A 45418-nucleotide genomic window follows, 5' to 3' on the forward strand; every position below is an offset into this window, starting at 1 on the left:
TCAAGCTGGGGTAGCCGTGCTCGGCTACGGCTGGGGAGGTCGAGCCGTAGCGCAGGCATGTGATCAAGCTGGGGTAGCCGTGCTCGGCTACGGCTCGGCCGGGGCGGGCCACGTCCAGGGCGGCCATGTCCAGAGCGGCCACGTCCGGGGCGGACGACGGGCGGGCCGGACGACGGGCGGGCCGGACGACGGGCGAGCGGGGTGCCGGGCCGGGATTGCCCGCCGGCGCCGGTTTCACGTGATTCCAGGGACTCCGGCCGCGCGTTACCAGGATCGCGCGATGGGTGAGACGGCGGTGGCGGTCACCTGGTGGAGGGGGCGGCGGTGATCTCGCGGGCCAGGGTGACCAACTCGGGCACCGCCGGGTGGCGCGGCGGGTCCGGCCACGCGAGGCTCACCGGGACCGGCGGGGCGTCCGGCACCGGGATGTAGACCACCGCCGGATGGGTGTACATCACCGGAGTCGCCGTGCTGGTCAGCCCGACCGCGCGGCCGGCGATGATGGTGGCCAGCCAGTCGTCGGTGTTGGTGACCTCCACGCTGCCGGCCGGGGCGCTGCCGCTGGGCCACAGGTCGAGCCCGGTGATGCCGGCGACCGTGTTCACCGCGATCGGCTCGGCGGCCAGTTCGGCGAGTGTGAGGTACGGCCGGCCGGCTAGCGGGCTGTCCGACGGCACCGCGGCCAGCCGGCTCTCGGTGAGCAGTGGCAGCACCCGGAAGCCGGGCAGTTCGGCGGGCCCGCGGACGATCGCGGCGTCGACGACGCCCCGGCTCAGGCCGGCGTCGCGTTCGTCGACTCGGAGCAGTTCGAGCGGGGTCCGCGGGTGCTCCTGCTTCCAGCGGCGCAGCAGCGTGGTGGTGTGTACGCCGAGCGCCGACCAGGCGTGCCCGAGTCGCAGCGGCCAGGTGCCGGCGTGGGCCGGGTCGAGCACGTCGTCAACGGCGGCGACAGCGGCTGCCGCGCGGACGCGGAACGCGTGGCCGGCTTCGGTCAGGCGCAGATGGTGGGTGGAGCGGTCGACGAGGCGTACCCGGAGATGGTCTTCCAATTGGCGCAGCGTGCGGGAGAGGGCCGGCTGGGTGACGTGCAGCTCGGCCGCCGCCCGGGTGATGCCTCCGGTCGCGGCGATCGCGAGGAAGGCCCGGAGATGCCGGAGGTCCGCGGTCATCGGGGGCCGGCCTTGCCACGCCGGAGGCCTGCGGTCATCGAGGGCCGGCCGTGCCGTGTCGGCGGAGAACGGTCATAACCTGAGAGCATAACCGCCGGAGAACCGGCATTTCACAATCCGTGCACGTGCTGGAAACGTCACGGTCGTGCGAACGAGAAGCGGTCCCCTCCTGGTGCTGGCCAGCGTGCTGTCGCTGCAGATCGGCGGTGCGGTCGCGGCACGGCTCTTCCCCGCGGCCGGGGTGCACGGCGTGGTGGCGCTGCGCCTGACGATCGCCGCGCTGATCCTGCTGGCGGTGTGCCGGCCACGGGTGCGCGGGTACGGCGTGCGGGACTGGCTGTCGATCGGCGCGTTCGGGGTGGCCCTCGCCGGGCTCAACACGCTCTTCTACCACGCGATCGACCGGATCCCGATGGGTACGGCGGTCACCCTCGAGGTGCTCGGCCCGCTCACCCTCTCGGTGATCACCGCCCGGAATCGGCGGAGCTGGATCTGGGCCGGTCTGGCGCTGGCCGGCGTCGCGCTGCTGGGCCGTTCCGGTTTCGGTCGACTCGACCCGGCCGGGGTCGCTTTCGCGCTCGGCGCGGCGGTCATGTGGGCCGCCTACATCGTGCTCAGCGCTCGCGTCGGCCACCGTTTCCGCAGGGCCGACGGCCTGGCCCTGGCGGTCACCGCCTCCGCCGTGATCATGCTGCCGTCCGGGATCGCCGGGGCCGGGACCACGCTGCTCGACCCGCGCGTCGTGGCGCTCGGCGCGGTGGTGGCGGTGCTCGCGTCGGTGCTGCCCTACACGGGTGAGATGCTGGCGCTGCGCCGGATGCCGACGACCACGTTCGCCGTGCTGATGAGCCTCGGTCCGGCGGCCGCCGCGCTCGCCGGGTTCCTGCTGCTCGGCCAGGACCTCGCCGTGCTCGAATGCCTGGCGATCGCCCTGGTCGTCGCGGCCGGGATGGGCGCGGTCAGAGGAGCGTCGCCCGCGGCCGGGACGGGCACGGTCAGAGGAGCGTCGCGCGGGGCCGGGACGGGAGCGGTCAGAGGAGCGTCGCCCGCGCGCACTCGGTCACGTACGGCAGCTCGTAGGAAGCCCGTCCCAGCAGCTCAGGATGCGTAGCGGTCAGCTGCCGCACCTGCGCCAGCACGGCCGCCCGCTCGTCGGCCGGCAGCAGGATGATCCGGCTGCGGGACGCCACCATGTCCAGCAGCGCGTCGGCGGCGATCGTGTGCGCCCACGCGAACTCGGTCGTCTCCACCGGCCCGAACGGCGGACCCATCCGCGGCTCCCGGCCCTCCTCGGCGCTTCCGATGATCGTCCCCAGGCGGCGCACCCAGTCGGACCGCTCGTCGCGCACGTTCCAGATCAGCCCGAGCCGGCCGCCGGGCGTCAGCACCCGGGCGATCTCCGGCAGCGCCCGCGCCGGATCCACCCAGTGCCAGGCCTGCGCCACCAGCACGACGTCGACCGAGTCGTCCGGCAGCGGGATGCTCTCGGCGCTGCCCAGCAGGGCCGGAACGCCGGGCAGGACACGGCGCAGCTCGGCCAGCATGCCCTCGGACGGATCGACCGCCGTGACGTCGAGGCCACGCCGGCGGATCTGCCGGCTGAGCTTGCCGGTGCCGGCTCCGAGATCCAGGACCCTGTACCCGCCGTCGGAGGAAAGACGTTCGCCGCCGGGCAGGAGCCAATCCAGCGCCTTTTCCGGGTACGGGGGACGACCGCGCTCATAAGCGTCAGCGGCTGTCCCGAACGACCCGGCCCGAGGATCCATCATGTTGATGATCTTATCTGGATCGAGGTGCTGTCCCGGCGTACCCGATGTGCGATCTGGTTTGAAAGCGCCACAAGCCGGGCACGAATCCTCGTGAAGGCACGACCGAGGAGGGTTCCGATGAGCTTCACCGACAAGGTCAAGAACAAGGCCGAAGAGCTGACCGGCAAGGCGAAGCAGGGCGTCGGCGAGGCGACCGACAACGAGCGCCTCTTCGCCGAGGGCCAGGCCCAGGAGTCGGCCGCCCACGCCAAGCAGGCCGGCGAGCACGTCAAGGACGCGGGCCGCGACGTCCGCGACGCCTTCAGCTGACCGTTACACGCTGACTGTTACCCGCTGACTTGTTGCACGCTGACCGTTTCATCGGCGAAGGGCCCGGCGACCGCCGGGCCCTTCGTCATGCCGCCTGCTGCTGCTTGCGCCACCAGTCCTGGCCCGAGCGCGGGAGCGTGTCGATCGGGTCGTAGTAGGCGTACTGCTTCGAGAGGGCCTCGCTGTCCTCGGCCTCGATCGAGGTGCGGTAGTTCTTCGTCCAGTAGGAGATGCCGTGCTCGCGGTCGTAGTCGGCGACCATGTGCACCCAGCGCTTGCCGACGAACGGGACGTCGCAGACGATCCGCGGGGTGGCGTACCCGGGCAGGTAACCCATCAGGTCGTGCTGGAGCTGCTGGGCGTGCCAGACCGGGACCCGCCAGTGCTCCGCGTTGGGGATCATGTCGCACATGTAGAAGTAGTACGGCAGGATCCCGGCCTCGCCCTGCAACCCGAAGCAGAGATCGAGCAGGTCCGGCGCGGTGGCGTTGACGCCGCGCATCAGCACGCCCTGGTTGCGCACGTCGCGCACCCCCACTTCGAGCAGGGTCCGGGTGGCCTTGGCGACCAGCGGGGTCAGCGAGTTCACGTGGTTGACGTGGGTGTGCACGGCCAGGTTGACGCCGCGGCGCTCGGCGGTCACGGCGACCCGGTGCATGCCCTCCACCACGTCGTCCTGCAGCCAGTGCTGGGGCAGGCCCATCAGCGCCTTGGTGGCGAGCCGGATGTCGCGGACCGTCGGCACCGAGAGCAGACCCATCAGGTACGCCTCGAGCTGCTTCCACGGCACGTTGGCGACGTCGCCGCCGGAGACGACCACGTCCCGTACGCCCGGGTGGTTCTTCAGGTAGTCCAGGTGGGCCGCGTAGCGATCGACCGGTTTCTCCAGCAGCCGCAGCTTGCTGACCGTCGGGGTGCTGTTGCCGACCAGGTCCATCCGGGTGCAGTGCCCGCAGTACTGCGGGCAGGTGCTGAGCAGCTCGGCGAGGACCTTCGTCGGGTACCGGTGAGTGAGGCCCTCGGCGACCCACATGTCGTGCTCGTGCAGGGAGTCACGGGTGGCGTGCGGGTGTGACGGCCAGTCGAGCTGGCGGTCGGTGGCGACCGGGAGCATGTAACGGCGCACCGGATCGGCGTAGAACGTGGCGGTGTCCGGCGCCCGGTCCGGGACCATGGTGTTGAGCATCTGCGGCGGCAGCAGCATCGACATGGTGGCGAGGCGCTGCTGGTCGGTCTCCAGGTCGGTGTAGAACGTCTCGTCGAGCAGGCCGCCCATGACGGCGCGCAGCTGCTTCGCGTTCTTCACGCAGTTGACCCGCTGCCACTGGGCGGACGCCCACTGGGCCGGCGTGACGTCGCGCCATCCGGGGAACCGCGTCCAATCCGGCTCGACGAGCTCGCGTCGGCGGTACTCGTAGGGCTGTCCCACTTCCAGCACGGGTCCTCCCAGGCGTCGTCGGCTGGCCCATCACGCTAACGGATAATCTCCGGTGTAGTAACCATGTTGACGGAGGATTTACGGTCAGGCAGGGTTTCGAGACAATTGTTTCATGCGAGGAGGGTGGCGGGCGGTGCGATCCATGGGACCGGGATCTGTCGGACTGGACCGGGTGCTGGAACCGGCCGGCGTGCTGCCCCAGGCGGCCTGGCGGCTGGACGCGTCGCCCGAGATCGGGCCGGACGAGACGCGGATCCGGGTGCGGCGGCTCAACCTCGACGCCGCGAGCTACCGGCAGCTGGCCGAGAAGCACGCCGGTGACGGCGCCGCGATCCGCGCCGAGGTGTGCGAGATCGTCGCGACGCGGGGCAAGATGCACAACCCGGTCACCGGCTCCGGCGGGATGCTGATCGGGGTCGTCGACGAGGTCGGGCCCGCGTCGCCGCTGCCGGTCAAGCCCGGCGACCTGGTCGCCACGCTCGTCTCGCTGACGCTCACCCCGCTGCGGATCACCGACGGGCTGGCCGGCTGGGACGGGCTCAGCGAGCAGGTGCCGGCCGAGGGGACCGCGATCCTGTTCGGCCGCTCGATCGTCGGGGTGCTTCCCGACGACCTGCCGCCGGAGCTGGCGCTCGCCGTCTACGACGTCTGCGGGGCGCCGGCGCTGACCGACCGGGTGATCCGGGGCTATCACCGGCCGGTCCGGGTGGCGGTTCTCGGCGGAGCGGGCAAGAGCGGGTCGCTCACTCTCGCGGCGGCGCGGGCGGCCGGTGCCCGTACCCAGGCAATCGTGGTCTCCGCGCGGGAGCGCGACGCGCTGCGGGCAGCCGGACTCGCCGACGAGGTCGCGATCGCCGACGCGCGGGACCCGGTCGCCGTCGCGGCGGCGGTCGGCGAGCCCGCCGACATCACCGTGGTCTGCGTGGACGTGCCCGGCTGCGAGCACGGCGCGATCCTGTCCACCGCGCCCGGCGGGACCGTGATCTTCTTCTCGATGGCGACCAGCTTCCCGGCGGCCGCGCTCGGCGCCGAAGGGCTCGCCGCGGACGTGACGATGCTGGTCGGGAACGGGTACGTGCCCGGGCACGCGGAGTTCGCGGTCGGATTGCTGCGGCGTGTGCCGGAGGTGCGCGCGCTGTTCGAGGCCCGGATCACGGGAGACTGACCCCCATGACTGAGCTACCCCGCGGCGGAAAACCGATGCCAAACCACGTCAGGACCCCTTCTGTCCGCTACACCAACGGCCGCATCTACTCCGCCGCCGACCCGCGCGCCACCGCGATGCTGGTCCGCGGATCGTCGATCGCGTGGCTCGGCGACACCGCCGACGCGCCCGCCGCCGACCGCACCGTCGACCTGGACGGAGCGCTGATCACCCCGGCGTTCGTGGACGCGCACCTGCACGCCACCGACACCGGCCTGGCGTTCGACGGTCTCGACCTGTCCGGGGTGCGCTCGGCGGGCGAGCTGCTCGACGCGGTGGCGGCGTTCGCGGCGACCCGATCGGCCGACGCGGTGGTGCACGGGCACGGCTGGGACGAGTCGACCTGGGCCGAGCAGACCCCGCCGACCGCCGCCGAGCTGGACCGGGCCGCCGGTGGCCGGCGGGTCTACCTGTCGCAGGCGTCGGTGCACTCGGCGCTGACCTCGTCGTCGCTGCTGCCGGCCGCGGCCGGCGTCGACGGGTACGACGAGTCCGGCTGGGTGCGGGAGCAGGCACACCACGCGGTACGGGCGATCGCGCTCGGCTCGCTCACCGCCGCTCAGCGGACCGCGGCGCAGGCGACCGCCCTGTCCCGGGCAGCCGAGATGGGCATCGCGGCAGTGCACGAGTGCGCCGGGCCCGGCACGTCGAGCGAGGACGACTTCGCCTCGGTGCTCGCGCTCTCCGGGCGGGGACTGCCGAAGGTGTACGGCTACTGGGGTGAGCTGGGCGGCGCGGAGAAGGCCCGCGAGCTGGGAGCGCACGGCGCGGCCGGCGACCTGTACGCGGACGGCGCGTTCGGGTCCCGGACGGCCTCGGTGCGGCACGCCTACCACGACGGCGACCACGGTTGCGGCGAGGCGTTCCTCACCGCCGAGCAGGTTGCCGAGCACCTGCTCGACTGCGTGCGGGTCGGCTTCCAGGGCGGATTCCACGCGATCGGCGACGCGGCGATCGAGACCGTCCTGGACGGGTTCGCGCTCGCCGCCAAGCGGGTCGGCGTCGACCGGCTGCGGGAGGGCCACCACCGCATCGAGCACGTCGAGCTGATCGACAAGGCGATGATCGCCCGGATGGTCGAGTTCGGCGTGATCGCCTCGGTGCAGCCGGTCTTCGACGCGCTGTGGGGCGGGCCGGACCGGATGTACGCCCAGCGCCTCGGCGTCGAGCGAGCCATGGCCACCAACCCGATCGGCGCCATGCACGCGACCGGCGTGACCCTGGCGTTCGGCTCGGACTCGCCGGTCACCGCCCTCGACCCGTGGGCGACGGTGGCCGCCGCGGCCGCCCCGCGCAACCCGGTCTACCGGATGAGCGTGCGGTCCGCGTTCGCGGCCAGCACCCGCGGCGGCTGGCGGGCGGCCGGCATCACCGACCGGGTCGGGGTGCTCGCGCCCGGGCACTCGGCGACGTTCGCGGTCTGGGCGACGCCGGGCGGCGTGCGGGACGGGCTTCCGGCGCTGCTGCCGGACGCCGACGGTGTGGCGCCGCAGCGGCCGGTGTGCCGGCGCACGGTGCTGCACGGCGAGACGATCTTCGAGGAGTGATGAGTGGCCGGGAAACTGGATCTTGACCCGCGCATCGTGGCGCGGGCACGGGCCCTGGCGGCGCGGGCCGGGCAGCCCGTCGTCGACCTGGCGCGATCGCACACCACCGTGTCGGTGGAACGGGCGGTGCTGCGCCTGGCCGGGGTGACCGGCGCCGATCCGGACGGCATCCCCTGGGTGAACCGCCTGGTGGACGCGGTCCGCGCGGACGTCGGCCTGGGTCACGGTGTGGCGGTTCCGGTTTTCCATGCTCTGGCCTCCGCGGGGGCCGGCGATCTCATGACGCTGGCGCAGAAGGCCGCGGCGGGCTCGGTCCGGTTCACCCTCCCGGACCGCAAGGTGGAGCTCACCGCGGCGCGGCGTGCCGCGGCCCGCGCGGCGTGCGCCGGACTCACGATCGTGGACCGGCAGCGGGCCGCCCGGGACCGGATGATCGCCCGGCACGGTGACCCGGCGCGACGGCCCTGGATCTATCTGATCGTCGCCACCGGGGACATCTACGAGGACATCCCGCAGGCGCAGGCGGCGGCGCGCGCGGGCGCCGACGTGATCGCGGTGATCCGCTCGACCGGGCAGTCGCTGCTCGACTACGTGCCGGAGGGCGCCACCCGGGAGGGGTTCGCCGGCACCTACGCCACCCAGGAGAACTTCCGGCTGATGCGGGCGGCGCTGGACGAGACCTCCCGCGAGCTGGGCCGGTACATCCGGCTGACCAACTACGCGTCCGGGCTGTGCATGCCGGAGATGGCCGTGCTCGCCGGCATGGAACGCCTCGACATGATGCTCAACGACTCGATGTACGGGATCCTGTTCCGCGACATCAACCCGATCCGGACCTTCGTCGACCAGCGGTTCTCCCGGCAGGTGCACGCCCGCGCCGGGATCATCATCAACACCGGTGAGGACAACTACCTGACGACGGCGGACGCGGTGGAGGCCGCGCACACCGTCACGGTGTCGCAGCTGCTCAACGAGTTCTTCGCGCACGAGGCAGGGTTGCGGGACTGGCAGCTCGGGCTGGGGCACGCCTTCGAGATAAATCCCGATTTGCCGGACTCGTTCCGGCTGGAGCTGGCGCACGCGCTGCTCGCCCGGGAGCTGTTCCCGGACGCGCCCCTGAAATGGATGCCGCCGACCAAGCACATGACCGGCGACGTCTTCCGCGGCAACCTCCTGGACGGCTTCTTCAACCTGGCCGGCGCGCTCACCGGCCAGGGCATCCTGCTCGTCGGCATGATGACCGAGGCCGTGGTGACGCCCTGGCTCTCCGACCGGGACATCGCGCTGCAGAACGTGCGGTACGTGCTCAACGGGGCCGGCAACCTGCACGAGGACTTCACCCCCGGCGCGTTCATCCGGGGCCGCGCCAACCAGGTCCTGACCGAGGCCATCGAGCTGCTCGAACGCATCGTCGACGACACGCTGCTCGACGCCATCGCGGACGGCACGTTCGGCATCATGAAACGCCCGGCCGACCGCGGCAAGGGCCTCGACGGGGTCGCCCGGCAGGAGGACGGCTACTACAACCCGGTGGCCGAGCTGTTGGAGACCAGGTTTTGAGGTCAGACGGAGGCCATTTTTTGCGATTTACTTGCGAGATGGCCCTCGAAACTTGTCACGGAGGCACCGATGCTCCGTAGCTTCCGTGCCGGCAACCATAAGTCGCTGCGGGACGAGCAGGAGCTCCTGCTTATGCCCAGCTATCAGAAGGACCAGAGCGCCCTGCCGGTCACGGCCGTCTTCGGCGCCAACGCGTCCGGCAAGTCCAACGTCCTGGACGCCCTGGCGTGGATGTGCGGAGCGGTTCGCGAATCCTTCCAGTCCTGGGAGCCCGGCGTACGGGTGCCGCGCGAGCCCTACCGGTTCGATGAGGAGGCGATCGCCGCACCCTCGATCTTCGTAGTCGAGGTTCTGGTCGGCACCGTGCGCTACGTCTATGGCTTCACCGTGTCCGACGACAGGGTGCTCGACGAATGGCTTTTCACCTACCCCAAGGGTCGCAAGAGAGTCATCTTCGAGCGCGAAGGTGAGTCATGGACCTTCGGATCCACCGTGCCGAGAGCTCGATTCGAGGCGGCGCGCGACCTCACCCGGGGCAACGCGTTGTTTCTCAGCGTCGCGGCGCGCTCGGACCTGACCGAGGTTCTGCCGGTCTACCACTGGTTCGCTGACTCGGTGCGATTCGAGAGTCCCCAGGCGCGGCTGCAACCCGACGTTCGGATGGTGGTCAGCCACTTGCGGCGATCGTCGGAGAGCCGCCGGGGGTTCCTGGACCTGGTAAGGCTGGCGGACCTGGGTATCAGGGACATCGAGGTGCACGAGGGACGTCGAGTCGTGCCGAACGCGACCTCCTATGGTTCTGGTTCGGGAACGTTGGTCCTCCCCGACTACGAACTGTTCTTCCGGCAGGGGGCCGGGACGCCGCTGTTGCTGGCGGACCAGTCCCACGGAACGGTGGCATGGCTACGGATTCTCAGTGCGGCGTTGGACAGCCTGGAGACCGGTCGGCTGCTGTGCATCGATGAACTGGATTCCAGCTTGCATCCACGGCTGACGGCTCGGTTGATCGAGCTGTTCCGGCACCCGGAGACGAATCCCCGCGGCGCTCAGCTGGTCTTCACCACCCACGACGCCACTCTGCTCGGCACCAGTTTCGGTGATGACGTCCTGAACCGGGACGAGATCTGGTTCACGGAAAAGGATTCGAGTGGCGCCACCACGTTGTTTCCGCTGACTGACTTCCATCCGCGTAAGGGTGGAAATCTCGAACGTCAATACCTGGGCGGCAGCTACGGCGCGGTTCCCGCGGTCTTCTCCGACACTCTCGTGGATGCGCTGCTGACCAGCGGTGGCGAGGGCAGTGATGAGCCGTCGTGAGAATGCGAGCCGGCGGGGCCGGCCCCGGCGGCCTACCAGGCCCCGGCTTCTGGTGGTCTGCGGTGCGGCCCGCACCGAGGAGCAAGGCCGGCACAGGACGATGCGAGGCGGCACGATGTGCTGCTCGAGATCTCGAACCCGTGTTCCGAGCGAATCATGAAGGAGGCTGCGCCGTGATCGTCCGGCCGTACGGGGACACCACCGGGGACGGGATGGTGCAGCTGTCGTTCACGCTGCCGATCCCGCACGACAAGCGGGCCGAGGGGGCCGCCCTGCAACTCGCCGCCAAGATGGGGATGGACCCGGCCATGCTGGTGCACGCCAAGCCGATGGGGGACGGGTACACGTTCTTCGTCGTCTACGGCAAGGTGAGCCACCTCGTCGACACGGACGCCGTGCAGGTGGTGGAGCGGGACTTCCCGCTGCTCAGCCCGAAGGAAGTGAACGCGGCCATCAAGCGGGGGCTGCGGCGGCCGCTGAACGTGGTGGGCGCGTGCATCGGGACCGACGCGCACACGGTGGGCATCGATGCGATCCTCAACCTGAAGGGGATCGCGGGGGAGAAGGGCCTGGAGTACTACTCCGAGCTCTCCGTGACGAACATGGGCGCGCAGGTCTCCGTACCCGATCTGGTGGAGACCGCCCGGGAGCGCAAGGCGGACGCGGTGCTGGTGTCGCAGGTCGTGACGCAGCGGGATGCGCATCTGCAGAACACCCGGACCATGTCCGCCGCGTTCCGGGAGGCGATGCCGGCCGGCAAGCGGCCGCTGCTGATCGTCGGCGGGCCGCGGTTCGACGAGCTGATGACCGCCGAGCTCGGCGTCGACCGGATCTTCGGCCGGGGCACCACGCCGCGGGAGGTCGCGTCCTATCTGGTCCACGCCGTTCTGGGGAGCCGGAATTGATCACTGTCACGCATCGGCGGTACGTGCCCTACGCGCACGCCCACTACGCCGGGAACCTCGTCGACGGGGCGTACTCGCTCGGCCTGTTCGGCGACGTCGCCACCGAGGTGTGCATCCGCCTCGACGGTGACGAGGGGCTGTTCGCGTCCTACTCCGACGTGCAGTTCAGGGCGCCGGTGCAGGCCGGCGACGTCCTCGAGGTGACCGCGACGGTGGTGCACATGGGCACCCGGTCGCGGCGCGTCGAGTTCACCTCCACTGTCGTCTGCCGGGGGACCGGCGGCTCGTCGGCGCAGGTGCTGGCGGAGCCGATCGTCGCCGTCACCGCGGTGGGGACGGTCGTCGTGCCGGCCAAGCCGTGAGACGTCGGGGCCACGAGGGCCGGGCCCTGAGGGCCGGGCCGTGACGGCCGTCGTCTGCGTGGACGTCGGGTCCACGTACACGAAAGCCGCCTTGATCGACCTCGGCGAAGGGCGGCTGATCCGCCGGGCCGAGGTGCCGACCACCGCGCGATCCGACGTCCTGGAGGGGCTCGATGCCGCCGTCGCCGCCGTGGGCGGCGGCGACGAGCTCCTGGTGTGCTCTTCCGCGGGTGGGGGGCTGAGGCTTGCGGTGATCGGGTACGAGTCACTGGTCACCGCCGAGGCCGGGCACCGCGTGGGACTGTCGGCCGGGGCGCAGGTGGTGCACGTCGCCGCCGGGCCGCTGACCGGGGCGGGCGTGTCAGCGGTGCGCGCGGCCCGCCCGGACGTGGTGCTGCTGGTCGGCGGCACCGACGGCGGTGACGCCGCGACGCTGCTGCACAACGCGCGGCGGCTGGCGAATGCCCGGTTCCGGATTCCGGTCGTGGTGGCCGGCAACGTGGAGGCCCGGCCGGAGGCCGTCGCGCTGCTGGCGGCGCGCGGGGTGCCGGTCACCGGGACCGGCAACGTGCTGCCGAGGATCGGGGTGCTCGACCCGCTGCCGGCCCGGTCGGCGATCCGTGAGGTGTTCCTGCGGCACGTGATCGGCGGGAAACGGCTGTCGAAGGGGCGGCGGTTCGGCTCGCTGGTGCGCTGCGCGACGCCGGACGCGGTGCTGGCCGGGGTGGAGTCGCTCGCCGACCTGACGGGTTACGGGGTTCTGGTCGTCGACGTGGGCGGCGCGACCACTGACGTGTACTCGGCGCTGGTGCCGGACGCGGAGAGCGAGTCCGGGCCGCGCCGGGACGTGGCGGGCACGCTGTGGCGGTCCCGGACCGTCGAGGGCGACCTGGGCGTGGCCGCCGGCGCGGACGGCACCCGGTCGGCGGCCGGCACCGAGAAGCTGGCTCCGCCCGCGGACGACCGTGAGCTGGCGGCCGCGGCGGCGGTGATCGCGTTGCGGCGGCACGCGCGCGGGCACGCGGCGGGCCCGGGGCAGCCGCGTACCGGCGGGCGTGACCTGCGCGACGTGCGCCTGGTCGTGGGTTCCGGGGGAGTGCTGCGCCATGGCGGCGGGGAGCGGGTGCTGGCCGCGGTCCTCGGCGATCTGGCCGGCGGGTGGGCGATGCCGGAACGGGCCCGCACGGTCGTCGACGGGCAATACGTCCTGGCTGCGGCCGGTCTGCTGGCCGCGGACCACCCGACGGCGGCGGCGCGGTTGCTCAGGACGCTGACCGAGCCCTGATCTCAGTCGTCGAACTCCAGCGTGGCCTTGCCGCCGGCGACCGCCGCGTACCAGCTCGGATCGCGGGTCAGCACGTCGACCTCCGCGTCGAGAGCGAGCATCGCCGCGGACGCCCGGTCAGCCGTGCCCACAAGGCCGCGCAGCGCGGCCAGGGCCTGCCAGTCGGCAGGGTCGTCGGAGAGCAGGAAGACGGCACGGTGGGCGACCAGCACGTCGAGGCGGGGCAGCTCCAGCAGGCCGGTGAGATGTGCGGCCTCGATGAGACAGGGCAGGGGAAGGATCACCGCGCCGTTCTCGTCGTCGATCTCGGCGATCAGCTCACCGACGGCGAGGGAACCGCGCGTCCAGGCCAGCGCCGCTGAGGTGTCCAGGACCAGGCGGATGGTGCGGGGCTCGCCTGTCACGCGGCTGTGGGGATCTGTCACGCCGCTGTGGGACGGGACCGGATCCGTGCCAGGAAGGCGGCTCGCTCGGCGTGGTCACGGCGGGCGTCTGCTTCCTGCAGGCGGGCGCGGGCGCGGGCCTTGCCCTCATCGGTGATCGTGATGCCGAGGTCGGCGAGGACCTCGGTCATGCTGCGCTGCTGGCTGGTCTCCTGCTCCATGCCTAGAGGGTAGCCGCAGGCTTTCCCGATGGGGCACCCTCGCACTCGAACGGGTGTGCCAGATGGGCGGAGAGGTAGTGGGCACTCCCGGCCACTTCTAACGTATAGCAGGCACCGGGGCTTGCCGCAAGACCCGGTACGAGGCGCAAAATCGCTGCTCAGAACGTGTGGGTGGCGACGATGGGGAGTCTCGAGAGCGTGCGTACGACGATGTTCGACCTGCCGCGCAAGCTGGCGGCGAAAGCCGACCCGAACCTGATCGCCGAGGACGAGAAGCACTTCGCGGCCATCGCGGAGAGCCTGGAGCGCTCGATCCGCGAGCTCGACGCGCGGCTGGAGGCGGCACGCAGGGCGCCCGCCGGCAAGGGGCGGCAGGCGGTGGACCGGGACGAGGAGGTGCGCCGGCTGACGTCGCGGCTGCGGCTGCTGCGCCGGTACGGCGTGGACCTCTGCCTGGGACGGATGGTCGGTGACGACGGCTCGGAGCCGGTGTACATCGGCCGGCGCGGGCTCACCGACGACAACGGCAACCGGCTGTTGCTCGACTGGCGGTCGCCGGCCGCCGAGCCGTTCTTCGGCGCGACCCACGCCAACCCGATGGGCCTGGTGTTCCGGCGGCGGTACCGCTGGTCGGACGGGCTGATCACCGACTACTGGGACGAGGTGTTCGACGCGGAGGGCTTCGCCGGGCACGCGGCGGCGCTCGACGACCAGTCGGCGTTCCTGGCCAGCCTCGGCGGCGTCCGGACCGCCCGGATGCGCGACGTGCTCGGCACCATCCAGGCCGACCAGGACGCGATCATCCGGGCCACCTCGCGCGGCGCGCTGGTCGTGGACGGCGGGCCGGGTACCGGCAAGACCGTCGTGGCCCTGCACCGCACCGCGTACCTTCTCTACTCCGACCCGCGGCTGGGCAACCGGCGCGGCGGTGTCCTCTTCGTCGGGCCGCACGAGCCGTACCTGGCCTACGTGTCGGACGTGCTGCCCAGCCTCGGTGAGGACGACGTGCAGACGTGCATCCTGCGGGACCTGGTGCCGGAGGGCGCGGCGGCCCGGCCGGAGACCGGCCCGGCGGCGGAGCTCAAGGCGTCGGCGCGGATGGTGCAGGCGGTCGAGGCGGCGGTGCGCTTCTACGAGGAGCCGCCGGCCACCGCGACGATCGACGACGTCCCGGTGACCACCGCGGACTGGGCGGCCGCGTTCGAGTCGATCGAACCGGGCACCCCGCACAACGAGGCCCGCGAGCAGATCTGGGCGGAGCTCGTCGCGATCCTGGCCGACCGGCACGACCTGAGCGCGACGGACCTGCGCCGCAGCCGGGACCTGCGGGCCGCGCTGAACCGGGCGTGGCCGCTGCTGGAGGCGCCCGACCTGATCGCGGACCTCTGGTCGGTCCCCGCCTACCTGCGCCGCTGCGCCCCCTGGCTCGGCGCCGCGGAGATCCGCGCGTTGCGGCGGGAGGACCGGGCGGCGTGGACGGTCGCCGACCTGCCGCTGCTGGACGCCGCCCGGCGACACCTCGGCGACGCCGGGTTCTCCGCGCGGCAGCGCCGGCAGGAGGCCGACGCGGCGGCCGGGCGGCAGCAGATGGACCGGGTGGTCGACGACCTGATCGCCTCGGCCGTGCACGACGACGGCGAGGGCCTGATGACGATGCTGGTCCAGCAGGATCTGCGGGACAACCTGGCGGGCGGCCTGGCCGCGCCGCCGGCGGACGGGCCGGAGCGCCTCGCCGGGCCGTACGCGCACGTCGTGGTCGACGAGGCGCAGGAGCTCACCGACGCGGAGTGGCAGATGCTGCTGCAGCGCTGCCCGTCGCGCAGCTTCACGATCGTGGGGGACCGGGCGCAGGCCCGGCGCCGGTTCACCGAGTCCTGGGAGGACCGGCTGTCCCGCGTCGGTTTCGACCGGGTCACCAGGTCCGCGCTGACCGTCAACTACCGGACGCCGGAGGAGGTGATGGCCGAGGCCGCGCCGGTGATCCGGGCCGTGCTGCCGGACGCCAACGTGCCGGTCTCGATCCGGCGGGGCGGGGTTCCGGTCGTACACGGGAAGGTAGTTGATCTTGAAAGGATTCTGCGGGAGCATCGGGACGGTGTCGCGTGCGTCATCGGCGATCCGGGATTCGCCGAGCGGGACCGGGTGCTGTCGCTCAGCCCGGAGCTCGCCAAGGGCCTGGAGTTCGATCTCGTCGTGCTGATCGACCCCCAGCGATTCGATCCGGTGGACCGCTATGTCGCGATGACCCGGGCGACACAGCGGCTGGTGGTTCTGACCAGCTGATTCGAGCAGCTCCAGGCGAACGGCGGATGACACGCCGACGAATGCGACACGCCGGGAGTCGGGCGACGTGGTTGACAGGCCACCGGTGTCCGGACGTACCGTCTTCAGGTCTTTGTTCACGGCGAGCGGTCATGATCCGTTTCGTTCCTCCGCCCACTGGCCGCAGTCCTCGCTGGGGTCGCGCGTTCAGCCAGGTCCAGGGGGTGGAGGTGCGCGGGGCGGGGCGGGCCCGTCCGCGCTCAGGTGGCTCCTCCGGGGGTTGGGCGATGGCCAGTAGACAACGGCACGACGCGGGCAGCCGGCTCGCGGCGGGCCGGTCCGAAGGTCATCGCACGCTCACCGGACCCACCGGCCGGGGACAGTGACACCAGATGTACTACAGGGGGCGCAGCCAGAGCCGGGCTGCGCCCCCTCCGTCTTCGCTGCTAGTGCCGGTTTAGCGGTAGCCTGCGCAGCGTGGAAATGACGATGCCGCCGCCCGCCCTCGCCTCGCCGGGGCCCGGTGATCCCGCACCCGTGCCGCCCCGGCCGCCGCGTCTGCCGGTCGCCGCGGCGCTGGCGGTGGCCGCGGGCGCGGCGCTGTTGCTGGCGCTGCCGCCCTACGACCTGTGGTGGCTGTCACCGGTCGGGGTCGCGCTGCTGGCGGCGGCGGTGCACCGGCGGCGGCTGCGCGCCGGGTTCGGGCTCGGCTTCCTGACCGGGGTGGCTCTGTTCTACCCGCTGCTCTGGTGGACCAGCTTCCAGGCCGGCTGGCTGCCGTGGGCGCTCCTCGCGACCGCGCAGGCGGTCGTCCTCGGCCTGGTCTGCGGCACTGCCGGGGCGTGGGTCTCGCCGCTCGTGGACCGCCGGCGCTGGACCTGGCCGCTGCTGACCGGCCTGATCTGGACCGCGCAGGAGGCGCTGCGCGACCGCGCGCCCTTCGGCGGGTTCCCCTGGGGGCGCCTGGCTTTCAGCCAGGGCGATTCACCGACATTACGGCTTGCGGCGTACGGCGGAGCGCCGCTCGTCACCTTCGTGGTCGCGGCCGCCGGTGGGGCGCTCGTCGCGCTGTTCTTCTCGCTGAGGACGCGGCGCCTGTCCTGGGGTGCGGCCGGATTCGTCCTGACCGCCGCGGTGCTGCTGGCCGGCCCGGCCGCCCTGCCGCTCAGCCAGCCGTCCGGCCCGACCACCACTGTCGCGATCGTCCAGGGCAACGTGCCGCGCCTCGGGCTCGACTTCAACGCCCAGCGCCGCGCCGTCCTGGACAACCACGTCAACGCCACCCGCCGGCTCGCCGCGGACGTCGCCGCCGGCAAGCAGAAACAGCCCGCCCTGGTGGTCTGGCCGGAGAACTCCAGCGACATCGACCCGCTGCGCAATTCCGACGCCGCCGACGCGATCTCCGCCGCCGCCGACCTGATCAAGGCGCCGATCCTGGTCGGCACCCTGCAGCGCACCGACGACCCGGAGGACATCTACAACGTCGGCATCCTCTGGAACCCGGGCACCGGCCCCGACCTGGCCCAGCAGTACGCGAAACGTCACCCGGTGCCGTTCGCCGAGTACATGCCGCTGCGCCCGATCGCGCGGATGGTCACCGACAAGGTGGACCTGGTTCGCAACATGCTCCCCGGCGACCACCCGGGCGTGATCGACGCCGGCGCGGTGACCGTCGGCGACGTGATCTGCTTCGAAGTGGCGTACGACGGGATCGTGCGCGACACCGTCACCGGCGGGGCGCAGCTGCTCGCCGTGCAGACGAACAACGCCACCTTCAACGAGGCCGAAGCGTTGCAACAACTGGCGATGGTGCGGCTGCGCGCCGTCGAGCACGGCCGGGAGGCTCTGATGGTCTCCACCGTCGGCGTTTCCGGTTTCGTCGACGGCGCGGGCGGCGTCCACGGGGCGACCGGGTTCAACACCGAGGCGGTGGTGGTGCGTGACATCGCCACGGACGGACCGCGTACGCTGGCGACTCGTTCGGGCAACTGGCCCGAGGTGGTGGCCGTCGCACTGATGGTCGCTGCCCTCGCCGGCGTGCTGCCCCTGCGTCGCCGGCGTGCGAATATCGGCAATGACGGCGAGATTGACTCGGAGGAACGGTGAGCGAGTACCCCGGCGTGGGACGAGTCCTCGTGATCATCCCGACGTACAACGAGGCGGACAACGTACGGGTGATCACCGAACGGGTGCGTAAGGCGGTGCCAGAGGTCGACATCCTCATCGCCGACGACAACTCACCGGACGGCACCGGCGCGATAGCCGACGAGATCGCCCTCGCCGACGATCAGATCTCCGTCCTGCACCGGGCCGGCAAGGAAGGCCTCGGCGCGGCCTACAAGGCCGGCTTCGCGTGGGCCGAGGACAAGGGGTACGACGCGGTCGTCGAGATGGACGCGGACGGCTCGCACGCCCCCGAGGAGCTGCACCTGCTGCTCGACGCGCTCGGCGACCACGACGTGGTGCTCGGGACCCGGTACATCCCCGGCGGCAGCGTGCACAACTGGCCGATCCACCGGCTGCTGCTCTCCCGTGGCGGCAACATCTACATCCGGATGGCGCTCGGCATGCCGTTCAAGGACGCGACGGGCGGCTACCGGGCGTACCGGATCGGCGTCCTCGACAAGATCGACGTCGGCACCATCGCGTCGACCGGGTACTCGTTCCAGGTCGAGATGGCGTGGCGGTCGCACCGGCAGGGCTTCCGCATGATCGAAGTGCCGATCACGTTCACCGAACGCGAACACGGCGTCAGCAAGATGAGCGGCAACATCTTCAAGGAACAGCTGCTCAGGGTCACGCTCTGGGGCGCACAGGCGCGCACCGAAAGCCTGCGCAACCTCATCAACCGCAAACCTCGACAGGGGTCGACCTGGCCGTGAGGTGTCATGCTTGACCCGGGCCCGTTCCGCGGGCCCGGTGACACCGGAGGTCGAAGAATGCGCCGAAACAGGCTGGCTTACGTTCCACTCGCACTGCCGCTGTGGGCGCTCGCCGAAATCCTGGTGTTCGTGGCGGTCTCCCACGCGATCGGCGCCGGCTGGGCGATCCTGCTGCTCGCCGCGTTCACCCTCGCCGGTTTCGCGCTGCTGCGCCGCGAGGGCATCAAGGGGTGGCGGGCCTTCCAGGAAGCGGCGCAGGCGAACCGTCCGCCCGGCGCCGAGGTGGCGAACTCCCTGGCCGGGCTCGGTGGTGCGCTGCTGCTGACCCTGCCCGGCTTCCTCAGCGGCGTGATCGGGTTGTTCCTGCTCCTGCCGCCCGGGCGGATGCTGGCGCGGCGGGGCATCGAGCGGTTCGCTGAGCGTAGTTTGGGCGGGGCGGCCACCAGCGATCTGTTCGGGCCGCGCAAGGTGCGGGTGCACTCGGGGGCGCCGGTGACCGTGGTGGTCGTGGACGAGGAGCAGTCGGGCCCGGGCCGGACGCCGCCGCCGGCCATCGAGGGCGAGATCATCCGCTAGAGCGCCCGCGCTCCGTTCGTGGGGCGTCGCTTTTCTGGCCGCGCTTGGTTCTCGGTGCGGGGCGCGTGGGCTTCTGCCTGCGTGGCGCGCGGGCTTCTGCGTGCGTGGCGCGCGGGCGTCTGCCGGCCTCGTCGAGCTGCGGTGTGCTGATCGTTGCCGCCCGTGGTGGCTGATGCTCCGATCCCGTTCCTAGATCTTGGCCCGACCGCCGACCGCCGACCGCTCCCGACCGCGCCGACCGCTCCGGACGGCGCGGTCGGCGAGCCGTAGCTGAGGCATGTCATCCGGCGGTTCAACCTGCGTCAGCTACGGCCGGGCAGCGCCAGCCGTAGCGGGCGCAGGTAAAACGGGCCGGGAACGTGCGTGGGCTACGGCTCGCGTCTCCGGGCCGTAGCTGAGACAGGTTGAGGGCGCTCGTTAGCTGTTGGAGCTACGGCTCGGTTCGGCGGGCCGTAGCGGAGACAGGTTAGAGGGCGGTCATTACCTGGTGGAGCTACGGCTGGGCTCGGGGACGGCCGAATCTGGGAGGGCGGGGCCGCTTTGCCGCTGCGGAGTCACGGTGGTCGATCACTCGAGAGGGTGCTTTCGGCCAGGTCGGCGGGCGGCTTGGGCTACGCGGGTGTGTAGCCGGCGGGTAGTCCCCGTAGTCCGCGTGGTGCAGCAGCAGCAGCAGCAGCGTCGGCGTCGGCGTCGGCTGTGCGGTCTGGCGGAGTTTGTGCGCTCTGGTAGCCGGACGCGCACAAGATCGCGGCGCTGCGAGCGCGTTCATGCGACATGTGGCCGGTCGGCGCGGCGGTGGTGTTGCGGCATGGAGGCGGCCGCCGGCGCGGTGGCGGCCAGTCGTGTGGTGACATGGTGGCGGCCGGGCGCGTCTTGGCGTCGTGGCGGGCAGTCGCGTGGTGGTGAGGCGGCGGCCGGTCGTGCGGTGGCGGGCGGCCTGCGGGCGGGCCTGCGAGCGGGCGGGCGGCCTGCGGGCGGGCGGCCTGCGGGCGGTGGGCCTGCTGGCGGGGCGGTGCGCATACGCCGGAGGGCCACCCGTGATCGGGTGGCCCTCCGGCTAGTGCTGCTGTGACTAGCGGCCGCGGCGGGTGCGGACTTCCTGGAGCCGCTCGTTGAGGATGTCCTCGAGCTCGGCGATCGAACGCCGCTCGAGCAGCATGTCCCAGTGGGTGCGCGGCGGCTTGGCCTTCTTCTGCTCCGGCTCGCTGCCGTCGATCAGCCGGGCGACACTGCCGTCGAACTTGCACTCCCAGGTGGTGGGCACCTCGGCGTCGACGGCGAACGGGACCTCGAACTGGTGACCCTTGAGGCACAGGTACTCGCGGGTCTGTCGGGGCGCCAGCTCGGTGTTACGGTCGGACTCGTAGCTGACTGCGCCAAGACGGCTGCCGCGCAGCATGCGTTCGCCCATGATCGGCTTTCCCCTCGCTCGTGGTGCTGCTCTCGTTCGTGTAACGAAAGCGACGGCCGCGGGATTCCTCCATTCGGGCATGAAGGAATATCGGCTGCCGCCGGACACCGCCTGTATCGGCGGTGTTAACGCTATGAGCGTAACCGCCCTCAGCCCTTACCCGGCAAATCGAACCCGCGTTCCCGTGGATCTTGATCCGCTTTGCGGCAATTTGCGCCAAGTGCGGGTAGTGCGATGTCGGTCACTCCGTCGCGTTCATCAGCAATTTACTTGCTCCATGGTCACCATCCGGTGCCCCCACGGTAGCGATCTGGTAGTCAATGCCGGTCCGCTTTCGACCATTGACAACCGCTCTGTGCCCGCTTGGCGGTGAGATATCTCGCCCTCACACTTTCTGCGGCGGCACAACCGGCGGCACAACCGGCGACCCCACCTGCGACCCCACCCCCGGACGCGCCGCACCGAGCGCCGCCAGCGCCGACGCGAGATCACTGACCTGCGACGTCAGCTGCGCCACCCGCTCCTGCGCGGCATCCGCCTCCGCGCGGGCCGACGCCAGCCTGCGTTCCAGCTCGGCACGTTCGCGCGCCGCGCGCTCCGCGGTCCGTTCCAGGTCTTCCGTGGTACGGGCCAGCCGGTCCCGCTCAGCTACCACTCCCGCCAATTCCGCGTGCACGGCCGTCTCGCGCGCAAGGGCATCGCGAGCCGCAACCTCGAACCCGTCCCGGTCCCGCTCCGCCGCCACGGCCAGGGCGACCGCCTGCTCGGCCCTCGCGACCGCCTGCTCGGCGTCGGCCCGCGCCCGAGTGGTCTCCTCCTGTGCTCGCGTTGCCGAGGACCGGGCAGCCGTGACATCCTCTTCCGCGCGGCGGGCGGCCGCTTCGGCCGTACGGCGGAAATCGGACGCGTCCTTGAGGGCGGCAGCCAGGTCTCGCTCCGCGGCGTCGCGGTGTTTCCGGACGTCGGCCAGTTCCTGCACGGCGGCGTCCCGCTCCGCCTCGGCCCGCTCCCGCAGCGCCGCCGCCCCGGTCGCCGTGCGCACCGCCTCGTCGCGCGCCGCGGCCGCCTCCTGGGCGCGCCGGCCGGCCTCCTCCGCCGACCGCTGTGCCTCCGCGGCGCGCTGCAGCGCCTCGTCCCGCTCCGCCGTCGCCGCCATCGCGATCCGCTGCGCCGCGGCGGTCGCCGCCGCGGCCTGCTCGGCGTCCCGGCGCGCGTCGTCGCGTTCCGCGTGCGCGGCCGCCACCTGACGGGACGTCTCCGCGCGCACCTCGGCGACCTGGCGCTCCACACCGGCCGGCGACATCTCCGAGTGCAGTGCCTCGGTGAGCGTGCCGACCAGGGTGTCGAGGCGGTCGACGACCTCCCACGTGCGGGCCACCGAACCGGCCAGACCGGGGGAGGAACGGTGGCGCATCCGCACGTTGCGGGACGCGCGCTGGCACTCGCCGTCGTTGTCACGGCAGTACCGGAACGGGCGGCCGGCGGAGGCGCGCTGCGGCACCGGGCGGCCGCAGTGCGCGCAGGGGCGGGTTTCGGTTTCGGCGTCAGGCGCAGTCATAGCGGCCTAAGCCTAAGAGGGGAAGTGGATGTTGCCGGCGAGCCGCGCCGGGGGTCGGCGGGAGCGCGGGGAACGCGCCAGGTAGCCGTGCGGGTAGGGCAGCGGCTTGTCGCTCGCCGCCCTCCCAGCGGGTGTCCGGCGGCGCCTGCGTCATGCCGCGGCGGTACTTGCCGGTCAGCCAGCCGCCGCGCAGCGGAGACCAGGGGAGGATGCCGGCGCCCTCGATCCGGCAGACCGGGACGAGTCCGAGCTCGACGTCGCGGTCGATCAGGTTGTCGAGGGGCTTCCCGGCGGGCCGGGCCCCCCCGCGCCGTGCGCGGCGGGCCGGACGGCTCAGACCTTCTGCGTCTCGGTGGTCGACGGGTGCAGCTCGGTGGTCGTGTCGGTGACGAAACGGCCGGTCTTCGCGCTGCGGTTGACCTCGTGCTCGCCGCCGCCGGAGGCGCCGCCGACCTTCTCGGTGGTCGTGCTCTCCGGTGAACGCTTGGCGGTGCTCTCCTTGACGAAGCGGCCGGTCTTCGCGCTGCGGTTCACTTCGTGCTCGTTGCCTGCCATGGGGAGGTTCTCCTTCGTCAATAGGGGATTTGCTCTATCTGCCCCCCTGCGCCGATGCGAAACCCGCGGCGTAGACGCGTACCTCCTGGGTGCCGTCGTGGTACCAGGAGTCCTTCTCGTAGCGCAGGCCGATCTTCTCCGCCACCCGCTGCGAAGCGACGTTGGCCGGGTCGATGATGGCGATCAGACGACGGACGCCGATGCTCCGCACGGCGTGGTCCCGGCAGGCGCCGGCCGCCTCGGTGGCGTATCCCCGGCCCTGCAGCCCGGAACGCACGTGATAGCCGACCTCCACCTCCCGGACGCCGTCGATCTCCTGCATCGTCAGGCCGCAGTCACCGACGAACGCGCCCGAGTCGCGGTCGCGGATGGTCCAGAGGCCGAACCCGTCCTCGCGGTAACGGGTCCGGTTCCGCTCGATCCAGGCGAGCGACTCGGCCCGGGACTTCGGGTGCGGGTAGAAGCGCATGATCTCCGGGTCGCCGAGGAGGGCGGCCATGTCGTCCAGGTCGGCGGCGGTCATCTCGGCGAAGGCGAGCCGCCCGGTGGGATGCGGTGCGGTGGACATGGCGTGAGGCTAGCGGCCGAAAATGTGATCGCTAACAACCGGGGCCCGGCTGCGCGGATCGCGTACCGCCGATGTCATAGGTTTGAGGGCGGTATGCGTAGACACCGTTCGAGCCTCGGCACCCTCCTCCACCACGTTCACGTGAGCGGGCCACTGTCCCGCGCCGCGCTCGCCGAGCGGATGGGCGTCAACCGCAGCACGATTCTCGGGCTCACCGCGGAACTCGCGGCCGCGGGCCTGGTGCGCGAGGAGCCACCATTGGGTACGACCGGAGCGGGCCGGCCGTCGTTCGTGGTGCTGCCGGAGTCCCGGCGGTTCTGGGTGCTCGCGTTCGACGTGGCGGTGGACCGGCTGACCGCGGCCCGGGTCGGCCTCGGCGGCCTGGTTCTGGACCGGCGGGAGGTCACCCGCTCGCGGGCCGGCGCCGACCTCGACACGGTGGTGCGTGAGCTGGCCGCGATGGGCCGGCAGCTGGTCGCCGCGGCCCCGGCGGGCTCGGTGGCCGCCGGTGTCGGCGCGGCCTACTGCGGGATGATCCGCCCCGGCGACGGCATGGTCCGGTACGGGCCGGAGATGGGCTGGGTCGACCAGGCGTTCGGCACCGAGCTGGAGCGCGCGCTCGGTCTCGGCCTGCCGGTGGCGGTCGGCAACGAGGCGCACCTGGGCGCCCTGGCCGAGTACGCGCGGGGCGCCGGCGTCGGCTCGCCCGATCTGGTCTACCTGCACGGCGACGTCGGGGTGGGCGGCGGCATCCTGGTCGGCGGCAAGCTGCTCGGCGGCGAGAGCGGGTACGGCGCCGAGGTCGGCCACATGCTGGTCAACCCGGTCGGCGGGCGGCCGTGCCTGTGCGGTTCGGCCGGCTGCCTGGAGGCGGAGACCGGGGAGCACGCGATCCTCGCCGCGGCCGGGCGCCCGGAGCTGTCCGGCCGGGAGGCGGTGCGCGCGGTGATCCGGGACGCGGAGGCCGGTCATCTCGCCGAGGCCGCGGCGATGGCCGGGATCGGGGACTGGCTGGGCATCGGCGTCGCCAACCTGATCAACCTGTTCAACCCGGGTGTGGTGATCTTCGGCGGTGTGCTGCGGGAGGTGTACGAGGTGGCCGCCCCGGAGGTGGCGGCCCGGATCGCGCAGCACGCCATGCCGGTGTCGCGGGAGCGGGCGAAGCTGCGGCTCTCCGGCCTGGCGGACGACGCGACGCTGCTGGGCGCGGCGGATCGCGGGTTCGTGGCGCTGCTCGCCAACCCGCTACAGAATGACTTTTCGGCATAAAGGCAGATAAATCGGGCGAATCGTGACTACGGTCCGGGCGGGTGCTGATCAAGGCGACCCGGACAGGAGACACGAATGCTCAAGCCACGCCGGGCTTTCGCCGCCGGCGCCGCCCTGCTGATGGCGCTGACGGCCGGCTGCGGGGACGACGACGAGAGCACGACCACCACCGAGACCCCGGCCGCCTCCGCCGCGGCCAGCGCCGGCACCACGACCGGCGGCACCGAGGACGTCCTCAACGCCACCACGGCGTTCCTGGCGCTGCTCGACGACACCCAGAAGACCAGCGTTCAGAGCGAGCGCACCACCGACAACCTGGCGAAGTGGTCCAATCTGCCGGACCAGCTCTTCGAGCGGGCCGGCCTGCGGATGGACGCGCTCTCCACCGCGCAGCAGGCGGCGGTGCTCAAGATCCTCCAGGCGGCGCTGAGCTCGGACGGGTACGCGCAGGTCACCGGGATCACGACCGGGGACGGCGTGCTCAAGGCGTCCGGCGGGCAGGACCTCGACTTCGGCGCCGACCACTACTGGATCCGGATCCTCGGGACACCGTCCGAATCGGAGATCTGGACCATCCAGTACGGCGGGCACCACCTGGCCGTCAACATCACGCTGAAGGGCGACGAGATGACGCTCGCGCCGACGCTCTGGGGCGCGCAACCGGCGTCGTACACCACCTCGGGCACCACCGTGGAACCGCTCAAGGGGGAGACCGACGAGGCGTTCGCGGTGATGGACGCGCTCGACGACGAGCAGCAGGAGGCCGCGCAACTGGACACCGCGATCACCGAGATCGTGCTCGGCGCGCAGCAGGACGGCAAGACGCTGGCCGAGGAGGGCGTGCAGGTCTCCACCTTCAGCGAGGAGCAGAAGGAGCTGCTCATGACGCTGATCACCGAGTGGCTCAGCACGCTCACCCCGGCGCAGGCCCAGTCCAAGATCGAAGAGGCCGAGGACAACCTGGACGAGACCTGGTTCGCCTGGTCCGGCAAGACCACTGTCGGTGAGCCCGTCTACTACCGGGTGCAGGGACCGTCACTGATCATCGAGTTCGCCCACCAGCAGGGCCAGGGCGCGAACGCCGGCGGCATCACCCACATCCACTCGATCTATCGCGAGCCGGACAACGACTACGGGGCCGAACTCAGTTGATCACGAAGATCGGCGCTCTCTGTCTGGCGCTCCTGGCGGCGCTGCCCGCGACCCCGGCCGAGGCGCACGCGCTCGACGAGGTGATCCAGCAGGTCTACCTCACACCCGCGGCGACCACCCTGGACGTGCAGATCGACATCGGGGCGGGCGCGCTCGTCGCGCCGGGCTTCGCCCGCTCGCTCGACACCGACGGCGACCGCCGGCTGAGTCCCGCCGAGACCTCCGCCCATGACGTACGGGTGAAGTCGGCGCTCGCCCTGGCCACCGACGGCGCCCCGGCCGGCTTCACGGTGACCGGTTCGGCGTACCCGGAGTACGACCTGCTGGCCGCCGGCGGTGGCGTGATCACGGTGCGGGCCACGGCGCCGCTGCCCGCGTCCGCCGGGGCGTTCGCGGTGACCGACGGTTACATCACCGAGCAGAAGACCCGGATCCAGATGAGCGTGCTGGTCGCCAAGGGCGCGGGGCGCGCGGCCGGTTCGATCCGGCGCGGCCACGAGGGGCGCGCGATCGCCGTCGGCCTCGTCGCCGCCGCGGCGGCCCCGGCTTCCGGCTCCGCTCCACCACCCAGCGAGGGTACGGGGGGAACGATGCTCGCCGCGCTCCGGGAACCGGTCGCCTCGCCGTGGGCGCTGGCTCTGCTGATCGCGGTGTGTGCCCTGCTCGGCGCCCTGCACGCGCTCACGCCGGGACACGGCAAGGCGATGCTCGCGGCCTATCTGGTGGGTTCGCGGGGCACGCCCCGGCAGGCCGTCGCGCTCGGTGCGACGGTGACCGTGACGCACACCGGGTCGGTGCTGCTGCTCGGGGCGGCGGTGCTGGCGGCCGGGCACTACGTGATGCCGGAACTGCTGGTGCCGGGGCTGAAAGTGGTCACCGGGGTGGTGGTGCTGGCTCTCGGGCTGCGGGTTCTGCGGCGGCGGCTGCGGGGGGAGGCGCGCGGGCATTCCCACGGTCATTCCTCCGGGGGCTCGCCGGGGGACGGGCACGGGGACGCCGGCGAGCAGACGCTTGCGCTTCCTGTCGCCGAGGGCGGCAGGGACGGGGAGACACCGTCGCCTTCGCACGGGACGCGTAGCCCGTACCTGGTGAAGGAGCGTGAGAGGACCGCCCCGGTCTCGCCCGGGAGCCGCCGGGAGATCGCCGTGATGGGCGCGGCGGGCGGGTTGATCCCCTGTCCGGAGGCGCTCGGCGTGCTGATCCTCGCGGTAGGGCTGCACCGGACCGCGCTGGGGCTCGCGATGATCGTCGCGTTCAGTGCCGGGCTGGGTGCGGTGCTGGTGGGTCTGGGACTGATTCTGGTCACCGCCCGGGACCGGTTCACCGATGTCCGGCCGGGTCCGCTGCTGCGGCGGCTACCGGTAGTGTCGGCGGCTGTCGTCGTGCTGCTCGGCATGGCGATGACCGTGAGCGGCGTGGCCGACGCGATCTGATTCTGATCTGTTTCTGACGGTTCTCATCTGTTCTGACGGTTTCTAGTTGTGAGGTCCCGCCGTGAAGGTGCGTGAAGAGCTTGTCGAGGTGCCGTCGTCCGATGGCCCGATCCGGACCGCGGTGATCGCGCCGGTCGGTGACGGCACGTGGCCGGGATTGCTCCTGTACACCGACATCTTCCAGCTGACCGAGTCGACGCTGCGGACCGCGCGGCGGCTCGCGGCGGCCGGGTTCGTCGTGGTGGTGCCGGAGATCTACCCGCACGGTCCGCTCGCCGGGGTCGCCCTGGAGTTCGACGACGCCGGCAAGAAGGCCGGCCTGGACGGCGCCGCGGCCACGACGACCGCGGCGTTCGACGCCGACCGGCAGGCGCTGCTCGACTGGATGGACGCGCGTGACGACATCACGGCGCTGTTCGTGACCGGGTTCTGCCTCGGCGGGCACCTGGCGTTCCGGGCCGCTTTCGATCAGCGGGTGGCGGCGACCGTGTGCTTCTACCCGACGGGTCTGCAGAACGGCGCGCTCGGCGCCGACGTGGCCGACTCGCTGTCCCGGGCCGCCGAGATCCGCGGCCGGCTGCTGATCGTTTTCGGTTCGTCGGACCCGCACGTGCCGGCCGACGCCCGGCTGCGGATCGTCTCCGAGCTCTACGCGGCCGGCCTGGACGATGTGGAACTGCACGTCTATCGGGGTGGCGAGCACGCGTTCATGCGGGACGTCGGGCCGCGGCACGACCCGGCGCTGACCGATCTGGCCCTCGCCGAGGCGGTGTCGTTCTTCACCGGGCGTAGTTAGGCCGGCTTCCGGAGGGGACAGGGCGTAGTCAGGGCACCTTGCAGACGCGCCGGAGCATGGTGTCCAGCGCCGTCTTGTCGTCCTCGTCGACCGGAACCGTGCCGGCCAGCGGCTCCCGGCCGTCCAGGGCGACGTGCACCGGGAACTCGAACGGCTTCTTCACCTCGGCGAAGGCGTGCGGGTCGCAGCGCAGCGGGGTGACGACGATCGGGATCGCGGCGGCCGGTCTCGCGGCGGTGACCTCGGCCGTGCCACCCTCCGGGAAGGCGAGCCGGTAGAGGACGTTGCCGTCGAGCTCGGTGATCCGGACGGTTCCGGTGGCGTCGCCGGTGCGGGTGATGTCGAGGCTGCCCCGGACACCATCGGGGCCGAGGTCCTGCCACGCGCCGAAGGCCAGCGTCACGCTCTCCCGGACCGTCTCCGCCGCGCAGTCGGCGGCGAGCAGCTTGTCGAGCAGCGGGTTCGGGTGCGGCAGGTCGAGCGTCACCTGCTGCCACTCCGTGGCGCCCTCCGGCCGGGCGGTGACCGTCACCCGGGACGCGGCGGCCTCGGCCGGGGCGCAGCCGCCGGCGCCGAACGGCACCGGCACGTCGACGCGGAGCCCGCCGACCGGCAGCAGCGCGTCGGTGCCCACCCCGGACTCGCCCTCGAACGAGGGGAGATCCGGCGCGACGTGGCTGACCCGCACCGGCGTGGTCCCGTTGTTGCGCAGGGCGATCGCCAGCTGCCGGTTGACCTCGTGGACACGCCACTGCTCGGCGGTGACGCTGATGTTCAGGGGCTGGTCAGTCGTCTCGCCGGCCGGAGTCCCGGTGCACCCGGCCAGCAGGAGACTGATCACCAGGAGGGACAGCGGCCGCATCCCCGGGACTGTAGCCGGGACTCTCCACGCGGCGCAGTCCGCGAACGGCCGGAATCAGCAGCAGCGTCACGCAGCCCAGCACACCGACGACCACGGAGACGCCGAGCACCCGTTCCGGCCCGGCCACCCCGGCCACCGGGCCGGCCAGGGCCTGACCGATCGGCAGGCTGCCGTTCGAGCCGAGGACCTCGTAGGACGTGACCCGGTTCAGCGTGTTCAGCGGGACCTGGGTCTGCACACTGGTCTGCCACTGGACCGACCAGAACGCCCACACGGACCCGTTGACCGCGGCGGCCGCCAGGAGCATCGGCAGTGTGGCATGCAGCGCGATGGCGAGGGGCAGCAGCACGAAACCGAACATCGCGACAGCGCCGGCCGCCAGCGGCCGGCGCGGCGGGAACCGCAGCGCGACCAGGCCGCCGACGATGGTTCCGGCGCCGATGGCGGACTGCGTCCAGCCGTACGCGGGCGCCCCGAGCTCATCGCTGACCAGCACCGAGCCGAGCGGGATGAGCGGGCCGAAGAGGAAGACGCCGAAGACGATCCAGACTCCGATGACGCTCCACAGCCAGGTGCGGGACCGGAACTCCTGCCAGCCGTCGCGCAGATCCCGCAGCGGTGACGTGCCGGTATTCTTGATCTTCGCGATCCGCAGGCTCATCAGGCAGCCCGCGCTGATCGCGAACGTGGCGGCGTCGACCGCGTACACCGGCCCGGCCCCGAAGAGCGCGAACAGGATGCCGGCCGCCGCCGGCCCGAGCAGCTCGGCGACAGCGCTCGCCGTCCTGATCGTGGCGTTCGCCCGGTGCGGATCGGTCGCCACCTGCGGCACGATCCCGTTCACCCCGGGCTGGTACATCGCGGCGGCCATGCCGCTGATCGCGGAGCAGGCGACCAGCAGCCACAGGGCGGGCGTGCCGGTGAAGAACGCGACGGCCACGACGGCCTGGGCGACCGTCCGCACGATGTCGGCGGTCAGCATCAGCGGGCGGGCCCCGATCCGGTCCGCGAACACCCCGCCGAACAGGATGACGCCGAGGAACGGCACCATCCAGGCGGCGAGCACGACGCCGACGCCGGTGGCCCCGTAGAACTGCCCCACGGCGAGCGCGGCCGCCACGGTCAGCATCGCGTCCCCGAAGACCGAGACCGTCCGGGCAACGAAGTACCGGATGAAGTCGGCGGTCCACAACATTCCCCGATTTTGCCAGTACCGGAAAGAATCTTTACAGCCGAGTCGGGTCTTGGCTGGTCCACTCGGTGCCGGCATCGCCGCTCGTGCGTTCCGGGAATCGGGGGTGACGGGGCGGTGTCACGGTCGGTCACCGGCATCGGTGTCGCGCTTCGGCTTCGCGTCATTCTGTGGGGCGCGGGGCGTCCGCGACTTTCCGCGAAGCGCAACGTTCCCCTCGGATGGCGGCACGCCGCTTGAAGAAAGGGCGCGCCTCCGTGTCCTCGCCGGCTCGGCGGGGCCGGGAGCCGGCGAGGACACGGGCAGGGGAGCCGGCGAGGACTCGGACCGGGGGGAGCCGGCGAGGACTCGGGCCGGAGGACGCCTAGTCGAGCGCGCCCTTGATCTTGTTGACCACGTTCGCGACGCCCTGCGCGTGTGCGCCGGCCCCGGTGCCGGGCTTGCCCTTGCCCATCGAGCCGTCGTAGGTCACGAAGAGCTTCGGGTCGGGCGCCGGGCCGAGCGGCTTGTCGTCGGTCAGGGGCTGCGCGTCCGGCACGTACACGATCTCGTCCTTGCCGTTGAGGGTCGGGCCCTGCGCCCAGCGGCCCTCGCCGGCCTGGCTCTCCGGGTCGAAGCTGTAGAACGTGTGGTTCGCCTCGGGGTGCTCGAACTCGGCGTTGGAGTCCTCGATGCCGTTCTCGGTGAAGCCGTCGGCGATCAGCTGCTCGATGCCGAGCAGCCACTGCTGCTGGTGGTAGGTGTCGCGGGCCAGGTTGAACTGCAGCATGTCCTTGACGCCACGGTCGTCGGTCATGTTGTAGACCCGGCTGGTCATCAGGCGGCTCTGCGCCTCGGCGGCCACGTTGGACCGGAAGTCGGAGAGCAGGTTGCCGCTGGCGATGATGTATCCGGCGTTCCACGGCACACCGGCGGAGTCCCGCGGCAGGGCGCCGCCGCCGGTGACGATGGCGTGCTGGAAGTTCATGCCGCCCATCACCGCGGCGAGCATCGGATTCGCCGCGGCGGCCTTCTCGGTCGCCTCGTTCGGGGCGCCCTCGAGCAGCCGGGCCAGCATGGTGGTGAGCATCTCGACGTGACCGATCTCCTCGGTCGCGATGTCCATGATCATGTCCTTGTACTTGCCGGGGACCCGGCAGGACCAGCCCTGCCACAGGTACTGCATCATCACGGTCATCTCGCCGAACTGGCCACCGACCAGCTCCTGCATCTTCGCGGCGAGCAGCGCGTCCGGCTTCTCCGGCTTGGCCTGGAACTGCAGGTAGTCAACGTGCTTGAACATGAGGTGCTCCTTTCGGGGGCCGTTGTGGCACGAAGAACCGGCTACCCGCCACGTTTGCCTTATGGGGTCATCCGTGGCCCGGACAGGCCCGCCGCCGTGGGCATTGCGGGGCCCATGGTGGTTCTGGATCTGGCAATGCCGCTGAAGAACCGGGTGACGCGGGTCGCGCCCTGGTTCGGCCCGGCTTTCGTGGCGGCGATCGCGTACGCCGACCCCGGCAACTTCGCCACCAACTTCACCAGCGGGGCGAGTTTCGGGTACCTGCTGGTGTGGGTGATCGTGGCGGCGAACGTGATGGCGATGCTGATCCAGGCGCTCTCCGCGAAGCTCGGCCTGGTCACCGGCCGTGACCTGCCGGAACTCTGCCGCGAGCAGCTGCCCCGGCCGGTCTCCCGCGGCCTGTGGGTGCAGGCCGAGCTGGTCGCGATGGCCACCGACCTCGCCGAGATCATCGGTGGCGCCCTCGCGCTCTACCTGCTCTTCGGCGTCCCGCTGCCGATCGGCGGGCTGATCACCTGCGCGGCGGCGTTCGCGCTGCTGGAGCTGCACCAGCGCGGGGTGCGCCGGTTCGAGACGGTGATCGGCGCCCTGCTCGGCGTGATCCTGCTCGGCTTCCTCTACACCGCGCTGCGGTCCGGCACCGACGCGGCGGCGCTCTCCACCGGCATGGTGCCGTCCTTCGAGGGCACCGAGAGCCTTCTGCTGGCCACCGGCATCCTCGGCGCCACCGTGATGCCGCACGTCATCTACCTGCACTCGGCGCTGACCAAATCCCGTACCGCGGCGGCCGGTCCGGCCCGGCTGCGCGAGGCCCTGCGCTGCCAGCGCGCCGACACCCTCATCGCGCTCGGCGCGGCCGGGTTCGTCAACCTCGCCATGCTGGTGATCGCCGCGCAGCTCTTCTTCGGCACCGGGATCGGCGGCACCGACACCCTGGAGGGCATCCACGCCGGACTCGGCACGGTCCTGGACGGGCACGCCGCCACCGCGTTCGCGATCGCGCTGCTCGCCTCCGGGCTCGCGTCGTCGAGCGTCGGCACGTACGCCGGTCAGGTCGTCATGCAGGGCTTCATCGGACGCAGCATCCCGCTCGCCCTGCGCCGGCTGGTCACCATGGCCCCGGCGATGGTCGTGCTGCTGATCGGCGTGGACCCCACCCGGGCGCTGGTCTGGTCGCAGGTGGTGCTCTCCTTCGGGGTGCCGTTCGCGCTGATTCCGCTGATCTGGCTGACCCGGCGGCGCGACCTGCTCGGCGAGCACGCGAACCGTCCGATCACGACGGCCGCCGCGTCCGCGGTGGCGTTGCTGATCATCGCCCTCAACGGGTTCCTGCTGGTCAGAACGCTTGGTTGAACCGTCCGGATCGGGGAATCCGGCCGCGCATGCCGACCTACAGCAGACCGGCGCTGCCGGCCAGCGCGGCAGCCGCTTCGCGGCTGGAGACCCGCAGCTTGCGCAGGAGCGTGGCGGTCAGGCGCTTCACGGTACGTTCGGAGACGTGCAGCCGCGTCGCGATGTCCGCGGTCGACGAGCCGCTCGCGATCAGCCGCAGCAACGCGCGGTCGTCCGGGCCGAGGGACTCGGTGGCCGCCGGCACGGATCGCCGCTGGTCCTTCGCGACCAGGTCGGCGAGCAGCCGCGGCGGCAGCACCGCCCACCCCTGGTGCGCGGCCAGCAGCGGCGCCAGCAGGGCGGCCGCGGTGCTGCTCTTCGGCAGGAAACCGGAGGCGCCGGTGCGCAGCGCCGCGAGGACGACCGCCGGATCGTCGTCACCGGACATCGCGATCACGGTCGCCCGCGGGGCGGCCCGCCGGACCGCCTCGATGGCGTGGAGCCCGCCGGGCGGCGGCATGTGCAGATCGACGAGGACCAGGTCGGGGGCGGCGTGGCGGACGATGCCGGCCGCGTACGCCGCGTCGCTGGTCGTCGCGACCACTGTGGCGCGGCCACCGCTCACCTCGGGCAGGAGCAGTTCCATTCCCCGTACGAAAAGGTCGTGGTCGTCGATGATCGCCACCCGGATCGTCGTTCTCATGGCGATCGCTTGCCCCGCCCGGAGCCAGTCATGCGTCTGATTCCCCGGCAGGCCCGGCCGGACCCGGGCCTGCTGCTGATCCGCAGCGTGTGCCACGAGCTGCGCCCGCCGATCGCGACACTCGCCGGTCTGGTCCAGGCGCTGGAGAAGGCGCCGTCCGAGCCGCGCCGCGCCGAGCTCGCCCGGCTGGCCGCGGAGCACGTCGCCTATGCCGAGGCGATCCTCGGGCAGGCCTCGGAGACCGTGTGGGGCCTGCGAGGCAGCGCCGTCGCACCGGTCCCGCTCGCCGGTATCCTGCCGGCGGTCGCCGCCACCGTGCCGGCGGGGACGGTGCGGATCTCGGCCGGGCGGGCCGCCCTGCGCTGGCCGGTCCACCCGGGACACACCCAGCAGATCCTGATCAACCTGGTCGGCAACGCGGTCCGGCACGGGTCCGGCCCGGTGCGGCTCACCGTGCAGGCCCGGCCGTGGCGGCTGCGACTCACCGTCGCCGACGCCGGCGGGCCCACGCCGCAGCTGCGGACGGCGCTGCGGCGGCGTACCCCGCCACCCGACGAGCGTGGCCTCGGACTGTGGGTGGTACGCCAGCTGCTCGGCGGTCTCGGCGGGTCGATCCGCAGCCGGCGGCTGGTCCCGGCGGGACTGGCGATGGAGGTGACGCTGCCCCGGTACCGGGGTTGACCCGCCGGGGCAGCTTCGGCAGCGGGGATGACCCGCCGGGGCCGCTGCTCGGCCCCGGCGGGCCGGGGCACGGGGAATGCGGGTCGGCATGAGGCTGAGTCAGAGCATGCGGACCCTGATCGTGGCGACCTGGATCGGGGCGCTGTTGTACACCGGCGACGGTGTCCCGGCCGCGACGCTGGCGGTGGCGCTGGCGCTCGTGTGGGCGGCGCCGCTGCTGCGCGACCGGGTCCGCTGACGCCCGCGGCGACTTCCTGGCCGCCGGGGGCGCTGGATGGTGCCGCCGGGCGTCAGAACGTCCGGGTCCACGCGGCGAGCGCGGCCAGCACCGCCCGCACGTCGCCGGTGCCGGTCAGGATGCGCCGCTGGCGAGCGGCGCCGTCCCCGGTGTGCCGCAGCCGGGCCAGCCCGCCGACGACCAGGTCCAGGTCGCCGCTGAACAACAGCGCCGGGCTGACCGTGGCGAAGAACTCGTCGACCAGCTCCCACGCCGGCCGCGTCCGGTCCAGGCGCAGGTCGAGGAGCTCGCCGGTGAGGCCGTCGCGGGCGGCCCCGCGGTGCGCGGCGGCGACCGCCGCGTCCGGCACGGCCGGAGCCGGCCGCCGGTCCAGGATGTCGCTGACCGCCGTCGCCACCGCGGCCCGGATCAGGGCCGTCACCAGGACGGTGTCGTCGAGATCGGTGCAGACGTCGGCGACACCGGCAGTCACGACGCACCGGTCCGTGTCCAGGCCGGGACGGTGCCGGGTCTGCACCGACCGCCAGCTGCTGTGCCCGGTGTCGGCGCCGCCGAACAGCGGCGAGTTGACGGCGAGGGCCCGGATCACCGGCAGCCAGACCCGGAGATGGTCCGGCACCTGTGCGGCGATCTCCTGGTCCGGCACCTCGACGCGTACGTGCAGACCGCAGACGGTTCCGCCCGGACCGGTCTCACCGACCGGGGTGGCGCCGATCGCGACCAGCCGGGCGCCGGCCGCCTCCGCGGCCTCGGCCACGTGCTCCCGGAGGCCGCCCAGGCCGGCGCGGATCTGGCGCAGGCCGGTGCACCAGCCGGTGACGACGCGCTCCGGCGGGGCGGCGTTGCGGCCGCTGACCGGATCGAGCAGCAGGAACTCCTCGGCAACCGCCACGGACAGTGCCGCCGGCGCCGTGGCGCCGGTCGTCACCCGACCGGCGGTGATCGTCGACGTCATCGGGGGTGCGTCCTTTCGCCTGGACCGCCGGTGGGGCGGCGCGGCGGGGTGGCTACCCCTGCCGGGAACCGGTGAAACGCCGGATCCGGGAATTGATGGGCCGGCCCGGCCGGCGGAGTAGGGTGATGGCGTTACGGAACACGTCGGGTTTCCAGCCTCCGCACACCGGGGTCGCTCTCTCGGCATCGTCCACTGACGCGGGCGATCAGCACGACAACGACGACCCTCACAACCGAAGGCCACACCATGGCACCTGACACCTTCCTGGACGGGACGCCGCTCACGGTCGAAGTCCGATCCAGTACCTCGTCTCCGCGGACTGTCGTCGTCTCCGCGGCCGGCGAGATCGATCGGGACTCCTGCGAGCGGCTCCGGCGCGCCGTGGGGGACGCTCTGCACCGCGATCAGCCCCGGCTCATCAGCCTGGACCTCGGCGCGGTGACGTTCCTCGACTCGGCCGGCATCCGGGCGCTGCTCAACTGCCGCCGGGACGCCGGCGACTTCGGCTGCGAGCTCGAGATCGGCCGGGCCCACGACCACGTGTACCAGGTGCTGGCGATCACCGGACTGGTGGACGTGTTCGCGCTCGGGGAAAAGGTCGTACCCCGGTCGTAGGCTCGGGCCCATGACGCAGCCGCAGACACGCACGCTCGCGACACCCGAGGCCGACCTCGTCTACGACGTGCGCGGGCCGCTCCCGCCCGCCGACGGCCGGCCGCTCCTGCTGATGATCGGGCAGCCGATGACGGCGGAGGGTTTCGCCGCCCTCGCCGCCCACTTCCCCGACCGCACCGTGGTGACCTACGACCCGCGCGGGCTCGGCCGCAGCGTCCGCAAGGACGGCCGGACCGACCACACCCCGCAGGACCAGGCGGCCGACCTGCACGCGCTGATCACGTCCCTCGGCGCCGGCCCGGTCGACGTCTTCGCCAGCAGCGGCGGCGCGGTCACGGGGCTCGAGCTGGTCGCCGCCCACGGCGGCGACGTCGCCACGCTCGTCGCGCACGAGCCGCCGCTCAATGCGGTGCTGCCGGACGCGGAGGCCGCCGGACGAGCCCGGGCGGGCTTCCACGACGCGTACCAGAAAGCCGGTCTCGGCGCCGGGATGGCCGTGTTTCTGCAGATGACGTCGTGGCAGGGCGAGTTCACCGATGACTACTTCGCCCAGCCGGCGCCCGACCCGGCGGCGTTCGGCTTGCCCACCGGCGACGACGGCAGCCGTGACGACCCACTGCTGTCGAAGCGCTCCTGGGCGATCAGCGACTATCGGCCCGACGCGGCCGCGCTGACGGCGGCGGGGAGCCGGATCGTGATCGCGGTCGGCGAGGAGTCGGCGGGGACCTACACGGCCCGCTCCGCGGTGGGTGTCGCGGCGCTGCTCGGCCAGCAGCCCACGGTCTTCCCCAGCCATCACGGCGGGTTCCTGGGCGGCGAGTTCGGTTACGCCGGGAAGCCGGCGGAATTCGCCGCCACCCTGCGGGAGGTGCTCGCGGCTGGGTAAGGGTCAGCACATGAGAATTCGTCGTGCCGCCGCTGCCGGATTGCTGTGCGGAGCATTGACCGCCTGCGGCTCGGACGCGGGCTCCGCCGCCGGCCCGTCACCGGCTGTGTCGTCACCGGGCGTCTCGTCACCGGGTGGGTCGTCACCGGACGTGTCGTCATCGGGGCTGTCCTCGCCGGGTGGGGCGTCGCCGGGTGGATCGTCGGCGGGTGGATCGTCGGCGGGTGGGTCGTCGGCCGGGGCGCCGGGCGCGAGCCCCGCCGGGATCCCGGCGAGCGCGCTGCTGCAGCCCGCGGACGTGGGTGGCGCGCAACCGGAGAAGCTGCCGGAGGGCGAGTTCGCCCATGTCCGGCCGGTGCGCCCGTGCGGCGACGAGCCCTATCCGAGCGACCGGCTGCGCACCGGCGCGGTCGCGATGCGGTACCTGGTGAGGTCGGACGAGGGCAGCGTCCCGACGATCGTCACCGAGTTCCTCGGCCGGGGTGGCGCGGCCGAGCAGTTCGCCGACATCCGGGCCGCCCTCGACAGGTGCCCGGGCGGTCTCGGGGAGGGGCAGCGGCGGTGGTCGGTGATCGGCACCGGGATCGCCGGTGACGAGTCGGTGCTGGTGCGCATCGACGAGCGGTTCAGCTATGCCGACGAGGAGCCGGCCACGGTCAGCCAGTTCGCCGGAGTGGCTCGCAGCGGTGACATGCTCGTGGTGGTCACCGACGTGGGCTGGGAGAACCTCGGCGGCTCCGAGGAACTGGTCCGGGAGCTGACCGGCAAGGCGGTCCGCCGGGCCGGGTGACGTCGGTCAGCCGCGTGCCGGCATCGCGCTGGACGCCGGTGCCGTGCTGGACGCCGGTGCCGTGCTGGACGCCGGCGCCGCGCTGGGCGCCGGCGCGGCGGCGGGCAGGGTGACGGTGAAGCAGGAGCCGCCGCCGGGATTGTCGGTGGCCGTGATCGTGCCGCCGTGGCGCTCCACGATCCGGCGGCAGATCGCCAGACCGAGGCCGGTGCCGGGGAAACTGCCGCCGGTGTGCGCCCGGTGGAAGTCGCCGAAGATGGCGGTGTGCTGACCCGGCGGGATGCCGATGCCGTTGTCGGCGATCCGGATCGACACCATGTCCCCGACCCGGTCGGCGCTGATCACCAGCGTCGGGGTGACGCCGGGCGCCGTGTACTTGATCGCGTTGCCGATCAGGTTGTCCAGCAGCTGGCGCAGCAGCACCGGGTCGGCGGAGACCGGTGGCACCGGACCGATGGTGATCTTCGGTTCCGGCTGGCCGGCCGCGACGGCGGCATCGGCACGGGCGCCGGCGACGTCGGCGAGGATCGCGGCGGTGTCGACGACGACCGGTTCCGCGGTGGCCTGCCGGGCCGTGGTGTATGCGAGCAACCCGTCGATCAGCCCGCGCATCCGCGCCGACGTGCGGCTCAGCCGGTCCAGGTCGGTGAGCGCCTGATCCAGGTTCGGGTGCGGGGGAGCGCCGGCCACCGAGTCGTGCACGGCCTCGGTCCAGCCCTGCACCCCGGAGAGGGGGTTGAGCAGGTCGTGCGCCACCACCCCGGCGAAGCTGGTCAGCTCGTCGCGCTGCCGGTGCTCGGCGGTCACGTCGTGGAACAGCACGACCGCGCTGTGCGTGCCGCCGGGCCGGGGCAGCGAGGTGGCGGTGACCTTGATGAACCGGCCGTCCGGCACCCCGGCGTTGCGGACCAGCATCTCCATGCCGCGGACGTGCTCGCCCGCCAGGGCCCGGATGTGGGCGAGGCCGTCGTCCGGGAACGGGGTGCCGTCGACCTGGTACAGGCCGTACCACGCGGCGTCGGCCATCCGGTCGTCCGGGCTGGTCACACCGCCGAGCAGGTGGCTGACCGCCGGGTTGCTCAGCGAGATCCGGCCGTCGGGTTCGATCACCGCGAGGCCGTCGGCCATCGAGTCGATGATCGCCCGCAGCAGCTCCTTCTCGTGGGCGAGCTGGGTGAGCAGCTGGCGGCGCTCGTCACGGCCCAGCGCCAGGGCGAGACCGACGACGCCGACCAGGGCGACGAACAGCTGCACCATGACGGCGCGGACCGTGGGGTCGGCGACCTGCGCGAACGGCCCGGAACCGCCGCGGGTGAACGCGACAGCGATGCCGGCGGCCACCGAGTTGTGCACCAGGACGAACGGCGAGGACAGCCGGGTGGCGACCAGGACCGTCCAGCCGAGCATCGCGAACGACAGCGGCAGCCGGTCCTCGTAGGCGAACCCGGCCAGGTAGGCCGCGGTGGTGCAGACCACGATGGCGAGGTACTCCGCGATCCGCCAGCGAGACGTGCCGGCCAGCCGGCTCCGGGCCTGCTGCCACAGGCCGAGCCGGGAGCCCCGCCGGCTGCGGGCCGCGGCGAGCGTGCCGGCCGCGAACACCCCGGCCGACCCGATGATCAGAATGCTGGTGGTGTTGCGGGCCAGGTTCATGACGGTCGCCGCGAACGGGTAGTCCCCCCGGTGCAGCCACTCACCGACGGAACCGACGGCGCACGCGCAGACGGCCGCCCCGAACGCGGCGGCGAGAAGTCCCCAGAGGTCACGCGGCGCGCGCAGCGGCTCGGCGCCGGCGCCGCCCCACAGGTTCGGCCGCAACCGCGCCAGCAGCCGCCGGAACATCGTGGCCTGGACGAGTCCGGCCGCCCCGTACAGGGCTGCCTCCCACGGCGCGGCGCCGGTGAGCAGCGTCAGCGAGACGAGGGTCAACGGCAACAGGACACGATCGGCCCATGGGGTACGGGTGTGGCGTTGCGCGCAGAACCAGAGCGCTCCGACACCGGCCGACGGCCACACCAGCGAGACACCGGACTGGTCCAGGGCCGCACGGCGCCCGGTGTACACGGCGAGGCCGTACACGAGGGCGAACAGCACGGTCCGGGCCAGCGAGAGCCGGTAACTCATGCCAGCGATGCCTCCAGAACGCAGCCGACCTTCTCTTATCGGCGCGATTCGGTGCTCGCTGAGCGCGGCGCGGCTGAGGGTGTCCGGCGCCCCCAGCGGGGGCGCCGGACGGTCTGCTGGTCAGCCGATGGTGCGGTCCTGTTCGCCGGGAAGGTCCGCCTCGATGCGTTCCTTACGGACGTGCCGGCCGACCTCCTGCTGCTCGGTGACGGTCTCCTTGCCGAGCCGCACCTGCTCGACCGGCACGGTCTCGGTGCCGACGACCGGGCGTTCGGCGTGCAGGGTCACCTCGTGTTCCGATTCGGTCAGGTCCGGACCGGAGTACGCCGCGTCGCGGTTGCGGTCGGTGACCGGCTCCCGCTCCAGGCGTACCTCTTCGCGGCTGACCGGGACGGACACCTGTTCCGGCTCGGTCACCACGTACTTACGGAGCCGGGCCCGGCCGACCCGCTCCTGCTCGGTGCCGACGTTCAGCCGCTCCTCGGAGCGGGTCATCGCGCCGTCCCCGGCGTCCCCGCCGCGCCCGGCGGCTTCCCAGTCGTGGTCCGCGTACTCCCGGCCGCCGTCGGCGGACCCGCGATAATTGTCCTCCCATCGGAAGCCGTAGTGCTCGTAGAGCCGCCGCACCTCGTCGCGGTCCAGCGGTTCGTCGTGGTCGGCGTCCACGTTCGGGGCGTCCTTGACCGTCGCCTTGTCGAACGGGACCACCACGCTGTCGCCCCGGAGTTCCGCGTTCTGCAGAGGGAACAGCGACTCGTTGAGGCCGAACAGCCCGGTCCGGGCGCTGGCCCACACCGGACGGCCGGCGCCGTCGGTCCACACCGCACCGACGGTGCCGATCCGATCGCCGTCGTTGTCGTACACGTCGAGGCCGTAGAGCGAGTGAACCTTGTCCTGTGCGATCACAGGAGTTCTCCCTTCACTGGGGGGTCAACGGCTGTGACTCATTGCTACCCGCTGCGATCCGTAACTAATTCACTACTTAGGGTGGTTTGACCGGGATAAGCGGGGAGCCCTTCCCGCCGTACCCCCCAATGGGGTCTTTTTTGATCGGGAAGTGTGCCGGTGGGAACCAGCGCTACCGTGATCGCGACTGAGGGTTGGTCATCCGGCTTTCAACGACGTCGAGCGAACGAGGAACAACGGTGTCCCTTCCTGATCTGGCCGCCTACGCCCCGCACCGCACCGTCACCGACGCGGACTTCGAGGGGACCGCGGTGCCCGGGCTGCGGGCCGACTTCTACCGGCGCGCCGAGGGCGACCGGACCGCCTCGGTCGGGCGCTACTCCTACGGCGGCCGTGAGGTGCTGATGGCCTGGGGCTACGTGGACGAGGAGCACTGCCGCCGGCACGCCGTGCACCACCCGTCCCGCGGGTGGCAGCCGGTCACCGAGGGATGCCCGGACGTGCGCGTGGTCCGCTCCGGCGAGCAGGTCGTGGGCCTGGAGGTGCGCACACCGGAAGGAAGCTGGGTGCGGGCCGGAGCTACGTTCCGGCCCGGACCTGCCGATCAGAGTGGTGACGTCTCGATGCCGGTCTGAACAGTCACTCAGGGGGTCGCGATGCGGTGGTTCAACGACTTGTCGGTCCGGACGAAGATCTACGCGGCGGTGGCGATCGCCGGTATCGCGGCGGCCGCGATCGGAGCGGTCGGACTGCAGAAGACGTCGCAGATGGCCGACGCGGCGGAGTACCTGTACCGCGACAACCTGATGCCGGTGGCGCAGCTCGGCGCCGTGCAGAAGGACGTGCAGCGATCCTGGGCGGCGGTGCTGGACATGGTCGTCAGTCAGCGGGACGCCGGGATGGACGCCGACGCGCAGACCGTCACCGAGGCGGACGCGCGGGTCGACGAGGTGTTCGCCGCCTACACCTCCACCGACATGACCGGCCGGGAAACGGCCGTGCAGGAGTTCCGCACCGCCTGGGCGGAGGTCCAGCAGGTCCGTGACGAGCAACTGGTGCCGCTCGCGCGGGCCAAGGACCTGGCCGGGTTCGAGAAGGTCCGCGACGACGCCGGCAGCCCGGCGCTGACCGCCGTGACCGGCGCGCTCGACGAGCTGGTGTCGATCGAGACGACGGTCGCCGAGGAGAAGCGCGCCGAGACCGCGGCGGCGTACCGGTCGGCACGCACGCTCATGATCGTCATGCTGGTGACCGGACTCGCCCTCGCCCTGGCCATGGCGTTCCTGGTGACCCGCGGCATCATGCGTACCCTCGCGTCGGTGGGCCGGGTCACCCGGGCGCTGGCCGCCGGTGATCTCACCGTGCGCGCGGAGGTGGACGGCCGCGACGAACTGGGCCGGATGGCCGCCGAGCTGGACGCCGGCACCACCGCGGTGGCGGCCAGCGTGGACCGGATGGCACAGGTCGCGATCACGCTGTCCGCGGCGGCCGAGGAGCTGTCCACGGTCAGCACGCAGCTGGAGAACGGCGCCGCGGAGGCGTCCAGCAGGGCCGGGGCGGCGTCACAGGCCAGCGAGGAGGTCAACGCCGGGGTGCAGAGCGTCGCCGCCGGATCGGAGCAGATGAGCGCGTCGATCACCGAGATCGCCTCCAGCGCCGGACAGGCCGCGCACGTCGCCTCGCAGGGCATGACGATGGCCCAGCAGACCACCGACCGGGTCGCCGAGCTCGGCCAGGCGAGCGCGGAGATTGGCGACGTGGTCCGGCTGATCACCAGCATCGCCGAGCAGACCAACCTGCTCGCGCTGAACGCGACGATCGAGGCGGCCCGCGCCGGCGAGATGGGCAAGGGCTTCGCCGTGGTGGCCGGTGAGGTCAAGGAGCTGGCGCAGCAGACCGCGAAGGCGACCGAGGACATCACCGCCCGGATCGGCGCGATCCAGGCGTCCAGCGGCGCCGCGGCGTCGGCGATCTCCCAGATCACCGGCGTGATCGGCCAGATCAGCGACTACACGACCACGATCGCCTCGGCCGTGGAGGAGCAGACCGCGACCACCGCCGAGATGAGCCGGTCGGTGGTCGACGCCGCGACCAACAGCGGCAACGTGGCCCGGACCGTCTCCGGGGTCGCCGAGATCGCCTCGGCCACGGCGGACAGCGCCCGGGCCACCCAGCAGGCCGCCGCCGACCTGACGATGATGGCGAACGACCTGACCCAGCTGGTGAACGCGTTCCGGCACTGACTGGTTCTGGCACTGACCGGGTTCTGGCACTGACCGGGTTCCGGCGCCGACCAGGTTCCGGCACCGACCCGTGCGCGGCGCCCGTCAGTGGGGCTCGGGCGGCGGGTGGGAGGCGACCCGGTGCTCCGCCGCGTCCAGGATCTCCTCCACCGAGGTCTTCTCGTGCGGCGCCAGCCGTTCCGCGGTGGCCAGGAAGAAGCCCGCGGCGATGCCCAGCATCCGCTTGACGCGGTGGTGGTAGTAGTCGGCGTCCTCCTCCGGGATGCCGCGCGGGCGGTAACTCGTGCCGTACACCGCATCCCACAGGTCGTTGTTGCCCGAGAGGATCGACTTGATCATGCTGGCGAACTCGTGGGCGTCGGCGGCGTTGTCCCAGTGCGGTGCTGTCACACCGTTGATCGTTCCAGGAGGGGCGGCCGTTGCGGCGGGCTTCGCACACTTCGGTTTCAGCAGGTGGCCGGGCGGCAACTGAGGGGGACATGAGTCGGGGAGTGCGGGCGGCCGCTGCCGCCGCGGTGTCAGCGGTCGCGGCGGTCGCCGTGCGGGATCTTCTGCAGCGCGACCACGCGCTGCTCCGGAACTTCCCGGTGATCGGGCACGGCCGTTATCTGATCGAGGCGATCGGGCCGGAGCTGCGGCAGTACGTGGTGGCCGGCAACAACGAGGAGCGGCCGTTCACCCGCGACCAGCGGCGCTGGGTCTACGCGTCGGCGAAGAAGGAGAACAACTACTTCGGGTTCGGCACGGACAACGACATCGAGTACACGGCCGGTTATCCGATCATCAAGCACCGGACGTTCGGGCGGGCGGTGCCGCGGTCCAACCCGCATGCCGGGTTCGAGGCGTACGTGCCGTGCGCGAAGGTCCTCGGGAAGCGGCGCGCCAAGGCGTTCCGGCCGGACTCGGTCGTGAACATCTCCGGGATGAGCTTCGGCTCGCTGTCCGGCGCCGCGATCGAGGCGCTGAACCGGGGCGCGGCGCTGGCCGGCTGCCTGCACAACACCGGTGAGGGCGCGCTGTCGCCGTACCACCGTAACGGTGGTGAGCTGGTCTTCCAGATCGGCACGTCGTATTTCGGGTGCCGGGACGCCGAGGGCCGCTTCGACCTGCGGCGGCTCAAGGACCTGGTCCAGGCGAACCCGGTCCGGGCACTGGAGATCAAGCTGAGCCAGGGCGCCAAGCCGAGCCTCGGCGGGCTGCTGCCGGCGGCCAAGGTGTCCGCGGAGATCGCCGAGACCCGCGGCATCCCGGAGGGTGTCGACTGCGTCAGCCCGTCGCGGCACGCGGAGTTCTCCGACACCGACAGCCTGCTCGACTGGGTGGAACTGCTCGCCGCCGAGACCGGGCTGCCGGTCGGCATCAAGTCGGCCGTCGGCGACCTGGACTTCTGGGACGAGCTGACCACCCTGATGGCGACCACCGGCCGGGGCGTCGACTTCGTGACGATCGACGGTGGCGAGGGCGGCACCGGCGCGGCTCCGCTGATCTTCACCGACACCGTGTCGCTGCCGTTCCAGGTCGGCTTCGCCCGGGTGTACCGGATGTTCGCCGAACGCGGCCTGACCGACGACGTGGTGTTCATCGGGGCCGGCAAGCTGGGCCTGCCGGACAACGCGATCGTCGCGTTCGCGCTCGGCTGCGACATGGTGAACGTGGGCCGGGAGGCGATGCTCGCGATCGGCTGCATCCAGGCGCAGAAGTGTCACACCGACACCTGCCCGACCGGGGTGGCCACCCAGAACCGGTGGCTGACCAGGGGACTTGACCCGGCGCTGAAGTCGGTGCGGGCCGCGAACTACATCAAGACGCTGCGGCGGGACCTGGTCAAGGTCGCCGAGGCGTGCGGGGTGGAGCATCCGGGACTGATCGACAGCACGTCGGTGGAGATCCTCGACGGGCGTACCGCGTCGACCGGCCTGGACGAGGTGTACGGCTACCGGCCCGGCTGGGGCCTGCCGTCGAAGGCCGACCGGGAGGCGATCATCGAGCTGATGACGGCGACCGAGCCGCAGGGCGGCAGCGCCCCGCCGTCAGCGGACGCGGTGCGCGCCCGGGCGTAGGGCCGCCGACACTGCGTGTTGTCGCGTCCGGGAGCACTGACCCTGCTGGCAGATTGAGAAAACTCCGCTACCAGCAAATATTCGGCTTACACGGCTGTCGCGAGGTGGCATTCCGAGCCCTGCGTCGCCTGGGCCGCGTGTCGCCTGGGCCGCGCCGGCCCCGCGCTGGCGTCCTGCGGCTGTCATTTCGCACCAGCCACCTCCCGCCTCGCCGATCTTGGAATTCACCGCCCCGGCCGTAGCCCACACATGTGATCAAGCCCGGGTAACCGCTCTGGCCTACGGCTGGCGCCACCCGGCCGTAGCCCAGGCATGTGATCAAGCCCGGGTAACCGCTCTGGCCTACGGCTGGTGTCGCCCGGCCGTAGTCCAGGCATGTGATCAAGCTCGGGTAGCCGTTCTGGCCTACGGCTGGTGTCGCCCGGCCGTAGTCCAGGCATGTGATCAAGCTCGGGTAGCCGTTCTGGACTACGGCTGGTGTCGCCCCAATGCCACTTAGCTTAAGTTGATCTTGCTGGGTTGAGTGTCGGTCGTGGGTGGCTGCCGATGGTTCTGGTGTGATGGCCGCCGTGTCGGGTGTGGATGTCACAGCGGATCAGGTATCGGTCGGGGTCCTTG

At 72.0% G+C, this 45418-nt stretch carries 43 protein-coding genes; 26 read left to right on the forward strand and 17 right to left on the reverse strand.

All coding sequences use genetic code 11. The features are described from left to right. Positions 1-302: 302 nt before the first annotated feature. Positions 303-1169, reverse strand: coding sequence for a LysR family transcriptional regulator (locus tag AB0F72_RS39035; protein ID WP_360443177.1), 867 nt, complete (start codon positions 1167-1169; stop codon positions 303-305). 145 nt (positions 1170-1314) lie between these two features. Between AB0F72_RS39035 and AB0F72_RS39040 the strand changes: the two genes are divergently transcribed. Beyond that, a complete protein-coding gene (locus tag AB0F72_RS39040; RefSeq protein WP_360443180.1) occupies positions 1315-2280 on the forward strand; it encodes an EamA family transporter in 966 nt (321 codons plus the stop codon). Here the strand turns inward: AB0F72_RS39040 and AB0F72_RS39045 are convergent. After that, positions 2201-2938 carry a class I SAM-dependent methyltransferase gene (locus AB0F72_RS39045; protein WP_360443183.1) on the reverse strand — a complete coding sequence of 246 codons (738 nt, stop codon included), beginning with the start codon at positions 2936-2938 and terminating at the stop codon, positions 2201-2203. The two genes, AB0F72_RS39040 and AB0F72_RS39045, sit on opposite strands and share 80 nt — an antisense overlap. Positions 2939-3055: 117 nt before the next feature. Here AB0F72_RS39045 and AB0F72_RS39050 point away from each other — a divergent pair, with 117 nt between their 5' ends. Then, positions 3056-3247 carry a CsbD family protein gene (locus tag AB0F72_RS39050; protein WP_360443186.1) on the forward strand — a complete coding sequence of 64 codons (192 nt, stop codon included), beginning with the start codon at positions 3056-3058 and terminating at the stop codon, positions 3245-3247. A gap of 85 nt (positions 3248-3332) precedes the next feature. Here the strand turns inward: AB0F72_RS39050 and AB0F72_RS39055 are convergent, their stop codons facing one another. Beyond that, positions 3333-4685 (reverse strand): lysine 2,3-aminomutase, encoded by a 1353-nt coding sequence (locus tag AB0F72_RS39055; RefSeq protein ID WP_360443189.1) that lies wholly within the window; start codon positions 4683-4685, stop codon positions 3333-3335. Positions 4686-4827: 142 nt separating this feature from the next. On the opposite strand from AB0F72_RS39055, the gene AB0F72_RS39060 reads away from it, so the two are divergent. From AB0F72_RS39060 to AB0F72_RS39090, 7 genes are all read left to right on the forward strand, one after another. After that, positions 4828-5850, forward strand: a complete 1023-nt coding sequence (locus tag AB0F72_RS39060) for an L-erythro-3,5-diaminohexanoate dehydrogenase (RefSeq protein ID WP_360443192.1) — start codon at positions 4828-4830, stop codon at positions 5848-5850. A 35-nt stretch (positions 5851-5885) separates the two neighbouring features. Continuing rightward, positions 5886-7436: an amidohydrolase family protein gene (locus AB0F72_RS39065; protein WP_360443195.1), complete on the forward strand. Its 1551-nt coding sequence runs from the start codon at positions 5886-5888 to the stop codon at positions 7434-7436. Positions 7437-7439: 3 nt separating this feature from the next. Next, positions 7440-8996: a lysine 5,6-aminomutase subunit alpha gene (locus AB0F72_RS39070; RefSeq protein WP_360443198.1), complete on the forward strand. Its 1557-nt coding sequence runs from the start codon at positions 7440-7442 to the stop codon at positions 8994-8996. Between the two features lie 69 nt (positions 8997-9065). Then, positions 9066-10313 carry an ATP-binding protein gene (locus tag AB0F72_RS39075; RefSeq protein ID WP_360443201.1) on the forward strand — a complete coding sequence of 416 codons (1248 nt, stop codon included), beginning with the start codon at positions 9066-9068 and terminating at the stop codon, positions 10311-10313. Positions 10314-10486: 173 nt separating this feature from the next. Continuing rightward, a complete protein-coding gene (locus AB0F72_RS39080; protein ID WP_360443204.1) occupies positions 10487-11218 on the forward strand; it encodes an OAM dimerization domain-containing protein in 732 nt (243 codons plus the stop codon). Beyond that, positions 11215-11580 carry a hotdog domain-containing protein gene (locus AB0F72_RS39085; RefSeq protein WP_360443207.1) on the forward strand — a complete coding sequence of 122 codons (366 nt, stop codon included), beginning with the start codon at positions 11215-11217 and terminating at the stop codon, positions 11578-11580. The genes AB0F72_RS39080 and AB0F72_RS39085 overlap by 4 nt, the downstream gene beginning before the upstream one ends. Positions 11581-11620: 40 nt before the next feature. Continuing rightward, complete coding sequence (locus tag AB0F72_RS39090) at positions 11621-12865, forward strand: glutamate mutase L (protein WP_360443209.1); 1245 nt, start codon at positions 11621-11623, stop codon at positions 12863-12865. A gap of 2 nt (positions 12866-12867) precedes the next feature. Here AB0F72_RS39090 and AB0F72_RS39095 read toward each other — a convergent pair whose 3' ends face one another. Together AB0F72_RS39095 and AB0F72_RS39100 are read right to left on the reverse strand one after the other, a co-directional pair. Beyond that, complete coding sequence (locus AB0F72_RS39095; RefSeq protein ID WP_360443212.1) at positions 12868-13269, reverse strand: hypothetical protein; 402 nt, start codon at positions 13267-13269, stop codon at positions 12868-12870. A gap of 17 nt (positions 13270-13286) precedes the next feature. Continuing rightward, complete coding sequence (locus AB0F72_RS39100; RefSeq protein WP_360443215.1) at positions 13287-13469, reverse strand: hypothetical protein; 183 nt, start codon at positions 13467-13469, stop codon at positions 13287-13289. Between the two features lie 180 nt (positions 13470-13649). Between AB0F72_RS39100 and helR the strand changes: the two genes are divergently transcribed. The 4 genes from helR (at position 13650) to AB0F72_RS39120 (ending at position 19189) form a co-directional block, all read left to right on the forward strand. Beyond that, positions 13650-15752 carry an RNA polymerase recycling motor ATPase HelR gene (helR, locus tag AB0F72_RS39105; RefSeq protein WP_360443218.1) on the forward strand — a complete coding sequence of 701 codons (2103 nt, stop codon included), beginning with the start codon at positions 13650-13652 and terminating at the stop codon, positions 15750-15752. Between the two features lie 462 nt (positions 15753-16214). Continuing rightward, positions 16215-17837 carry an apolipoprotein N-acyltransferase gene (gene lnt, locus AB0F72_RS39110; protein ID WP_360443300.1) on the forward strand — a complete coding sequence of 541 codons (1623 nt, stop codon included), beginning with the start codon at positions 16215-16217 and terminating at the stop codon, positions 17835-17837. Then, positions 17834-18613, forward strand: coding sequence for a polyprenol monophosphomannose synthase (locus AB0F72_RS39115; RefSeq protein WP_360443221.1), 780 nt, complete (start codon positions 17834-17836; stop codon positions 18611-18613). The genes lnt and AB0F72_RS39115 overlap by 4 nt, the downstream gene beginning before the upstream one ends. Positions 18614-18670: 57 nt before the next feature. Next, positions 18671-19189, forward strand: a complete 519-nt coding sequence (locus AB0F72_RS39120; RefSeq protein ID WP_360443224.1) for an FxsA family protein — start codon at positions 18671-18673, stop codon at positions 19187-19189. Between the two features lie 1072 nt (positions 19190-20261). On the opposite strand, the gene AB0F72_RS39125 is transcribed toward AB0F72_RS39120, so the two are convergent. The 4 genes from AB0F72_RS39125 to AB0F72_RS39140 all read right to left on the reverse strand — a co-directional run bounded on the left by AB0F72_RS39125 (position 20262) and on the right by AB0F72_RS39140 (position 23281). Next, positions 20262-20600, reverse strand: coding sequence for an RNA polymerase-binding protein RbpA (locus AB0F72_RS39125; RefSeq protein ID WP_360443227.1), 339 nt, complete (start codon positions 20598-20600; stop codon positions 20262-20264). Positions 20601-20985: 385 nt separating this feature from the next. Further along, positions 20986-22158 (reverse strand): serine/threonine protein kinase, encoded by a 1173-nt coding sequence (locus tag AB0F72_RS39130; protein ID WP_360443230.1) that lies wholly within the window; start codon positions 22156-22158, stop codon positions 20986-20988. A gap of 333 nt (positions 22159-22491) precedes the next feature. Next, positions 22492-22713 carry a hypothetical protein gene (locus AB0F72_RS39135; protein ID WP_360443233.1) on the reverse strand — a complete coding sequence of 74 codons (222 nt, stop codon included), beginning with the start codon at positions 22711-22713 and terminating at the stop codon, positions 22492-22494. 34 nt (positions 22714-22747) lie between these two features. After that, on the reverse strand, positions 22748-23281 hold the full coding sequence (locus AB0F72_RS39140; protein ID WP_360443236.1) for a GNAT family N-acetyltransferase: 534 nt from the start codon (positions 23279-23281) through the stop codon (positions 22748-22750). A 93-nt stretch (positions 23282-23374) separates the two neighbouring features. Between AB0F72_RS39140 and AB0F72_RS39145 the strand changes: the two genes are divergently transcribed. The 4 genes from AB0F72_RS39145 to AB0F72_RS39160 all read left to right on the forward strand — a co-directional run bounded on the left by AB0F72_RS39145 (position 23375) and on the right by AB0F72_RS39160 (position 27931). Continuing rightward, a complete protein-coding gene (locus tag AB0F72_RS39145; RefSeq protein WP_360443239.1) occupies positions 23375-24550 on the forward strand; it encodes an ROK family transcriptional regulator in 1176 nt (391 codons plus the stop codon). A 75-nt stretch (positions 24551-24625) separates the two neighbouring features. Continuing rightward, positions 24626-25702: a DUF3500 domain-containing protein gene (locus AB0F72_RS39150; RefSeq protein ID WP_360443242.1), complete on the forward strand. Its 1077-nt coding sequence runs from the start codon at positions 24626-24628 to the stop codon at positions 25700-25702. After that, complete coding sequence (locus tag AB0F72_RS39155) at positions 25699-27135, forward strand: hypothetical protein (RefSeq protein WP_360443245.1); 1437 nt, start codon at positions 25699-25701, stop codon at positions 27133-27135. Before AB0F72_RS39150 ends, AB0F72_RS39155 begins: the two co-directional genes overlap by 4 nt. 61 nt (positions 27136-27196) lie before the next feature. Further along, positions 27197-27931, forward strand: a complete 735-nt coding sequence (locus AB0F72_RS39160; RefSeq protein ID WP_360443248.1) for a dienelactone hydrolase family protein — start codon at positions 27197-27199, stop codon at positions 27929-27931. Positions 27932-27959: 28 nt separating this feature from the next. Here the strand turns inward: AB0F72_RS39160 and AB0F72_RS39165 are convergent, their stop codons facing one another. The 3 genes from AB0F72_RS39165 to AB0F72_RS39175 all read right to left on the reverse strand — a co-directional run bounded on the left by AB0F72_RS39165 (position 27960) and on the right by AB0F72_RS39175 (position 31267). Beyond that, on the reverse strand, positions 27960-28793 hold the full coding sequence (locus AB0F72_RS39165) for a hypothetical protein (protein WP_360443251.1): 834 nt from the start codon (positions 28791-28793) through the stop codon (positions 27960-27962). Next, positions 28717-29988 (reverse strand): MFS transporter, encoded by a 1272-nt coding sequence (locus AB0F72_RS39170; protein ID WP_360443254.1) that lies wholly within the window; start codon positions 29986-29988, stop codon positions 28717-28719. The genes AB0F72_RS39165 and AB0F72_RS39170 overlap by 77 nt, the downstream gene beginning before the upstream one ends. A 361-nt stretch (positions 29989-30349) precedes the next feature. After that, positions 30350-31267: a manganese catalase family protein gene (locus AB0F72_RS39175; protein WP_360443257.1), complete on the reverse strand. Its 918-nt coding sequence runs from the start codon at positions 31265-31267 to the stop codon at positions 30350-30352. 114 nt (positions 31268-31381) lie between these two features. On the opposite strand from AB0F72_RS39175, the gene AB0F72_RS39180 reads away from it, so the two are divergent. After that, positions 31382-32620, forward strand: coding sequence for an Nramp family divalent metal transporter (locus AB0F72_RS39180; protein WP_360443260.1), 1239 nt, complete (start codon positions 31382-31384; stop codon positions 32618-32620). A 37-nt stretch (positions 32621-32657) separates the two neighbouring features. Here the strand turns inward: AB0F72_RS39180 and AB0F72_RS39185 are convergent, their stop codons facing one another. Beyond that, on the reverse strand, positions 32658-33302 hold the full coding sequence (locus AB0F72_RS39185) for a response regulator transcription factor (protein WP_360443263.1): 645 nt from the start codon (positions 33300-33302) through the stop codon (positions 32658-32660). 30 nt (positions 33303-33332) lie between these two features. Here AB0F72_RS39185 and AB0F72_RS39190 point away from each other — a divergent pair, with 30 nt between their 5' ends. Beyond that, positions 33333-33983: a HAMP domain-containing sensor histidine kinase gene (locus AB0F72_RS39190; protein ID WP_360443266.1), complete on the forward strand. Its 651-nt coding sequence runs from the start codon at positions 33333-33335 to the stop codon at positions 33981-33983. Positions 33984-34089: 106 nt separating this feature from the next. Next, the gene (locus AB0F72_RS39195) at positions 34090-34221 is read left to right on the forward strand and encodes a hypothetical protein (protein WP_360443269.1); all 132 of its coding nucleotides are present in this window, start codon (positions 34090-34092) and stop codon (positions 34219-34221) included. A 52-nt stretch (positions 34222-34273) separates the two neighbouring features. On the opposite strand, the gene AB0F72_RS39200 is transcribed toward AB0F72_RS39195, so the two are convergent. Further along, positions 34274-35176 carry a glutamate-cysteine ligase family protein gene (locus tag AB0F72_RS39200; protein WP_360443272.1) on the reverse strand — a complete coding sequence of 301 codons (903 nt, stop codon included), beginning with the start codon at positions 35174-35176 and terminating at the stop codon, positions 34274-34276. Between the two features lie 246 nt (positions 35177-35422). On the opposite strand from AB0F72_RS39200, the gene AB0F72_RS39205 reads away from it, so the two are divergent. The 3 genes from AB0F72_RS39205 to AB0F72_RS39215 are packed head-to-tail and all read left to right on the forward strand — an operon-like array spanning position 35423 to position 37467. After that, the gene (locus AB0F72_RS39205; protein ID WP_360443275.1) at positions 35423-35791 is read left to right on the forward strand and encodes an STAS domain-containing protein; all 369 of its coding nucleotides are present in this window, start codon (positions 35423-35425) and stop codon (positions 35789-35791) included. A 10-nt stretch (positions 35792-35801) separates the two neighbouring features. Further along, positions 35802-36677: an alpha/beta hydrolase gene (locus tag AB0F72_RS39210; protein ID WP_360443278.1), complete on the forward strand. Its 876-nt coding sequence runs from the start codon at positions 35802-35804 to the stop codon at positions 36675-36677. Between the two features lie 10 nt (positions 36678-36687). Then, a complete protein-coding gene (locus AB0F72_RS39215) occupies positions 36688-37467 on the forward strand; it encodes a hypothetical protein (protein WP_360443281.1) in 780 nt (259 codons plus the stop codon). 6 nt (positions 37468-37473) lie between these two features. Here AB0F72_RS39215 and AB0F72_RS39220 read toward each other — a convergent pair whose 3' ends face one another. Continuing rightward, positions 37474-39591, reverse strand: a complete 2118-nt coding sequence (locus tag AB0F72_RS39220) for an ATP-binding protein (protein ID WP_360443284.1) — start codon at positions 39589-39591, stop codon at positions 37474-37476. A gap of 120 nt (positions 39592-39711) precedes the next feature. Beyond that, positions 39712-40497: a PRC and DUF2382 domain-containing protein gene (locus tag AB0F72_RS39225; protein ID WP_360443286.1), complete on the reverse strand. Its 786-nt coding sequence runs from the start codon at positions 40495-40497 to the stop codon at positions 39712-39714. 239 nt (positions 40498-40736) lie between these two features. Here AB0F72_RS39225 and AB0F72_RS39230 point away from each other — a divergent pair, with 239 nt between their 5' ends. Together AB0F72_RS39230 and AB0F72_RS39235 are read left to right on the forward strand one after the other, a co-directional pair. Next, positions 40737-41132, forward strand: a complete 396-nt coding sequence (locus tag AB0F72_RS39230) for a hypothetical protein (protein ID WP_360443288.1) — start codon at positions 40737-40739, stop codon at positions 41130-41132. 21 nt (positions 41133-41153) lie between these two features. Continuing rightward, positions 41154-42740, forward strand: coding sequence for a methyl-accepting chemotaxis protein (locus AB0F72_RS39235; RefSeq protein WP_360443291.1), 1587 nt, complete (start codon positions 41154-41156; stop codon positions 42738-42740). A gap of 84 nt (positions 42741-42824) precedes the next feature. Here AB0F72_RS39235 and AB0F72_RS39240 read toward each other — a convergent pair whose 3' ends face one another. Further along, positions 42825-43130, reverse strand: coding sequence for a hypothetical protein (locus tag AB0F72_RS39240; RefSeq protein ID WP_360443294.1), 306 nt, complete (start codon positions 43128-43130; stop codon positions 42825-42827). An 89-nt stretch (positions 43131-43219) separates the two neighbouring features. Here AB0F72_RS39240 and AB0F72_RS39245 point away from each other — a divergent pair, with 89 nt between their 5' ends. After that, positions 43220-44800: an FMN-binding glutamate synthase family protein gene (locus AB0F72_RS39245; RefSeq protein ID WP_360443297.1), complete on the forward strand. Its 1581-nt coding sequence runs from the start codon at positions 43220-43222 to the stop codon at positions 44798-44800. Positions 44801-45418: the final 618 nt, after the last annotated feature.

This window comes from Actinoplanes sp. NPDC023936 (genome assembly GCF_040639325.1).
GTDB lineage: Bacteria > Actinomycetota > Actinomycetes > Mycobacteriales > Micromonosporaceae > Actinoplanes.

Coding starts and splice junctions, on each gene's coding strand:
- AB0F72_RS39035 (WP_360443177.1), bottom strand. CDS start 1,169: ATGACCGCGGACCTCCGGCATCTCCGGGCCTTCCTCGCGATCGCCGCG.
- AB0F72_RS39045 (WP_360443183.1), bottom strand. CDS start 2,938: ATGATGGATCCTCGGGCCGGGTCGTTCGGGACAGCCGCTGACGCTTAT.
- AB0F72_RS39050 (WP_360443186.1), top strand. CDS start 3,056: ATGAGCTTCACCGACAAGGTCAAGAACAAGGCCGAAGAGCTGACCGGC.
- AB0F72_RS39060 (WP_360443192.1), top strand. CDS start 4,828: ATGGGACCGGGATCTGTCGGACTGGACCGGGTGCTGGAACCGGCCGGC.
- AB0F72_RS39065 (WP_360443195.1), top strand. CDS start 5,886: ATGCCAAACCACGTCAGGACCCCTTCTGTCCGCTACACCAACGGCCGC.
- AB0F72_RS39075 (WP_360443201.1), top strand. CDS start 9,066: ATGCTCCGTAGCTTCCGTGCCGGCAACCATAAGTCGCTGCGGGACGAG.
- AB0F72_RS39100 (WP_360443215.1), bottom strand. CDS start 13,469: ATGGAGCAGGAGACCAGCCAGCAGCGCAGCATGACCGAGGTCCTCGCC.
- helR (WP_360443218.1), top strand. CDS start 13,650: ATGGGGAGTCTCGAGAGCGTGCGTACGACGATGTTCGACCTGCCGCGC.
- lnt (WP_360443300.1), top strand. CDS start 16,215: ATGACGATGCCGCCGCCCGCCCTCGCCTCGCCGGGGCCCGGTGATCCC.
- AB0F72_RS39120 (WP_360443224.1), top strand. CDS start 18,671: ATGCGCCGAAACAGGCTGGCTTACGTTCCACTCGCACTGCCGCTGTGG.
- AB0F72_RS39125 (WP_360443227.1), bottom strand. CDS start 20,600: ATGGGCGAACGCATGCTGCGCGGCAGCCGTCTTGGCGCAGTCAGCTAC.
- AB0F72_RS39130 (WP_360443230.1), bottom strand. CDS start 22,158: ATGACTGCGCCTGACGCCGAAACCGAAACCCGCCCCTGCGCGCACTGC.
- AB0F72_RS39135 (WP_360443233.1), bottom strand. CDS start 22,713: ATGGCAGGCAACGAGCACGAAGTGAACCGCAGCGCGAAGACCGGCCGC.
- AB0F72_RS39140 (WP_360443236.1), bottom strand. CDS start 23,281: ATGTCCACCGCACCGCATCCCACCGGGCGGCTCGCCTTCGCCGAGATG.
- AB0F72_RS39145 (WP_360443239.1), top strand. CDS start 23,375: ATGCGTAGACACCGTTCGAGCCTCGGCACCCTCCTCCACCACGTTCAC.
- AB0F72_RS39150 (WP_360443242.1), top strand. CDS start 24,626: ATGCTCAAGCCACGCCGGGCTTTCGCCGCCGGCGCCGCCCTGCTGATG.
- AB0F72_RS39165 (WP_360443251.1), bottom strand. CDS start 28,793: ATGCGGCCGCTGTCCCTCCTGGTGATCAGTCTCCTGCTGGCCGGGTGC.
- AB0F72_RS39170 (WP_360443254.1), bottom strand. CDS start 29,988: ATGTTGTGGACCGCCGACTTCATCCGGTACTTCGTTGCCCGGACGGTC.
- AB0F72_RS39175 (WP_360443257.1), bottom strand. CDS start 31,267: ATGTTCAAGCACGTTGACTACCTGCAGTTCCAGGCCAAGCCGGAGAAG.
- AB0F72_RS39180 (WP_360443260.1), top strand. CDS start 31,382: ATGGTGGTTCTGGATCTGGCAATGCCGCTGAAGAACCGGGTGACGCGG.
- AB0F72_RS39185 (WP_360443263.1), bottom strand. CDS start 33,302: ATGAGAACGACGATCCGGGTGGCGATCATCGACGACCACGACCTTTTC.
- AB0F72_RS39190 (WP_360443266.1), top strand. CDS start 33,333: ATGCGTCTGATTCCCCGGCAGGCCCGGCCGGACCCGGGCCTGCTGCTG.
- AB0F72_RS39195 (WP_360443269.1), top strand. CDS start 34,090: ATGCGGACCCTGATCGTGGCGACCTGGATCGGGGCGCTGTTGTACACC.
- AB0F72_RS39200 (WP_360443272.1), bottom strand. CDS start 35,176: ATGACGTCGACGATCACCGCCGGTCGGGTGACGACCGGCGCCACGGCG.
- AB0F72_RS39205 (WP_360443275.1), top strand. CDS start 35,423: ATGGCACCTGACACCTTCCTGGACGGGACGCCGCTCACGGTCGAAGTC.
- AB0F72_RS39210 (WP_360443278.1), top strand. CDS start 35,802: ATGACGCAGCCGCAGACACGCACGCTCGCGACACCCGAGGCCGACCTC.
- AB0F72_RS39215 (WP_360443281.1), top strand. CDS start 36,688: ATGAGAATTCGTCGTGCCGCCGCTGCCGGATTGCTGTGCGGAGCATTG.
- AB0F72_RS39220 (WP_360443284.1), bottom strand. CDS start 39,591: ATGAGTTACCGGCTCTCGCTGGCCCGGACCGTGCTGTTCGCCCTCGTG.
- AB0F72_RS39235 (WP_360443291.1), top strand. CDS start 41,154: ATGCGGTGGTTCAACGACTTGTCGGTCCGGACGAAGATCTACGCGGCG.
- AB0F72_RS39245 (WP_360443297.1), top strand. CDS start 43,220: ATGAGTCGGGGAGTGCGGGCGGCCGCTGCCGCCGCGGTGTCAGCGGTC.